Annotated in this window: 49 protein-coding genes and 1 pseudogene (2 of these 50 running past the window's edge); 35 read left to right on the top strand and 15 right to left on the bottom strand. The window is 61.2% G+C overall.

Annotation, left to right across the window (positions count from 1 at the left end; genetic code table 11):
* Nucleotides 1-508 carry the 3' portion of a Crp/Fnr family transcriptional regulator gene (locus ABID59_RS16440; protein WP_354084043.1) on the top strand. The gene continues 167 nt to the left of window position 1, outside the view, so the window shows 508 of its 675 coding nt (coding positions 168-675); the start codon falls outside the window, past its left edge; its stop codon occupies nt 506-508.
* A 20-nt stretch (nt 509-528) separates the two neighbouring features.
* Here ABID59_RS16440 and ABID59_RS16435 read toward each other — a convergent pair whose 3' ends face one another.
* Nucleotides 529-1,791, bottom strand: a complete 1,263-nt coding sequence (locus ABID59_RS16435) for an MFS transporter (protein WP_354084042.1) — start codon at nt 1,789-1,791, stop codon at nt 529-531.
* 305 nt (nt 1,792-2,096) lie between these two features.
* Between ABID59_RS16435 and ABID59_RS16430 the strand changes: the two genes are divergently transcribed.
* Nucleotides 2,097-5,405 (top strand): adenylate/guanylate cyclase domain-containing protein, encoded by a 3,309-nt coding sequence (locus ABID59_RS16430; RefSeq protein ID WP_354084041.1) that lies wholly within the window; start codon nt 2,097-2,099, stop codon nt 5,403-5,405.
* A gap of 21 nt (nt 5,406-5,426) precedes the next feature.
* Nucleotides 5,427-6,107: a redoxin family protein gene (locus tag ABID59_RS16425; RefSeq protein WP_354084040.1), complete on the top strand. Its 681-nt coding sequence runs from the start codon at nt 5,427-5,429 to the stop codon at nt 6,105-6,107.
* 10 nt (nt 6,108-6,117) lie between these two features.
* On the opposite strand, the gene ABID59_RS16420 is transcribed toward ABID59_RS16425, so the two are convergent.
* Nucleotides 6,118-6,960, bottom strand: a complete 843-nt coding sequence (locus ABID59_RS16420) for a uroporphyrinogen-III synthase (protein WP_354084039.1) — start codon at nt 6,958-6,960, stop codon at nt 6,118-6,120.
* A gap of 144 nt (nt 6,961-7,104) precedes the next feature.
* Here ABID59_RS16420 and purU point away from each other — a divergent pair, with 144 nt between their 5' ends.
* Both purU and ABID59_RS16410 read left to right on the top strand, forming a co-directional pair.
* Nucleotides 7,105-7,968, top strand: a complete 864-nt coding sequence (gene purU / locus ABID59_RS16415) for a formyltetrahydrofolate deformylase (RefSeq protein WP_354084038.1) — start codon at nt 7,105-7,107, stop codon at nt 7,966-7,968.
* 65 nt (nt 7,969-8,033) lie between these two features.
* A complete protein-coding gene (locus tag ABID59_RS16410; protein ID WP_354084037.1) occupies nt 8,034-9,305 on the top strand; it encodes a hypothetical protein in 1,272 nt (423 codons plus the stop codon).
* A gap of 473 nt (nt 9,306-9,778) precedes the next feature.
* On the opposite strand, the gene ABID59_RS16405 is transcribed toward ABID59_RS16410, so the two are convergent.
* The 3 genes from ABID59_RS16405 to ABID59_RS16395 are packed head-to-tail and all read right to left on the bottom strand — an operon-like array spanning nt 9,779 to nt 12,758.
* On the bottom strand, nt 9,779-11,065 hold the full coding sequence (locus ABID59_RS16405; RefSeq protein ID WP_354084036.1) for an O-antigen ligase family protein: 1,287 nt from the start codon (nt 11,063-11,065) through the stop codon (nt 9,779-9,781).
* Entirely contained in the window at nt 11,065-11,937 is an 873-nt protein-coding gene (locus ABID59_RS16400; RefSeq protein WP_354084035.1) for a hypothetical protein, read from the bottom strand. The genes ABID59_RS16405 and ABID59_RS16400 overlap by 1 nt, the downstream gene beginning before the upstream one ends.
* A gap of 2 nt (nt 11,938-11,939) precedes the next feature.
* Complete coding sequence (locus ABID59_RS16395) at nt 11,940-12,758, bottom strand: 2OG-Fe(II) oxygenase (protein WP_354084034.1); 819 nt, start codon at nt 12,756-12,758, stop codon at nt 11,940-11,942.
* 485 nt (nt 12,759-13,243) lie between these two features.
* Here ABID59_RS16395 and ABID59_RS16390 point away from each other — a divergent pair, with 485 nt between their 5' ends.
* Both ABID59_RS16390 and ABID59_RS16385 read left to right on the top strand, forming a co-directional pair.
* Entirely contained in the window at nt 13,244-13,501 is a 258-nt protein-coding gene (locus ABID59_RS16390) for a lysozyme family protein (RefSeq protein WP_354084033.1), read from the top strand.
* Nucleotides 13,477-13,641, top strand: a complete 165-nt coding sequence (locus tag ABID59_RS16385) for a hypothetical protein (RefSeq protein WP_354084032.1) — start codon at nt 13,477-13,479, stop codon at nt 13,639-13,641. Before ABID59_RS16390 ends, ABID59_RS16385 begins: the two co-directional genes overlap by 25 nt.
* A 309-nt stretch (nt 13,642-13,950) precedes the next feature.
* Here ABID59_RS16385 and ABID59_RS16380 read toward each other — a convergent pair whose 3' ends face one another.
* The 3 genes from ABID59_RS16380 to ABID59_RS16370 form a co-directional block, all read right to left on the bottom strand.
* Nucleotides 13,951-15,264 carry an oligosaccharide flippase family protein gene (locus ABID59_RS16380; RefSeq protein ID WP_354084061.1) on the bottom strand — a complete coding sequence of 438 codons (1,314 nt, stop codon included), beginning with the start codon at nt 15,262-15,264 and terminating at the stop codon, nt 13,951-13,953.
* A gap of 70 nt (nt 15,265-15,334) precedes the next feature.
* On the bottom strand, nt 15,335-16,372 hold the full coding sequence (locus ABID59_RS16375; RefSeq protein WP_354084031.1) for an NAD-dependent epimerase: 1,038 nt from the start codon (nt 16,370-16,372) through the stop codon (nt 15,335-15,337).
* Nucleotides 16,373-16,419: 47 nt separating this feature from the next.
* Complete coding sequence (locus ABID59_RS16370; protein WP_354084030.1) at nt 16,420-17,613, bottom strand: glycosyltransferase; 1,194 nt, start codon at nt 17,611-17,613, stop codon at nt 16,420-16,422.
* Between the two features lie 310 nt (nt 17,614-17,923).
* Here ABID59_RS16370 and ABID59_RS16365 point away from each other — a divergent pair, with 310 nt between their 5' ends.
* Nucleotides 17,924-19,198 (top strand): nucleotide sugar dehydrogenase, encoded by a 1,275-nt coding sequence (locus ABID59_RS16365; protein ID WP_354084060.1) that lies wholly within the window; start codon nt 17,924-17,926, stop codon nt 19,196-19,198.
* 17 nt (nt 19,199-19,215) lie between these two features.
* On the opposite strand, the gene ABID59_RS16360 is transcribed toward ABID59_RS16365, so the two are convergent.
* On the bottom strand, nt 19,216-20,190 hold the full coding sequence (locus tag ABID59_RS16360; protein ID WP_354084029.1) for a methyltransferase domain-containing protein: 975 nt from the start codon (nt 20,188-20,190) through the stop codon (nt 19,216-19,218).
* A 196-nt stretch (nt 20,191-20,386) separates the two neighbouring features.
* Between ABID59_RS16360 and ABID59_RS16355 the strand changes: the two genes are divergently transcribed.
* The 13 genes and pseudogenes from ABID59_RS16355 to ABID59_RS16295 all read left to right on the top strand — a co-directional run bounded on the left by ABID59_RS16355 (nt 20,387) and on the right by ABID59_RS16295 (nt 36,393).
* On the top strand, nt 20,387-21,469 hold the full coding sequence (locus ABID59_RS16355; protein WP_354084028.1) for a glycosyltransferase: 1,083 nt from the start codon (nt 20,387-20,389) through the stop codon (nt 21,467-21,469).
* Entirely contained in the window at nt 21,469-23,316 is a 1,848-nt protein-coding gene (gene asnB, locus ABID59_RS16350; RefSeq protein ID WP_354084027.1) for an asparagine synthase (glutamine-hydrolyzing), read from the top strand. The genes ABID59_RS16355 and asnB overlap by 1 nt, the downstream gene beginning before the upstream one ends.
* A gap of 95 nt (nt 23,317-23,411) precedes the next feature.
* Nucleotides 23,412-24,248: a class I SAM-dependent methyltransferase gene (locus ABID59_RS16345; protein ID WP_354084026.1), complete on the top strand. Its 837-nt coding sequence runs from the start codon at nt 23,412-23,414 to the stop codon at nt 24,246-24,248.
* A gap of 169 nt (nt 24,249-24,417) precedes the next feature.
* Nucleotides 24,418-25,905 (top strand): hypothetical protein, encoded by a 1,488-nt coding sequence (locus ABID59_RS16340; protein ID WP_354084025.1) that lies wholly within the window; start codon nt 24,418-24,420, stop codon nt 25,903-25,905.
* Nucleotides 25,906-25,916: 11 nt separating this feature from the next.
* Nucleotides 25,917-28,460 carry a hypothetical protein gene (locus ABID59_RS16335; protein WP_354084024.1) on the top strand — a complete coding sequence of 848 codons (2,544 nt, stop codon included), beginning with the start codon at nt 25,917-25,919 and terminating at the stop codon, nt 28,458-28,460.
* 89 nt (nt 28,461-28,549) lie between these two features.
* Nucleotides 28,550-28,746, top strand: a pseudogene (locus ABID59_RS16330) (transposase domain-containing protein); the annotation flags it as partial.
* A gap of 353 nt (nt 28,747-29,099) precedes the next feature.
* Nucleotides 29,100-29,978, top strand: a complete 879-nt coding sequence (locus tag ABID59_RS16325) for a dTDP-4-dehydrorhamnose reductase family protein (protein ID WP_354084023.1) — start codon at nt 29,100-29,102, stop codon at nt 29,976-29,978.
* Nucleotides 29,965-30,999 carry a polysaccharide biosynthesis protein gene (locus ABID59_RS16320; protein ID WP_354084022.1) on the top strand — a complete coding sequence of 345 codons (1,035 nt, stop codon included), beginning with the start codon at nt 29,965-29,967 and terminating at the stop codon, nt 30,997-30,999. Before ABID59_RS16325 ends, ABID59_RS16320 begins: the two co-directional genes overlap by 14 nt.
* Nucleotides 31,000-31,104: 105 nt before the next feature.
* On the top strand, nt 31,105-32,376 hold the full coding sequence (locus ABID59_RS16315) for a methyltransferase domain-containing protein (protein WP_354084021.1): 1,272 nt from the start codon (nt 31,105-31,107) through the stop codon (nt 32,374-32,376).
* Nucleotides 32,377-32,425: 49 nt separating this feature from the next.
* A complete protein-coding gene (gene wecB / locus ABID59_RS16310) occupies nt 32,426-33,508 on the top strand; it encodes a non-hydrolyzing UDP-N-acetylglucosamine 2-epimerase (RefSeq protein ID WP_354084020.1) in 1,083 nt (360 codons plus the stop codon).
* Nucleotides 33,509-33,559: 51 nt separating this feature from the next.
* Nucleotides 33,560-34,786: a glycosyltransferase family 4 protein gene (locus ABID59_RS16305; protein ID WP_354084019.1), complete on the top strand. Its 1,227-nt coding sequence runs from the start codon at nt 33,560-33,562 to the stop codon at nt 34,784-34,786.
* Nucleotides 34,787-34,906: 120 nt separating this feature from the next.
* Nucleotides 34,907-35,836 (top strand): NAD-dependent epimerase/dehydratase family protein, encoded by a 930-nt coding sequence (locus tag ABID59_RS16300; RefSeq protein WP_354084018.1) that lies wholly within the window; start codon nt 34,907-34,909, stop codon nt 35,834-35,836.
* Nucleotides 35,752-36,393, top strand: coding sequence for a sugar transferase (locus tag ABID59_RS16295; RefSeq protein ID WP_354084017.1), 642 nt, complete (start codon nt 35,752-35,754; stop codon nt 36,391-36,393). The genes ABID59_RS16300 and ABID59_RS16295 overlap by 85 nt, the downstream gene beginning before the upstream one ends.
* A 42-nt stretch (nt 36,394-36,435) precedes the next feature.
* Here ABID59_RS16295 and ABID59_RS16290 read toward each other — a convergent pair whose 3' ends face one another.
* Nucleotides 36,436-37,305 carry an NAD-dependent epimerase/dehydratase family protein gene (locus ABID59_RS16290; RefSeq protein WP_354035023.1) on the bottom strand — a complete coding sequence of 290 codons (870 nt, stop codon included), beginning with the start codon at nt 37,303-37,305 and terminating at the stop codon, nt 36,436-36,438.
* 38 nt (nt 37,306-37,343) lie between these two features.
* Nucleotides 37,344-37,610, bottom strand: a complete 267-nt coding sequence (locus tag ABID59_RS16285) for a hypothetical protein (protein ID WP_354035024.1) — start codon at nt 37,608-37,610, stop codon at nt 37,344-37,346.
* A gap of 530 nt (nt 37,611-38,140) precedes the next feature.
* Here ABID59_RS16285 and ABID59_RS16280 point away from each other — a divergent pair.
* The 6 genes from ABID59_RS16280 to ABID59_RS16255 all read left to right on the top strand — a co-directional run bounded on the left by ABID59_RS16280 (nt 38,141) and on the right by ABID59_RS16255 (nt 43,974).
* Entirely contained in the window at nt 38,141-39,331 is a 1,191-nt protein-coding gene (locus ABID59_RS16280; RefSeq protein WP_354084016.1) for an ABC transporter substrate-binding protein, read from the top strand.
* 135 nt (nt 39,332-39,466) lie between these two features.
* Nucleotides 39,467-40,336 (top strand): branched-chain amino acid ABC transporter permease, encoded by an 870-nt coding sequence (locus ABID59_RS16275; protein WP_354084015.1) that lies wholly within the window; start codon nt 39,467-39,469, stop codon nt 40,334-40,336.
* 8 nt (nt 40,337-40,344) lie between these two features.
* On the top strand, nt 40,345-41,373 hold the full coding sequence (locus ABID59_RS16270) for a branched-chain amino acid ABC transporter permease (RefSeq protein WP_354084014.1): 1,029 nt from the start codon (nt 40,345-40,347) through the stop codon (nt 41,371-41,373).
* Nucleotides 41,370-42,125 carry an ABC transporter ATP-binding protein gene (locus tag ABID59_RS16265; protein WP_354084013.1) on the top strand — a complete coding sequence of 252 codons (756 nt, stop codon included), beginning with the start codon at nt 41,370-41,372 and terminating at the stop codon, nt 42,123-42,125. The genes ABID59_RS16270 and ABID59_RS16265 overlap by 4 nt, the downstream gene beginning before the upstream one ends.
* Nucleotides 42,118-42,834, top strand: a complete 717-nt coding sequence (locus tag ABID59_RS16260) for an ABC transporter ATP-binding protein (RefSeq protein ID WP_354084012.1) — start codon at nt 42,118-42,120, stop codon at nt 42,832-42,834. The genes ABID59_RS16265 and ABID59_RS16260 overlap by 8 nt, the downstream gene beginning before the upstream one ends.
* A gap of 21 nt (nt 42,835-42,855) precedes the next feature.
* Complete coding sequence (locus tag ABID59_RS16255; RefSeq protein WP_354084011.1) at nt 42,856-43,974, top strand: cobalamin-independent methionine synthase II family protein; 1,119 nt, start codon at nt 42,856-42,858, stop codon at nt 43,972-43,974.
* 168 nt (nt 43,975-44,142) lie between these two features.
* On the opposite strand, the gene ABID59_RS16250 is transcribed toward ABID59_RS16255, so the two are convergent.
* Together ABID59_RS16250 and ABID59_RS16245 are read right to left on the bottom strand one after the other, a co-directional pair.
* Nucleotides 44,143-45,861, bottom strand: a complete 1,719-nt coding sequence (locus ABID59_RS16250; RefSeq protein WP_354084010.1) for a caspase family protein — start codon at nt 45,859-45,861, stop codon at nt 44,143-44,145.
* Nucleotides 45,862-45,959: 98 nt separating this feature from the next.
* Nucleotides 45,960-47,048, bottom strand: coding sequence for an aspartyl protease family protein (locus tag ABID59_RS16245; RefSeq protein ID WP_354084009.1), 1,089 nt, complete (start codon nt 47,046-47,048; stop codon nt 45,960-45,962).
* A gap of 191 nt (nt 47,049-47,239) precedes the next feature.
* Here ABID59_RS16245 and ABID59_RS16240 point away from each other — a divergent pair, with 191 nt between their 5' ends.
* The 6 genes from ABID59_RS16240 to ABID59_RS16215 all read left to right on the top strand — a co-directional run bounded on the left by ABID59_RS16240 (nt 47,240) and on the right by ABID59_RS16215 (nt 54,440).
* Nucleotides 47,240-48,595, top strand: coding sequence for a hypothetical protein (locus tag ABID59_RS16240; RefSeq protein WP_148751560.1), 1,356 nt, complete (start codon nt 47,240-47,242; stop codon nt 48,593-48,595).
* Nucleotides 48,596-48,654: 59 nt separating this feature from the next.
* Nucleotides 48,655-49,851, top strand: a complete 1,197-nt coding sequence (gene metK / locus ABID59_RS16235; RefSeq protein WP_148751263.1) for a methionine adenosyltransferase — start codon at nt 48,655-48,657, stop codon at nt 49,849-49,851.
* A 123-nt stretch (nt 49,852-49,974) separates the two neighbouring features.
* Nucleotides 49,975-51,396: an adenosylhomocysteinase gene (ahcY, locus tag ABID59_RS16230; protein WP_148751264.1), complete on the top strand. Its 1,422-nt coding sequence runs from the start codon at nt 49,975-49,977 to the stop codon at nt 51,394-51,396.
* Nucleotides 51,397-51,556: 160 nt separating this feature from the next.
* The gene (locus ABID59_RS16225; protein WP_354084008.1) at nt 51,557-53,017 is read left to right on the top strand and encodes a flavin-containing monooxygenase; all 1,461 of its coding nucleotides are present in this window, start codon (nt 51,557-51,559) and stop codon (nt 53,015-53,017) included.
* A 193-nt stretch (nt 53,018-53,210) separates the two neighbouring features.
* Nucleotides 53,211-53,366, top strand: a complete 156-nt coding sequence (locus ABID59_RS16220) for a hypothetical protein (protein WP_187434840.1) — start codon at nt 53,211-53,213, stop codon at nt 53,364-53,366.
* A gap of 144 nt (nt 53,367-53,510) precedes the next feature.
* Nucleotides 53,511-54,440, top strand: a complete 930-nt coding sequence (locus ABID59_RS16215) for an aspartyl/asparaginyl beta-hydroxylase domain-containing protein (RefSeq protein ID WP_148751266.1) — start codon at nt 53,511-53,513, stop codon at nt 54,438-54,440.
* A gap of 70 nt (nt 54,441-54,510) precedes the next feature.
* On the opposite strand, the gene ABID59_RS16210 is transcribed toward ABID59_RS16215, so the two are convergent.
* Together ABID59_RS16210 and ABID59_RS16205 are read right to left on the bottom strand one after the other, a co-directional pair.
* Nucleotides 54,511-55,338: an amino acid kinase family protein gene (locus ABID59_RS16210; protein WP_354035040.1), complete on the bottom strand. Its 828-nt coding sequence runs from the start codon at nt 55,336-55,338 to the stop codon at nt 54,511-54,513.
* 11 nt (nt 55,339-55,349) lie between these two features.
* A complete protein-coding gene (locus ABID59_RS16205; RefSeq protein WP_354084007.1) occupies nt 55,350-56,162 on the bottom strand; it encodes an amino acid kinase family protein in 813 nt (270 codons plus the stop codon).
* A gap of 137 nt (nt 56,163-56,299) precedes the next feature.
* On the opposite strand from ABID59_RS16205, the gene ABID59_RS16200 reads away from it, so the two are divergent.
* Both ABID59_RS16200 and ABID59_RS16195 read left to right on the top strand, forming a co-directional pair.
* Nucleotides 56,300-56,758, top strand: coding sequence for a YybH family protein (locus ABID59_RS16200; protein WP_354035043.1), 459 nt, complete (start codon nt 56,300-56,302; stop codon nt 56,756-56,758).
* A 147-nt stretch (nt 56,759-56,905) separates the two neighbouring features.
* Nucleotides 56,906-57,671: the 5' portion of an MFS transporter gene (locus ABID59_RS16195; protein ID WP_354084006.1), read on the top strand. 575 nt of this gene lie beyond the right edge of the window; only the first 766 of its 1,341 coding nucleotides appear in the window; its start codon is at nt 56,906-56,908; its stop codon lies beyond the right edge, outside the window.

The raw sequence follows: 57,671 nt of genomic DNA, 5'->3' as shown, positions 1-57,671 counted from the left end.
CCTGGCCCGCATGGGCGGGGTCTCGCGCGACGGCAAGGAGACCAGCCTTGCGGGGCTCACGGCAGGCGCCTGGTTCGGCGAAGGCAGCGTGCTCAAGAACGAGCCGCGCCGCTACGACGTCGTGGCGTTGCGCGATAGCCGCGTCGCTCTGATGGAACGCGCTGCCTTCATGTGGCTGTTCGAGAACAGCGTCGGCTTCAACCGCTTCCTGGTGCGCCAGCTCAACGAGCGGCTCGGCCAGTTCATCGGCATGCTCGAGGTCAACCGCACGCTGGATGCGACTTCGCGCCTCGCGCGCAGCATCGCCTCGCTGTTCAACCCGATCCTCTATCCGGAATCGACCGCGCATCTGGAGATTACCCAGGAGGAGATCGGTGCGCTCTCAGGTATGTCGCGCCAGAACGCCAATCGCGCGCTGAACCGGCTGGAGAAGGAGGGACTGCTGCGTCTGGAATACGGCGGCGTCACGATTCTCGATATCGAGCGGCTGCGCGGGTATGGGGATTAAGGCGCGGCGGCGCCGGTCCGTCAGCCCGCATTGGCCGGGGCGTGCGCCGGCCACAGATCCTCGCGCCAGCGCAGCGCGATCGCTGACATCGCGATGATGCCCGCGACCGCATAGACCGAGCCCATGGCGGAATAACCGATCAGGTCGATCAGGCTGCCCGCCGCAAGCAAGCCGATCGGCAGGCCATAGATCACCATCATCCGCACGCCCATGACGCGGCCGCGCAGATGGGCACTCGCCGTGCGCATCAGGATCACGGCCGCTGAGATCATCGACATGCTCTGGGCAATGCCGGCGAGCACGAGGCAGGCCATGGCGACCGGCATCGTCCTGATCTCGACGAACACCAGCAGCATCGCGTACCAGGCCAGCGTCGCGCCGATCAAAAGCCGGGCGATCCGGACCCCGCTGACGAGGCTCAGCGTGATGGAGCCCGTCAGCGAGCCCACGGCAAAGCTCGCCGAGAGATAGCCGAGACCGGTCTGGTCGGTGTGGAAGATGTCGCGCGCGACAAAAGGCAGCAATCCGTTGGTGATCGGAAAGGCGGTGAGATTGGCCAGGAAGGCGACGCAAAGTGCGGCGCGCATGCCCGGGCCGTTCCACGCGTAGACGATGCCTTCCTTCAGGTCGTCCAGCAATCGCGAGACCGCATGGCTGTTTGCAGGGAAATCCGTCGTCGTGACCGACTTTTCCGGCCGGCTCATGCAGAACATCAGAATTGCTGCGACGAGATAGAAGCTCGCGATCCCGGCATAGACGAGGCCGATGCCGAGGAGGGCGAACAAGCCCGCGCCGGTCAATGCGCCGGCAATGCGCGCACTATCCTGGGTCGTGCGCGCGAGGCTGATGGCGCCGACGAGTTGCCCGGCCGGCATGATATCGGCAAGCAGCGCCCCGCGCACGCCGAGATCGGACGGGCGGATCAGGCCCATGATCGCGACGATGATCATGACGTTGAGCGGCGCGAGATGGTGGGTCAGCGCCAGCACCATGATGGTCGAGGCGAGCACGGTGTAGGTGAGGCGCAGCACGACCAGGAGGTCGCGATGACCCATGCGGTCGCCGACCATCCCGAGCACGGGCGCAATCAGCGTCCCGACATATTGCAGCGAGGCCATGACGGTCAGCAGCAACACCGAGCCGGTCTCGACCATGATGTACCAGCCGAGCACGAGCGTCTCGACCTCGAACGCCCATGAGGTGAGGAGGTCGGACGGCCACTGGAAGCGGTAGTTGCGGATGCGGAATGGTGCGAGCGCGGAGGGTCGTGCAGTTTTGCTCAAGATGCGATGACGGGTTTCACGGCGATTCCCTGCCCCTATTATTTGTTGTTGTCGGCAGGGTAACGGTGAGGGTTGTTGTGTCAATTGACGCTATCGCATGCCACCATGAGGCCACCGCTGCGGGTTGGCGCGCAGCGGCTGCCCTTTGCCTGCCCATCCACAACATCGCCTCGCCGTGCGGGTCCCCTACGGAAGGGGTAGCCCAGCCGCCGCTTGCACTTCCTGCGTGCCAAGCTCATTGTGCGCCATATCCTGGGCCTATTGGATCGGTCCAGCAGATCGCGGATTCCGCGAGGTCTTGAGCCATGAAGTGCTCGGGTTGCGGTTTCGAGGTCCAGAGTGGCTTTGCCTTCTGCCCGAAGTGCGGCACGAAGCAGCCGAGCGCATGCCCCGGCTGCGGCTTTCCATGCGAACCGGATTTCGTCTATTGCCCGAAATGCGGCGTCCTCGTCAGTGACGTCCCTCAACCCGGAGGACAGGCGCGGCCGACGGCGCCGGTGAGGGCGTCCTCACCGCCGCTGGCGCCGACGGCAGATCCTCAACAGGCATTTCGACCGCAGCCGGACAAGATCGACAGCGAAGCCAACCGCCGCACCATCACCGTGCTGTTTGCCGATCTCAGCGGCTTCACCGCGATGAGCGAACGCCTCGACCCCGAGGTCATGCAGACGCTTCAGAACGAGTTGTTCGAGGAGTTGACGGCGGCCGTGCAAGGCTTTGGCGGCTTCGTGGACAAATTCATCGGCGATGCGCTGCTGGCGCTGTTCGGTGCGCCGGCTGCGCACGAGGACGACCCCGAGCGGGCGGTCCGGGCTGCCATCGACATGATCAAACGGACGGAGCAGCTCAGCGACCGGGTGCAGGCGTTTGCCGGTTCACCCCTGCTGCTCCATATCGGCATCAACACCGGACACGTGGTCGCGGGCGGACTCGGTGTGGGCGTTGCCAAATCCTACTCGGTGACCGGCGACACGGTGAATACCGCGCAGCGATTGCAGTCGATGGCGCCGCCGGACGAGGTGCTGGTCGGGCCGTTGACTTACCGTCTGACCCGGCACGCATTCGCGTATGAATCGCTTGGCGAGGTCTCGCTCAAAGGCAAGATCGGCAGCGTCCTGGTGCATCGTCTCAAGGGGCTGCTCGACATGCCGCGCGCGGCCCGAGGCCTCGACACGCTGGGCCTCAGTGCGCCCCTGATCGGCCGCGACGCAGAGCTTGGCCGCGCGATCGGCAACCTCGATCGCGCGTGCGGCGGGGCGGCGCAACTCGTGCGGCTGGTCGGCGAAGCGGGCATCGGCAAAACGCGCCTGGTCAACGAATTCGTCGCCCGTATCCGCGACGAAGAGCGCTTTGAGGGTGTGGCGATCCGCCAGGCCGCCTGCTCGCCGCTCGGCGAACAATCCTACGGTACGCTCGCCGCAGTGCTGCGCAGCGCCTATGGCATCGCGCAGAAGTCCAGCGCCGCGGAGGCTGAGGCCAAGCTGGCCGAAGCGCTGTCAGAGCTTGGCCTTGCGGCCGAGGAAGCAGAGCGGTTGATGCCGCTCTATGTCCACGTTCTCGGTCTCGGCGGCGCGGACGCCGTATTGCGGCATATCGAGCCCGAACAGCTCCAGCGGCAGATATTCTTTGCGATCCGGACCGTCTTCGAACGGCGCCTGGCCCTGTCACCGCTTCTGATCATTGTCGAGGATCTGCACTGGGCCGATGCCGTGTCTCTCAAGGCGCTGCGGTTCCTGATGGACCGGCTGGAGCGCACGCGGCTGATGCTGTTGTTTACGCATCGGCCGATGCCGGAGCTGGACCAGTTCGGTTCAGGCCGGGTCAGCCACACAACCATCCGATTGCCTCCGCTAGGTGACGCTGACGGACAAAAGCTGCTCGCGGCTTTTTTCAGTCACGGTTGGCGCGAGGCGCCGGGACATCTGTTTAGTCGCATCCTCGAGCGCGCAAGCGGTAATCCGCTTTTCCTCGAGGAGATCATCCGCGGCCTCATCGACGCTGGCGCCCTGGAGCGTGACGGCTTGCAGTGGCGGATCAAGTCGGATGAAGCCGCTGCCGATATCCCGGCGAGCATTCAGGCGTTGTTGTTGGCGCGGCTGGACCGACTGCCGCATGAGGTGCGCCGGCTGGCGCAGGAGGCCGCGGTGATCGGCCCGCGCTTCGATGTGGCTCTGCTCGGTGCGATCGCAACGGGGCAGGCGAAGGTCGAAGCGGGAATAGAACTGCTCTGCGACGCCGAGATTGTCGAGGAAGTCGCGGGCGCTCATTCGATGTCGCTGCGATCCTACCGTTTCACGCAGACCATGCTTCAGGATGTGATCTATCAGAACCTGCTCTTGCAGCGGCGGGTCGAACTCCATGGACGCATTGGTGCCGTGCTGGAGCAGCTCTACGGCAACGAGCCCGAGCGGCTGGAAGACCTCATACTGCTCGGACATCACTTCAGCCTCAGCGCACGCAAGCCGAAAGGCGCGCGCTATCTGCGCACCGCCGGCGATCGCGCACGCGCGACCTATGCCAATGACGATGCCATCCGTCTCTACCAACGGGCCCTCGCAGTGCTGTTGACCAGCGGCGAATGCGACCTGGAGCGGCTGGTCCTGTACGAGCGGATCGCGGATCTCTGTGGCGCGGCCGGCCGCCGCAACACGGCCGAGGAGCACTACCAGAGCGCGCTGGAGGGGCATCGCGCCGCAGCGGATCGCGTCGGCGAAGCGCGCATTCTTCGCAAGCTTGGCCGGTTGTTGTGGGACGCTGGCAAGCGGATCAAGGCAGAGGCGCATTACGCCGAGGCGGCTGAGCGGCTTGGAGGAGCCGAAGCGCCCATCGAGTGGGCGCACCTCTTGCAGGAGCGCGGCCGTCTCGCCTTTCGCATGGGCGACCATATGGCCGCCGCGAGATGGGCGGACGAGGCGCTTGGCTACGCCCGATCCGCGCCGGCGGCCGCGGACGTACAGGCCGGGCTCGAGGCGGCGCGCGCCATTGCCGAGGCCCTCAACACCAAGGCGGTTGCACTGGCGCGGCTTGGACGGCACCAGGATGCGGTGCGCGAGGCAGAGCAAAGTGTCGCAGCAGCCGAGGCCGCCGGCCTTCTCAACGTGGCCTGCCGTGGCTACACCAATCTCGCGGTGCTCTACACGATTGTCGACCCGGCGCAGGCCATGGAGGTTTGTCGGCGTGGGCTGGATGTCGCGCATCGTATTGGCGACCTCGGGTTCCAGGCGCGTCTTCTTGCCAATTTTGCCGTCGCCTGCTGCACCTTCACAAACCGATGCACCGACGAGGGTGTGCCCGCTGCCGAAAAGGCGATCGAGATCGACCGGGCGCTCGATCAGCGCGAGCACCTCCCTGTACCCCTGATCGTACTCGGGCAAATCCATCAATGCCATTTCCGGCCCGATCAGGCTGCCCGCTGCTACAAAGAGGCCATCGAGGTCGCGAGCGAAACCGGCGAGCCGCAGCAGCTCTTTCCATGCTATGATGGTCTTGCGACACTGAACCTTGATCGTGGCGACATGCCTGAGGCCGAGCGGTATTTCGCGCTGGCCGATGATGTCTGCACCAGGCACGGGCTTGATCCCGCCGGACTGATTGTATTGCCATTTCTTGACTAGGTCATGTGAAGGAGTTCAACCATGCCAGAACGTCATGTCGATGGACCGCTGCAACCGGGCGATCGCGCACCCAACATCGTGCTGGACGCAATCACGCGCGAAGGGAAGGTCGCACTCGAGGATTTCCGCGGGCACAGTCCGATCTTGGTTGGCCTGTTTCGCGGTCTGCACTGCCCGTTCTGCCGCCGCCATATTGCAGCGCAGGCGCAGCTTGACGCGGCGCTGCGCGACAAGGGCGTCGAAAGTCTCACCGTCGTCAATACGCCGATCGATCGGGCGCGGCTCTACTTCCGATATCACCCATTGCCCAATCTCCTCGCAGCGTCCGATCCCGAGCGGCTCTCGCATCGCGCATTCGGCCTGCCCAATCTCGAGTTCACCGAGAAGGAGACCGAATGGCCGCGCAAGGTCGCGATGGGCGTGGTCATGAGCATGCAAGTCGACATGCCCGGCGAATTGCCCGGCCCGATGAACAGGCCTGCGGCCGCCGAGTACCTCAACAATAAGGACGGCTACGAGATGACCGAAGCCGATCAGCGCATGGCGGCATCCGGCACAGGCCAGCTGTTCGGTCAATTCCTGCTCGATCGGGAGGGGGTCGTGCGCTGGACCTTTACCGAGGTACCCGAAGGCGGCCAGCGGATGTTCGGGATGCCGAGCCCGCAGGAGCTGATGTCGGCCGCTTCGCAGGTGGCGGGTTAGGCGTCGAGGATTAGCTCGCCGTCCTCTGCCGTTTTTTCTCCGCGAGCGCCACAGCCATCGCCGAGATCAGTGGACGCATGAAATAGGCGTCGTCGGCAGGCGAGATGTCGGTGCGCAGGCCGTGCGCGGCAAGCTCGCCTGAGACTGCCGGTCCCACCGAGGCGATCAACGTGCGCTCGAATCCGGCGCGCAACTTCGCCTCGCTGCCATGGGCCTTGGCGGCCTCGATCAGGCGGCGGACCTGGCCAAGATTGGTCAATGCGATAGCATCAATCCGTCCCTCCGCCATGTCGTCGATGGCGGTGACGATATTGGCGTCCGCCGCTTTGGAATCGTAGACGTAAGGCAAAACGGTATCGACCTCGGCGCCTTGCGCGGCCAACGCACCGGTCAGCGTGCTGTGATCCTTGTCCGGATAAAGCTGAAGCCCGAGGCGGCGTCCCCTGAGGTCGAGCTTGCCCAGCATCTCGATCACGCCCTCGGTGGTCGGCTTCTCCGTGGTCTGCTGCGGCTCAAGTCCGACCTCGCGCAGCGCCTTGCCCGGCTTCGGCCCGCGCGTGAATTTTCGCGAATTGGCCAGTGCCGCGACAAGGGCCTGGTCGATCTGGCGCGCGCGCGCGAGCTTCATGATCCGCCGCAGGCCTTCGCCGGTCATCAGCACCAGGTCGTCAAGCGGCTTGTCGATGGCGCGGCGGATCCAGGCCTCGACCGGGGCGGGGTCCGGCGCATCCTGGATGGTGAACATCGGGCACTGCACGACCTCGGCGCCTTGCTCGGCCAGGAGTTTTGAGAACTGCGCCTCCTCGCGGGTTTCCAGGATCAGGATGCGGGTGCCGGTCAAGCGGTCGGCCATGGGCGTGCTCCGGTCAAAAATCGCAATGGTCCGTTCATCCTGACTCCGTCGCCGGGATTGGCGCAAGGGGCGCGTCGGTGCTAGAGCAGGGCGCAAATCGCGGATCGTTCCGCAACCCCATTGCCCAGACCTTCATCAAGAGCCATGCCCGACCATCAGTATGTCCTGACGCTGTCCTGCCCGGATCGCCCCGGCATCGTCTCGGCGGTGTCGACCTTCCTGGCCCATAACGGGCAGAACATTCTCGACGCCCAGCAGTTCGACGACGTCGAGACCAGGAATTTCTTCATGCGCGTCGTGTTCACCGCGGCCGATCTCGCCGTGGAGCTGGCCGCGCTCCAGACCGGCTTTGCCGCCATCGCCGAGCGTTTCGGCATGGAGTGGCAGATGCGCGACCGCGCCGCGCATCGCAAGGTGATGCTGCTGGTGTCGAAGTCCGACCACTGTCTCGTCGACATCCTCTACCGCTGGCGCACCGGCGAATTGCCAATGACGTTGGCCGCGATCGTCTCCAACCATCCGCGCGAGGTCTATGCCGGGCTCGATTTCGGCGGCACCCCGTTCCACTATCTGCCTGTCACCAAGGAGACCAAGAGCGAGCAGGAGGCGCAGATCCTCGATCTCGTCGCCACGACCGGAACCGATCTCGTGGTGCTCGCCCGCTACATGCAAATCCTGTCGGATGACCTGTCGGCCAAGCTCTCCGGCCGCTGCATCAACATCCATCACTCGTTCCTGCCGGGCTTCAAGGGCGCAAGGCCCTATCACCAGGCCCATGAGCGCGGTGTGAAGCTGATCGGCGCGACCGCCCATTATGTCACGCGCGACCTCGACGAAGGCCCGATCATCGATCAGGACGTCGAGCGCATCAGCCACCGCGACACGCCGGAAGATCTCGTCCGCAAGGGTCGCGATATCGAGCGCCGCGTGCTGGCGCGGGCGATCCGCTATCATCTCGACGACCGTGTGATTCCCAACGGTCGCAAGACCGTCGTGTTCATGGATTGAAGATCTTGCAACAGAATCATGCCGACGCCCGGCCGGGTCCCGGTTTCGTGAACGGAGCTTGGTCGATGCGTCCGATCCTGGCGGTGCTGATCGCGCTGTCCATTGCCGTTTTCTGCGCCTCTGCCGTCAACGTCTCGAAGCTGTATGTCGGATATCAAATCGGCTACGACTCACGTGCGCTGACCCCGGCGCTGGTGACGGTCGCGATGTTTGCGCCCGTCTTTCTGCTTTTCGTGGTTGCCGAGTTTAGTCTCGGCTATTTTGTGGGTTTCTATTTCTGCTCGATGGTGCTCGGTTATTTATGGCTGACATTCTTCACGCTTCGCACTTATGACCATGAGATGGCAAGGCTGTCTGCCGCCGTATCCGCGATTGTCTTTCTCCTGCCCGCGCTGTTCGTACGTTCGCCGCTGCCGCAGATACGAAAGCTGTCGGTCAAATCGTTCGATCGCCTGCTTCTGGTCGCCTTCCTGGTTTGCGCGGCGACTGTTGCCGTCGGGGCAGCCTACAATTTCAGGTTCGTGTCGCCCGACGATGCGTCCTCGCTACGGACCGACGCGCTTCCGACAAGTGTGAATTATCTGATCGGCATTACCTCGGGCTCGCTGCTGCCATTTTTGTTCGCGTACTGCGTCGCGCGGAACGCATTCTGGCGGGCCGGCGCGGTCGTGGTGCTGATGCTGCTCTACTACCCGATCGCCGTCAGCAAGATGACTTTCTTTGCGCCCGCGTGGTTGATCGTCCTGGTCGCCCTCGCAAGGTTCCTTGAGACGAGGGTGGTGGCTGTTCTGTCATTGTTGTTGCCAATCGTGGCGGGAGTGCTGCTGTTCACGTTCCTTGGTGGCAGCGGTCCGGTCGTTCGATTTGCAGGAGCTTACCATCTCATCGTGAACTTCCGCTTGTTCGCAGTCCCATCGCTCGCACTCGACCTCTACAATGAGTTTTTCGCCAAGCACGAGCTTACCTATTTCTGTCAGATCAACGTGTTGAAGCACGTCATCGGCTGTCCTTATCAGGATCAACTGGGAGTCGTGATGCTGAAATACTTCCCCGGAGGCGGAACCTACAACGCCTCTCTGTTTACGACCGAGGGAATCGCCTCTGTGGGCGTGCTATATGCGCCGATCACGGTCTTCCTTTGCGGCGTGGTGATCGCTTTTGGAAATCGGGCCTCGGCCGGACTGCCGCCGTCTTTCATTCTGGTGTCGAGCGGAATGCTCGCGCAGAACCTCCTGAACGTTCCGCTTTCGACGGTCCTGCTGACGCATGGCGGAGCTTTGCTCTTCCTGCTTTGGTACCTGATGCCGCGAGACGCCTTGCCAGCCGGCAATGGGTAAGCTCCGCGTAAGAGGCCGGCGATCAAACTCAGTCCTTCACAAGAGGACTTTGCCTTGAGCGGTGAGGCTGCTGGCATCGCCAGCAGTTATCTAGGGCCAACGCGCTCGACGCCTGTCACCGCAACCGGCAACTGTTACGCGATGTCAGTCTTCGATACTTCGACCGGCTCGGCCGCTATTGCATCGGCAGATGGTATCACCATCCGAATATTCTCAACGGCCGGAGCGTTCTCAATCGGATTCCTTCCTGCCGTGACTGGTGTCTACGAGATTCCGTAACTCGTTTCTCCGATCCTTCTCCAAGTCATGTGTCACGAGTATCAGCCAAAACCCAAAGAGGATAAAACCGATCGTGGCCCACGTCACGTAGGATTCAACGCCCCCATAACCCATCAGGATGAGAAGGGCAGTCTTTGCCAGGTTGACCACGTTGTCCGAGCTGATGCCGAACCAACCCAAAAATGTATGCCAACTCATTGCAAGTCCGTGGTGGGTTGAAGGTTCGCCAGGCCGATCGCCAGCGGCGGCAGCGCAAATGGATCCAGCATGAGCGTGTGGGTTGTAAGTGCGGTCAGCCCTACAATCGCGGTCAGGGCCAAGAGCTGCGGTGACTGCGCGGCGGTGGCTTTCCAGGCTGTGGAGCCGAAGAGCACGATCAAGAGAAGGGTGGATACAAGGCCGTTGTCGACGGCGAGCTTTAGGAATGCGTTGTGCGGCCCGGTTACGAATTTGTTGGTGAAGCCAGTGCCCATGCCAATGGCCAGTACCCGGGGGTTCTCCTTGACGATATTCAGATAGAAATTCAGCGCCTCCCTGCGCATGGAGGCCGCCCCGTCAATCGATGTGCGTGCCTCGATGCGCTCTTCCAGAGTTGACGGGACATCGAGCGGATTGACGGGGACCTTCTGCTCGAGCGCGCGTTTCGCGATGGTCTGCTCGCGCGCGGCGATCAGCTCTGGGGACGGATTGAGAACCGGAGACCAAACTACGGTTGCTGCCAGCACCACAACGAGCAGGACGCTGAAAACGAGGACCGATTGAGGGATGGCCCGGCGCCGGATCAGTAGCGTGAGGCATCCGGCCAGGACAATCGCTGCGAGCACTCCGGTCTTGGATTGGCTCAGTAGCACGCCGACTATTGCGAGCGGAACGGCATATAAGGACAGGCGCTGATTAGCAAAAGTGAGTGCCGCGAGGATGGTGACCAGCATTGCAGCGGCATTGGCATTCTGGATCAGACCGCCGGCACGTCCATTCGGGTCTCCGAAGGCCGCTGCCCACCACATATCGGCTTCCATGCAGGCCACCTGCAGGACGAGGGCCGTGAACGCGGCCATGGCGATGGTCCGGCGCCATGAATCTTGGCGCGCCAGCAGAAACAGGCTGGCGCAGCAGATCGTGTTGAAGATCGGCCAAATGACGTAGCTGAGGTTGGACGGTATGAACCACGGGTTCAGCACCATGCCGCCGAAGGTCTCGTTAAGGTTTTCTCCGCGATACATCGCAGCACCGAGGACGGTGATGGCCAACAGCGGCAGGAAGAAGGGCTTTGCGTTAAGTAGCCGCCTTGGATCGCTGGTCAGTAGGGCGCTGATCAGAAGTCCGATTGTGGTCGTGGCGACGATATAAGCAGGTTTGAACGGCAGGCTGTATTTGCCAGAGGCAATCGTCAGCGTGCCGTCGACAATCAGGACAAAAAACACCCAGACGAAGAGATGGCCAATAAGGGTGAAAGCGCGGCTGCGGAGAGGTGGCGTCATCAAAGATACGGATTGGTCAGAACGGCCGATTTGGTTCGATGCGCTTCTACATATGGTAGGGACCGGAACTTGTGGTCGAAGACGTGTGCGTAGTAGACGCAATTGTGCCAGATCGCGTTCTTGAAGATGCGCCACTTTGAGAGGAAATTCATCGGTGCGATCTTCCGAAACTCGTTGGCCTTGTTGAACTCGGCGATTGCCAACAGCTCGCCGCAATAGTCATTATGGTCCAGATTGTAGACGTCGTCGAAATACATCGGTACGGACGGCAGATAACGATCCGGGCTCCAGGCCAGCACATCAAGGGACTGCTTCGTACTCCAGTAGTAATCGACATCGATGGCAATGAAGCCGACGGTAGAGGTAACCTCCGCTTCGGCCTGTTTGAGGGTTTGTTCGATAGGCCCGTAGTATATCCGGGCATTCTTGGGCAGCGCTGCGATCAGCTTGCCCTTGTCAATCGGCGGGAAGTCTCCCGTGAAGTACTTCTCGGGATGGTCGCGATAGTCGTTAGGAGGCGGCATCCCTTCGCCGGAATCAAAGCCTATGACGTCGATCTCTATACCTGTTTCGCGCGTCACGCGCTCCGCGATCCAGCACATGTTGAGAAGACCGCCGCCGGCGGCGACGCCGAACTCCATGATGGCAATGCGCTTGATGCCATAAGACTTGGCGTGATCCGCCGCCGCGAGAATGCAATACGCATACGGATTCCGCGGAATGCAGTCATATTCGATCTTTTGTCGGGTCGAGCCGAACGCCATCACGAAGACGGATGCGATGTTGTAGAGGAGCGGCTCTCCAAGCCGCTCGACGTAAAGACGTTTCCAGATACGGGGTTCAGCAAGCTTTCGCCAAATCCTATTCGACATGATCACTTCTTCGTCGTATTGGCTTCGTCCTTGCCGCGGCCGAGCTTGAGAGTCTTGGCAACGACATTACGCAGCGCGTTGTCGGCGGCGCTGACCACTTTCTTCATTTTCTCGTCAGGGCGGCCATCGAACGAGGTGACATGGAAGTAGCCGGTCGCATCCGGGGAATCCTTCGTAAAGAAGTAGCTCGAAACGCAACACCTGGCCAGATCTGAGGCGACGGGGCTGACCGAATGCCATGAGGTCTTGTTGGTCTCCATGATCACCAGGCGGTTATCGCCTGAGATGATTGTGACGGGCTTGGTTCGGTCATCGTTCCAGAGCTCGAAGTTACCACCCTTTTCGACGCTCCAGTTCGGCGAGACGTAGTAAAGAGCGTTGAGGCGTCGATACCGATTGCGCTGCGCGTCGTGGCTGTTGTCGATGTGCGGATTGAGGAAATCGCCCTTGAACATCATCGATAGACCGCCGGCGTAGAGCGTCGGGTCGGGCTCGAGTTGTTCAATGCCGGTGACTTCGGCGCACCAGCCGATCACCTCGGGGCTCTGGATCGCGTAGGTGATCTCCCCCAGGATGGTAGGATATTCGCTCAAGTGAGATGAAGTCCGCTTCTTCTCCCGGAAGGTATCGCGGCTAAAAAAGCCGTTTCCATCGCGCGGGAAGGCTGCGTAGACCTGCTTGGCGAGTTCGGCAGGCAAGAGGTCGTCGACCACGAAATAGTGCGTTGTCGTGCCATCCGGCTTGTTCCATTGCGCCTCAATACGGGGCCGCTCTGACTCCAGTCGGTCGACAATGAGTCGTGCAATTGTGCTGCGGTCCATGATTCCCCCCCAAAAAAATAAAGATCAGCAATCCTGTACTCTCACAACCGGTGGGCGATCAATCCGACTATGGGCCGGGGTTGGCTGTATCAGATCAAGCGTGTAGCGGACCGTTTCGCAACTAGCAATAGGTCCAACGCCGCTCTCCACGCGCAGGCTTTTTGTTGCCCTGGGCCAGCACCCCTTTCTTACCAGATCATCGGAGCAATCCATGTCGGATACGTCAAATTCGGCGCTGGGCTTCTGCCAGTGCCGCGCTTGTTGCTGCGCTGCAACCTCCAGTGCAGCCGCCGATTCGTTCCTCTCAGGCTGGCGTCGATGATATCGTCACCGAGAAGGATTCCGGCCAGGCCTACTACACGCGCCACTACGTCCATTTCGAATGACCCGGGGGCGCGTCGGGACCCACAGCCGGCATAGGTTACGACTGCGGGTATTCGACCGCCGCACAGATCCGCAAGGATTAGACCGGCATCATTCCGGCCGTGACGGCGGCCGGGCTCAAGGGCCAAGCCGCGGCACAGTTCGTTCACGCCCATTACGCCAGCGTCACCATTACCTGGGACCAGGCGATGGCGGAATTCATGCAGCGGGAATTGCCGAAGTGGGAGGCGATGAACCGCGCGGAATTGCCGAACTATGAGGCGCTGTCCGGCGACTGCGCGGGATCGCTGGATTCGCTCTCCTACAATCGCGGCGCGGCGACCGCTATGTCGAGATGCGCAACATCAAGGCGCACATGATCGGCAAGCGCTACGAGCTGATCCCGCACGAATTCTACTCGATGCGCCGGCTATGGCCGGTCGGCGGTGATCTGTGGCGTCGCCGCGGCCACGAGGCGGCGCTGTTCGAGCAGGGCCTGAAGGCCATGGGCCTCGCGTGAACCTGCGCGACCTGATCCACAAGCTGCGATCCCAAGGGCTGGCAGCTCATTAAGGCGATCGACATCAAGTCGATCGCCGCAAGGCGGCCAAGGCATACCGCCCGATCGAATGAAAAGCGCGGGACCGAAGGAGGCTGACCGCAGCGAGCAGCCCGAGCGCAGGCCGATCTGGTGCGCCGGGGTCGCGACATGGAGCGATGCGCTGGCACGCAGGCGCGATCCGTAATCACCAAGAGGATATCGTCATTGCGAAAGGCCACAAGAACGTGGTGTTCATGGGTTGACCGAGTAAGTGTGTTTTCGGATGGCTCAAGAAAGCCGCGAGGACTGCACCGTTCCGGATGATAGCCCCAGGCGTCCCACTGCCTTCACGCTGAGCCAATAAACACCAATCAGATTCACGGTCGCTCCGGCGACATGCGCGACAATGGCGGCCCTCAAACCGTAGCTGGCCGCAAACGCGGTCACGATAAAGAGCATTGTCAGGTCGCGGGGCAAGAGGGTCGCAAAGATCGAACCCCACATTCGACCGGTCGCTTGAATCCTCATGTAGAGGCTGACGGCAGTCGCCTCCGCGACCGCCGCGATCATCATCAATTGCAGTTCAAACGCCGCCACCGCAAAACTTTGTCCTAGGACGGTTAATACCTTCTGGGCACAAATTGCAACGAAGAGTGCCGCAACTGTAGCGAAAGCGAACGCCGCAAGGGAACTGGCGCGAAATATCCGCGTCGCCTCCTCGAATTGGTCCAAGGCGCAGGCCTTTTCAGCCGAGGGCTGCAAAGCGAGGGAAATGACCGACGCGGGTATTACGACTAGCGATTTGAGCATGAAGATTACGCTGTACAGCGCGACATCGGAAAAGTTCTGCGTGCTTCGCGTCAGGATAGTGGGTATCAGCCAAAGTGTTGGCAGCGTAATAAAGCCGGCCAAACCCGCCGGAATCTGAAACCTAAGGATTTCCTCACTCATCTCGCTTCGCACTTTGCGCCATGAGACGCTGCGTCCAATCACCACACTTCTCAAGGCCAACATTGTTGCTCCGCCCATGATCATGCAGCGAATTGTCGAGCCTGCAACGAAGCCCCAGATCGCTCCAATCAGACCGTCCATCCAAGCGCCTGCCGCCATGATGACGACGAATAGGAGGCCCGACAGCATCGATGAAATGGCCAGTGCACGGAATTCATGAAGGCCTTGAAGCAATCCGCCCAGGAATACCATCCCGATCAGGCCTGGCACCGACAGGGAAACGACCGTCAGCGGCCAGGTCAGCGAGGGTTCGATAAAGACGCTTCGCGCCAATATGGCGGATGACAGAGCAAGGATTGCAAAACCCACCAGGCCGCTCGCGAACGTGAATACGCCGCAAACCCAGATCGCTGAGCGCAGGCGATCATCGTCGGCGACATAGCGTGCGACAAACTTCGACGCCGTCAATCCGATCGCAAACTGCAAAACGTTGGCGGCGTAAAAGGCGGTCAACGTAACGAGTGAGAATTTGCCGTAAGTAACGTGATCGAGCAGCTTGATGACCAGGAAATTGCTGACGAACGTCGAGCCTTGGTGACTGAAGGTCGCCACCGCGTTCCAAGATGAATGTCGAAATAATGACTTTAGCACTGGAACCGACTTTTGCGCTTTACGGGCGTTTCCGTTTCGGTAGCCTGGATCGTCCGCAACCAAGATCCGGTCATCCGAGCCGGCCCTTCACCTGAAAGTATTGAAGATACCAGTCCACGAAGCGGGAAACCCCCAGGCGGACGGGCGTATTCGGTCGATAATCGACCGCTTTGACAAGCGCGCTCACGTCCGCGTAGGTGTTCGGCACATCTCCAGGCTGCAGTGGCAGAAGCTCTCTGATCGCCTTCTTGCCGAGCGCCGCTTCAATTGCCTCAACATATTCGGTGAGATGGACTGGGGCATTGTTGCCAATGTTAAGCAATCGGAAAGGCGCATTGCTCGTCGCCGGATCAGGGTGATCACTGTTCCAGCCTTGGTCGGGGCGGGCGATATCGTCGCTCACCCGAATGACTCCCTCGACAATGTCGTCCACGAAAGTGAAGTCGCGTACATGTTCGCCGTTGTTAAACAGCTTGATGGGCTTTCCCTCAAGAATATTCTTGGTAAACAGGAAGAGCGCCATATCCGGACGGCCCCACGGCCCGTAGACTGTGAAGAAGCGCAATCCGCTGGTGGGCAACCGAAACAGATGACTGTAGCTGTGCGCCATCAATTCGTTGGCGCGCTTGGTCGCTGCGTAAAACTGCAGAGGATGATCGACGCCTCGGCTTTCACTGAATGGCATCGCGGTGTTTGCGCCGTAGACGCTGCTCGTGCTCGCATAGGTCAGATGCTTGACGCTCGAATGTCGGCAAGCCTCGAGCACGTTGGTAAAGGCAACAATATTGCTTTCAACATAGGCAGCCGGATTTTCCAAGCTGTAGCGGACGCCTGCCTGCGCCGCCAGATGAATGACCCGGTCGAACGGACCATCCGCGAAGCAGGTTTTCACAGCCGCAGGATCGGCCAAATTTATTCTGTGAAAGCGGTATTTCCCGGTGCTTTGCGCCGCGGTTCGCTCGAGAAGCGCGAGGCGGGACTCCTTGATGTCCGTTGAATAATAATCGTTCACAACATCGGCGCCCACGACCGAGTCTCCGCGTCGCAAAAGCTGAGTTGCGACATGGAATCCGATAAACCCCGCAGTGCCTGTTACCAAAACGCGCATGTTGTGATCAGCCTTCCATGGCATTTACTGTGCCCGCCGGCACGGCTTCATTCTCCGGAACGTATCGGATGCTCCAGCGCGATCATTCCCAGAAAATCAAAGGTCTCTCTCGCGCATCGAGACCATGAGAACTCCGAGGCGGCCCGAAACGCCGCCGCCGCCTTTTCTGCTCGCAGTTCAGCGCTCAGAGCCAGTGTCCTTACCGCGTCGGTGATAGTCGTCGGATTTTCGGGATCGAAGTACACGCCGGCGTTCCCGAGTACTTCCGGCATCGGGCCGCGATCGGAGCAGGCAATCGGAAGCCCGGCAGCCATGCTCTCGATTAGAATGTTAGGCATGTTCTCGCAACTCGATGCGAAGACACACAAATCGGCTTCGGCGTAGCACCTGTGGATTTCCTTGTAATCTACGGCCCCCCAGTAGCGCACGAACTGACCCCGGCTATCGACTTTTCTCAAGGCCTCGGTCAAGCGTGGCAGGGTGCTCGCTCTCGCCGAACCGTAAAGATCCAGGCGAATTGAAATACCCTCTGCGCGCAAGCGCCCGATCGCGTCAACCACTTGCCACTGATGCTTGAATTCGTCGACAGTGGAAACATACACGACACGGAGCGGATTCACTGCGGTCAATGCGTCAGCCGTGCGCTGGCGGCGAGGAACAAGGCGGAACCGCGTGTCTATACCGTGCGGAATAACCGTGGTCTTGCCCTTTAATGCGCCGGTTACGGCCAAGACTGCGTCATGGGCATAACGGGTGAGAAAAATGGTCCCATCCGCATGCTTGAAGGAACTGATCTGGTTCCAACGTAAAAGCATCAACTTTAGGGTGAGTTCGGAAAAACCGAATCTCTTCAGTTCCGTCCACTCAAAGGGCAACATGTTTCGGCTCATGGTTACCACAGGATGGGACCGTGCCACGATCGATCCTCCCGGTACGAATAGAAGGTCTGTCTTCGCCTCTTTGAGGTGATGCGGGAGGGACCGGCGCTGCCAAAGAAGGCGCTTAAGGAGGTGCCCCTCAAGCGCTGGCTCGTTTCGCTTTTCGAGCCAAGGCTTGTCCTCAAGCTGGGCAAGCGTCGACTCGCTGGCCCAGACGAAGACTCTTTCGAATCCGTGGGTGGCTGGATCGGCTTGCCTTAGAAGCTCGATGAGATGTGTGACCCCCCCGCCCACGCGAATATTGGACGCGTCAATCGCGATACGGATGGGCCGCCGCGAGGTATTCTGCGTTAACGGCAGCATGTGCCTTTGCCCACCAACGACGACTGCTCTAATCTCCAGCCGGTGCTTTTATTCTGCGAGATCTTGTCCTGTAAAGGTTATTTGGCGGATCCTAGGTTCCTGCGTATCCGAGCGCTTGTTCGTTCGTGGGGCGCCGGGCGGGAGCCCCGCGATCCTGGTTGGTCAGGGACCGCCGCGCGGTTCGTCCAAGCGGAGTTTCGATCCGGCCCCGAGTATTCGTTTCAACTCGTTCGAAAGTTGACGGAGGGACATTGCGCGGATAGTAGAATGAAATCTCAAGATAGCCGTCACAGGAGTGAGATTGAAGCGTCTGGACCGCAAAATTGGCGTCGTGGGTCTTGGCTACGTCGGTCTCCCGGTGGCGCTTGCTTTCGGCAAAATAGGCGCTTTGGCCGTCGGCTACGATATCGATCGCGGCCGGGTCCGGGAGTTGCAACGTCATTTCGATCGCACGCTAGAGGTAAGCGAAGCGGACCTGCGCGCAGTCGACATGAAAATCAGTGCGGACGCAGCGGATTTGCGGTCTGCGGATTTCTTCATTGTGACCGTGCCGACGCCGATCGACCAGGCGAGTCAGCCGGACATGTCGATTGTCTTTGCCGCTTCGCAGACGGTGGGCAAGGCTCTGAAAAGAGGGGACGTTGTCGTCTATGAGTCGACCGTCTATCCGGGGGCTACTGAGGAAGATTGTGTTCCGATCCTCGAACGCGAATCCGGGCTGAAATGCGGTATCGATTTCCATGTCGGCTACAGTCCGGAGCGCATTAACCCCGGCGACCGCCAGCATCGCTTTGAAAGCATTGTCAAGGTCGTTTCAGGACAGGACGCCAAGACGCTCGGCATCGTCGCGGACGTCTACGGCGCGGTTGTCGCGGCGGGAATTCACAGGGCGCCGTCGATCAGGGTCGCCGAGGCTGCTAAGGTCATCGAAAATACCCAGCGCGACCTGAATATTGCGCTCATCAACGAATTGGCCCTGATCTTTGGTTTGCTGGACATCGATACCTCAGACGTTCTTGCCGCGGCGGGGACCAAGTGGAATTTCCTCAAATTCACACCCGGTCTCGTAGGCGGCCACTGCATCGGCGTGGACCCTTACTATCTGACGCATCGCGCGGAACGCGCCGGTTATCATCCGCAGGTGATCCTGGCCGGCAGGCGCGTCAACGACCAAATGGGTGCCTGGGTTGCGCGTGAGTGCGTCAAACAGCTGCTGGCAGGCGGGAACGGGAGGACCGTCGTCATTCTGGGCATCACGTTCAAGGAGAATGTCCCCGACATCCGCAATTCCAAAGTCGTGAGCATCTTCTCAGAGCTGCGCTCGTTTGGCGTCGACGTTCACATTGCCGATCCCTATGCCAAGCCTGCGGAATGCGAACACGAATATGGCATAACGCTGAACGCCATTGCCGATCTTCCGCGAGCCGACGCGGTGATTTTGGCGGTGAGCCACGACCAATACAGAAATGGCGGATGGCCGTTCATCGTCGAGCGATTGAAGGCGGACGGGGGGAGCGTGATGGACCTCAAGTCCGTGCTTGATCGTGACAGTGCGCCGCCCAACGTGCGGCTTTGGCGGATGTGAACAGGCAGGCGGTCGGCTCAGGCGGCGCTCGCAGGCCTGCGGCCGCGGCCGATGATGCCGTTCGGTCCAAATTCAACGGTCACGTCAGTGAATTCTACCTTCTTGAACCAGCTGCCGACGGCCGCGATTGTTTGCGGGTGATCGTGTGCCGGTGAGTACATGTCGAATGTATCCAGAATGGCCCATCGCAGTGAAAGCTCGGGCGAAAGCCCAAGCTCGGGATAGTGGACGATCGGCAACACACGCAGACCGAATCGACCGAGGGTCCGATAAAGAAAATCAGAGACCGGGAACAGTATCGGGGTTGCCCGTTCTATCAATCGATAGAGCCGATCGCGGTTCATCCGCTTTGTGATCGGCCGCAGCAGATATTTCCAGGAGAGCAGGGAACGCAGCCGCGCGGCATAGACATCGAGCACCAGCTCGCCGCCGGGGCGGACGCAGTTGGCCAGGTGCAAAAAAGCTTCCGCCGGATCCGGCGTGTGTTGAAGCACACCCAGGCAGATGACTTTATCCATCGAACGTGGGGGAACGGGGATGTCCAGCAGGCTCGCCTGAGCGATCAGCAAATTCGGCCTTTTTCCGTTGCTATGAAAGTTGGCATCCACAGCAGAGGAAAGATCGAGCGATATCACCGTTGCGCCAGTGGTGGTCAGAGCCTCAGTGAAACGGCCGGCTCCGGAACCGGCCTCCAATATCGTCTGACCGGGAAGCTCGGCCGGCCATTTGCTGACCGCAAATAGCCGATTCCGTGATATCGGCTTGCCCGTGAAGCTGTCGAGCTGCGTGCGGGCGTGAACGTTCCATTGGAAGCCGAATGATCTTGCGTAGCCGTCATCAGGAACAAAACGAGGCACCCCGCGGACGATGGGGAACGCCGCGCCGCAATTCGTGCATTGAAGCTGGTTTTCCTGCGCGGCAAGCCTCCCAATTCTGCAGGAGATGCAGATAAGAAGGCCGACCTTGCTCCGTATATCGTCGCCGATCGCCATTCGCTACCGATAACCGCGCAACCTATGGATACAAGGGATTGGAAATGTTATGGAGATTCCAACTTGCGTCAGACGCATGGCGTTGCGTGTCATCGGTGGTTCGTAAGATTGTTTTGCCGCAATGTCTAGCCCGTTCGATGGGAGTTTATTTTAGCCAATGATGGTGAGTTCCCCTGCAGCGGCCGAACCACCGCCCTTGACCATTCTTCATGTTATACCGACGCTCGAAGGCGGCGGGGCCGAGCGGCAGTTGAGCATGCTGGCAACCGAGCAGTCGCGTCGTGGCCATGACGTTCACTTGGCTGTTCGTCGGACCGGGGTGCACGTCCAGACAGTCCGAGATTGCGGCGTCCAGATCCATGAATTGGGCGATATGCGTAGCACCAATCCGATGCTGCTCGTGGCGATAAGACGGGCCATATTCCGGGTCAGGCCAAGTATCGTGCAGACTTGGCTGCCTCAGATGGACATCCTTGGCGGGCTGGCTGCACTGATCGCCCGAATCCCTTGGATCGTATCGGAACGCACGTCAGGCGACTATTACACGGAAATCCCGGTCGTTGCGCGGTTACGGCTTTTCCTGGGGCAGTTTGCATCGGCCGTCATCGCCAATTCTGATGGAGGCGAGAAATATTGGCATGCGGCGGCCTATCGCTCTCCGAAACTGATAACGGTTCGAAATGCCCTGGACGTCGCGCGCATTGGGGAGGCTACCGCGCCCGACTTTCCGGATTGTTTCCCAAACCCCGTCCTCCTCGTTGTTGGCCGGTTTACTCGCGAAAAGGCACTGGAAATCATTGTGCGAGCGCTGGGCGATTTGTCCATGCGCAGTGCCGTCAATGTGCTGATCATCGGTGAAGGGAGCGAGCGTCCCGCTCTTGAACGAGAGATTGAAGCAGCCTCGCTGTCGGGGTGCGTCAAAATCCTGCCCTATCAGAGAGATTGGTGGCGATGGCTGAAACTCGCCGCCGGCCTGATCAGCATGAGCCGATATGAAGGCAATCCCAATGTCGTGCTGGAGGCGATGGCTGGTTGTTGTCCCGTGATCTTGAGTGATATACCCGCTCACCGCGAGATTGCAGATGCCTCATCCGCTCTCTTCGTCCCGGTCGACGACGTGGGTGCGTTGGCTTCTGCCATGGGAAACCTCCTTGTTGACAAGGACGCGGCGCTGCTACGCGCAGCGCAGGCGCATGAGCGGGTTCGATCAATGACTGTGACAGCGATGGCCGATGCCTACGAGGCCGTCTATCGGGAAGTGTTGGACGGAATTAACTGATGTGCGGAATCGTCGGAATTGCTTCGCAGCGTCCGGTCACGGATCGCAAATGGCTTGACGTGGGTTGCGCTGCGATGATGCATCGCGGCCCCGACGATGGCGGCTCCTGGTGGTCTGCGAAAGGAAACGTCGGTCTGGCCCAGCGCAGGCTCGCCATCATCGACCTGTCGCCCGGCGGACATCAGCCGATGCACAGCGATGCGAACCACCTTAGCATCGTGTTCAACGGAGAGATCTACAACTATCTGGATCTTCGCGATCTCCTGAAAGCGAAGGGACATGTTTTCGTCACCCAGTCCGACACGGAGGTCGTTCTCGCGGCCTACGCGGAATGGGGCACCGACTGTCTCGCGCATCTCAACGGCATGTTTGCCATTGCGCTTTACGATCACGACAAAAAGCTCCTGTTTCTCGCCCGCGACCGGGCGGGTGAAAAGCCGCTATTCTATTCGGTGGCCGGAAGTGAGTTGCGCTTTGCCTCCGAATTAAAGGCGCTGATGGCCGATCGCGCCTTTCGTCGTGCAATCGATCCGACCGCGCTCGATTGTTATCTGATGATGGGATATGTGCCTGGCCAAGACTGCATACTCCAGGGCGTGCGTAAGCTGCCGCCGGCGCATGCGCTGACATTCAGTGTCGCGAATGGAGAAACGAAAGTCTGGCGCTATTGGAGCATGCCTCCCGCAACCATGGTCGATAACCATGACGACGATGCGCTGGTCGATGAGCTGGAGGCTCTCCTTGCAGATTCGGTGCGTCGCCAACTGGTGGCGGATGTGCCGGTTGGAGTCTTGCTCAGCGGCGGCGTCGATTCCAGTCTTGTGACGGCGATGGCCGCGCGGGCCTCGTCGCGCGTCAAAACATTCACGGTCGGGCTTCAGGGCCATGACAAATATGACGAGAGCCGCTTTGCACGGCTCGTCGCCAATCATTTCGGAACCGAGCATATCGAGCTTGAGGCCGGCGATACCAGTCCTGACATCTTGAATCTCCTTGCGCGGCAATACGACGAACCGATATTCGACTCCTCGATGGTCCCGACCTTTCTAGTCAGCCGGCTGGTTCGGCAGCACTGCACGGTAGCCTTGGGCGGCGATGGCGCCGACGAGATGTTTGGCGGTTACGAGCAGCACAGGCGCCTACTCGTCCTGGAATCGAGGTTCGGGCAGGTTCCGCTGCCCGTACGCAAGCTCGGGGCCGCAATTGGCGATATGGCTCTGCCTACGGGCTTTCGAGGACGTAACTGGATAAGGGCGCTAGGGGTGGATTTCGAAACCGAACTCCCGTTCGTTGCCAGTCATTTTGTCGCCGGCGAGCGTCGCGCGCTCATGGGGTCGAATTGGTCGACACCGGGCGACGAAATGGTAAAGACGCGCGTTCCGCCAGCACAGGATATGCTGCAGCGGGCCTCTCGAATGGATTTCGAGAACTATCTGCCAGGAGATATTCTGGTGAAAGTCGACCGGGCCAGCATGTTGGCCTCACTGGAAATGAGGGCGCCATTCCTGGATTTTCGGATTGCCGAGTTCGCATTCGCAAATGTACCGACCCGGCTGAAGGCCAATTTCAGTGAGCGCAAAATACTGCTCAAGCTCTTGTGCAAGAAGGTCTTGCCGGCAGAATTCAACGCGGATCGGAAGCAGGGATTTTCCGTTCCGTTGCCTGCTTGGCTCAAGGCGGGCCCATGGCGAGACCTTTTCTTAGACGTATTGCTTGACAAGGGCTGTATCTTCGACAGGCGTACCGTAAATGATCTCATCGAGGGCCACGGAGGCCGTCGAAACAATGCCGAACGCTTGTTCGGGCTGACCATCTTTGAGCTTTGGCGTCGCGCTTACGAGATATGACGCCTTACGCCCGTGCCCGCCTGTTGCCCTCTGAGCAGATATTGGATTGGCCCCTCGGCGTGTGCTAAGAAAGATTACCAATCATAGGCAGGGACATGGACCTCACGGACCGCAAGGCTCACTTCGAATTCGGCGCGAACTGGCGAGACTATGTCAAGACGGTCGACAGGGCGCGAATTGATTCGGCGATCGCCGGGCTAAGGAAGCTGTTCCCTGAGGGCCTCGCGGGTAAGACGTTTTTGGACATTGGTTGTGGTTCCGGACTGCATTCGTTGGCTGCGCTTTTGCTCGATGCGGCTGCGGTCGTAGCGACCGATATCGACGAAAACTCCGTCGCTGCGACGAGGGAGCTCTTAGAAAAGTACGTCCCCAATGAAAAGTGGGAAGTCAAAGTAGTTTCCGTATTCGACGCCTCTCCGGATAGTCTTGGTACCTTTGATGTTGTGTATTCGTGGGGTGTCCTTCACCACACCGGAGAAATGTGGAGAGCAATTGAAAAAGCTGCAACCTTCGTCAGACCGACAGGGCAATTCGCTCTTGCGATATACGCAAAAACGCCACTCGATTTCGCGTGGAAATTCGAGAAACGTATCTATTCATCGTCGCCTGCGAGCATGCAAAGGGTGATGCGGTTGAGCTTCATCGCGGTACTGATGGCCGCAAAGGCTGCACGCGGAAGAAATCCGATGGCGCTTTTTCGTGTTCCCCTCTCGCGCGGTATGAGCCTGTCTCACGATGTGCACGATTGGCTCGGCGGTTATCCCTACGAAACTGCAACGGCGAACGACCTCAATTCCAGGATATCCGCGCTCGGATTTACCCAACTGCGGTCGTTCCGAATTCCAGACTCCGTCGGGCTGTTCGGATCGGGGTGCCACGAATTCGTTTTCACGAAATGTCTGTGCCCCGTCAGCACCGTTGGGACAACGTGAGGGTTTTCACGAAGGAGGATTTCTCGTTCATGGTAGCAAAAAGAGAGAAGATGAACAGAAATCCGAGCCTGACAAAGCACCGGCCGAACATGTCCTGAAGCGCTACTCTGTGCGCATTGCCCGGTCTCCTCCCTAGGGCACACCTTGTCTATTTCACGGTCTTTTTTCAATGGCATGGTATTCGTTCGTCACGGTCTATATTTTCACCGCCCTCTATTTTGCTTTGCACCGTCGCCGGTTTGATCTTCTTGCTGTTTCAGCGATCGGTTCAGCGTTCTATTTTTCTCCGATGCTGGTCGGCTATGTGCTGGAGCCGTCCGGATATGATCCAACGATCCCCGATGAGGTCTACTGGATAGCGGGCTCGGTGATGCTCTTGCTCGTCGTCGCGGGCTACCTGAGTGCTAGGTGGTCGGCGCGAATATACTCAGGCGATGTGAAGCCGCGGCTTTCGGTCTGGTACGCTCTGTTTTCCGTTGGTTGTCTCGCGATTGCAATTATCGAAACCAGCGGGGCGATCATCAATTCTGACAAGGCGGTCGCACTCCAGAGCGTCGGGTACTTCGCCATGGCGTTCGAAGTCAGCGCCAGCCTTACCTGCATTTCGGCTGTCCTTGAGCGCCGCTGGGGTATTCTAGCAATCGGCAGTGCGCTTCTGTTGATGGATCTTCTTATCGGGGTCCGCAGTTTCACGACGCTGACAATGTTGGCGATCGGCTATGTGCTGCTCTCGCGCCAGCCGGCAAACATGCTTGTCCGCAGGTTCCCGGCCTATGGCGCGGCCTTTGCTACGATCATCATCGGTCTTTTTCTTGTGCAATCGGTTCGATTTGCGATTTTTGAGCAACTTTATGCAGTGACGGGAAGAATGCCGGTCGCGACTAAGACCGAGAATATGCGATCGGATACATTTCAGTTCGCCATAGCAGCCCGGGCGTCCCCGAAGACTATTCTAGGCGTGCATGTTCCAGATCAGCTTGCACGCGTGCTGAGCGTGTTTGAGCAATCTGAGCCGTTCGTCGTGCAATCGACGTTGGTCGAAACGATCCGGCAGAACTATTCCTGCAGCGCCTCGAACATCCTGAAGTCGCTGACTTTGATCCCCGGCGCATCGCGATTTCTCCCAGCATTCCAGATGACTTTCTACGACGAGTTCCAGCCAGTCCTGTTTCCCACCATCACCTATGGCGTCGGTGGGAACATATGGGCTGAGATGTTGTGCAGGTTCGGCAACATCGGAATAGTCGTGTTTGGCCTTTTCTTCGTCGCCACGCTGGTCTGGCTCGATCGGCTGATCGTGGCCTCCTCGCCTGTTGTCGTGCCACCGCTGGCGTTCTGTGGAATGATCATGGCCTTCTACATTTATCGCAACGACCTTCATTACACGCTAGTGATGATGAGGCAGACGTTTTTTGTGTCCTTGGCGGTCCTGCTCGTATCTTGGTCCAGCCATCGCGTGATAGCGACCCTACCGGCCAGAAGGATGCTCAGGATGATCAAAACATTCTCTATTTCGAATTTCAGCCTGTTCATCGCGCTCGCCTGTATCGAGTGCTGCGCTCCTGGGATCGACCGTTCCACAGTGCAGGCATGCCAGCGCAGCTTCCGCATCTGCGACAGCGGCTTGGCGAGCACGGTCGGCAGATCGCTGTCGTAGGGATTAGAATATTGACTGGGTCTTACCTGCGGGTTCCGAGGCTGCTTCTGCCAGCAACTGTTGCCCTTATTATAGTGCACCTGGGACTTTGCGGTCTTCTCTGGTTCACACCTGAAGCGTCGTATTCGATCGCTCCAAGTCAGATCCAGCCAGAGATCGGGCAAGCTTACTACGCGGACACTGAATATGGCACGGGCCGAGTTTATCGCTTCTCAAGCGATTCGCCCGAAACTCCAACCGCCTCAAGCCTCCTCGTGTTTGAGGACGGTCGTGCAATTGGTCCTCCGCATTCAGCCCACGACGATGTCCGAAGGAAAGGCGGCGGACGATTTTCACACTGGGGGGCGCGGATTATTTTTTCAACGACGGACGGCACCGACCCCCGCAGCAATGGTCGGACCTACTCTGTTACTGCATCGTTCGAGCTAAAGCCGCAGTTGCAGCGTCTGCTGGTAACCGTCCTGACGCTCGCAGACCTTGCATTCCTGTTGCATTTCCGCATGGTCATCATTTTTGCCTTGCAAAAGTGGGGCGTGCGCATCCTTGCGGGATTTGCCGTTTTGCTTGTCCTGCTTGCGGCCCTGTCGGGTTTTGGTCTGCTCGGCACAATAGTGGTCGCGAAGAACGGCCCACCAAAAGATGTAGCCTTAGTCGTTCAGATTCTGCAGCACGCATTGTTAGGTTGCATGACTTCGATCGGTATCTGGGCCGCCGGTGCGGGGATTACGCGGTTGATGCTGAGAAACCGGCGCAGCAGCCTGGCCGAGATTCTGATCCCTGCCTTTCCGGTCGGCCTCGCATTGCTCGCCGTGCTGGTCGTTGTCGCACTGGTCGTGCCGTGGGGCCGGTCAATTGCATTCGCCCTGTGGCTCGCTTGCCTCGTGCCACTCCGCAAGTGGCGCCCTCCGGGGCAGCAAGTCACTGCGGCCCTGAAGGCAGCGCTCGCCATTTTTCCCCTAGCCATTGCATTCGGGATCTGGTTGGCCTTACTGTGGCATGGTCCGACGGACACGCTCGCAGCGTCGCCGTCGGGAGATCTGACCTTCTATGCCGGAAGCATCTGGTCGCTTGCCAGCCAGCCCTATCCCTATTTTGATCTGGGATATGCAAACGGCGAAAGTCGCGGTTACTTCAACAATCTTTACCCCGCATTCGGGGCCACGCTGCTCTATCTTCCCTACTTTGATCCGTTTCTATTCCTGCTGGCGAGCGGCGGAACGTCCTACGTGTTGCTGAGTGCCCTGATGGTGCACTTCTACGTAACCGATCGGGTGTCCCGCTCGATCGATCCGTTCGAACTTTTGCTTGTGACATTGTCTGTCGTTGTGGCTGCCCGATACCCGTATTGGGTCGCAGAAAGCATTCCGATGGTTGTCGTGCCGGCCTTGACGATTTCGGTGTGGTGGATGGCCGACCGTGGCCGGCATTCATACCGCTGGAGCCTGGCGGCGATGTTGGCTGGCCTGACTGGATCGTTTATATCCAAGGTCGTCACCGCTGCCGTACTCGTTCCGCTCGGATCTATCGGCATTTGGTCGCGTGTTCGGAGCCTTCCACTTGCAGCACACCTTTTGATGCTTGCAATCGTCGGAGCCTTCGCTGTCTACAGCTCGCTCATGCTGCTGCACTATATGCCGATGTTCGTCGCAACGGCCAACCCCGGGCCCGAGAGCTACCGCACGCCACAATGGTACTTTGTTAGCCGGGACATCGGAGCTGTTTTGATGGCGGCACTGGCCTGGGTGATCGCAGACGCGCCCGTTGCACTGGCACTCTGCTTCGGAATGATCACCTTCATTGCCTTCTCGTGGGTGTTCCAGGCCAACTTCGTTTGCGTCTCCATTGTGCTTGGTCTGCTTCTGATTTCAGTTCGACCCTCGCCGATTTTCGCGCGAGTGCTCGCGTTGGCAGCGTTCACGCTGTCGCTGCCGGCGCTTGTGTTGGGATACCAGGCGGGCGCTTCCAGCGGCGTTATATGGATTGTCTGCCTGGGCGGAGCGACTTTGGCCGCGATTCTCAGCGCCCTGGATGCGACCACGGTCGAGCCGCGGGTAACCGTTCAAAGAACTGCCGTTATAGCCATGACAACGCTGGCGGTAACGGCTCTCGGCCTCATCGGCGTATCCCGCGGGTCGATCATTGCCGACTCCGGCTGGCACTTGACCCAACGCGAACCGCTCACGCCGGCACTCAAGGAAATCTGGTCGGCCGTGCGCGAGCGCACGCCGGTGGGCGCCCTGATCTTCACGGATCAGGTCGACGAAACAGAGAACGTCCTCGGCGGTTGGAACACTTATGCCTATTCGGGACAGCGGCAGCTATATCTATCGTCCTATTACACCGGCTTGGAGTTGAGGCACAACAGGCAGAAGCTCGACCAGATACTCGCAACCAACAAGACTGTGCTTGAAGGAAGCCGTGCTCCGCAAAGCGTGCCGACACGGCGTAGCTACGGCTCATTTTACGCCGTAGTGAGTGCGAGCAAAGCTGTCCCGCGGACATGGCGACAGGTGTTCAGGAACGACCAATACGCGCTGTATGAAATTGTCGCCTAAGTGTTTGGCCCCGGCATTTGGTGGAGCGCATTGACTACGGAGGGCACTACTGCCGACGTGACCGTGACAGTAGAGGCCGTGACGAGATCTGCGGATCAGATCGCGGAAGCGCCGCGCAGCAGCTATGTACAGCCTCAACGTCACGGCGAAAATGAACGGCATCGACCTGCTGGCCTGGCTGACCGATATCCTCACCCGGATCGCGGCCCATCTGGCTCATCGGCTGGACGAACTTCTACCCTGGAATTGGGAAGCCAGATCAGCGCTCTCCGCTCGAGCGGAATGACCGGCGACGTCAAGCGGGCCCGTCGCGTCACCACCATCAGGTTGCGAGCACCTCGGCAAAGACGAAGATTGGGTGCGAGACGTCGCCAATGAAACGCGATCGAAGACCATCTGGATCTATGGCCTTGGCGAAGGCGGTGCCCAAGCGCTCAGCGGGCCCCTCGCTTCATCGGACGATGGGAAAGTTCCGATTGCGCGCCCGGGAGTTGAGCGCCGCCGATCCCGTTGTTTTCGCTCGGTGGTAGTTTTTGTTTGCCTCTCGCGAAATTATAAGCTTTACGCAATGGGAGACGAACACCCGGGTGGTGCAGCCATGTGTTCACGCCGGGGTCATCCAGCTTACGGTCTGGCACGGTGAAAATTCTGGTTCTAGGGGCGACGGGTCTGCTCGGTAACGCGATGTTTCGGTCGCTGTCGAAGGCGTCGGGAACGCATATCGTTGGCATGATACGCGGTGAAGCCGCTCGCGGGCTTTTCATCCCCGAGCTTGCGGATCGACTGATTGTCGTTGATGACATCGAGAATACGGACGGCCTAGCACGGCTGTTCGATGTCGTTCGGCCGGACCTGGTGATCAACTGTATTTCCGTCGGGCGGCCGGCGCCGGCGGATCCGATGCGCTTGATCGCGGTCTATTCGGTGCTACCGCGGCGCTTGGCTCATCTCTGCAGGCTATCGGGAGCCCGTCTCGTTCAAATTAGTTCTGATGGCGTTTTTTCCGGAAATCGCGGCGCCTACACCGAAGACGATCCACCGGATGCGACGGACATCTATGGGATATCGAAGCTTTTGGGTGAAGTCACAGAACCGCACGCGATCACGCTGCGGACATCGATCATTGGCCATGAGTTGCAATCCCGGGGTGGGCTACTAGAGTGGTTCTTGTCACAGCAGGACGAATGCCACTGCTTCACGCGGGCGATCTTCTCCGGTTTTCCGACGATCGTGCTGGCGGATTTGATCAGGGATGTCGTGATCCCACGGAGGGATCTTTGCGGCGTCTATCACGTGGCGACGGAGCCGATCTCGAAGTTCGATCTGCTTTTGCTGGTCGCCCAGCGTTACGGCAAAAGGATCAAGTTGATTGCGGACGACCGGTCGGCGCCCGATCGCTCTCTAGTTCCGGATCGCTTCGAACAGGCGACCGGTTACAAGGCGCCAGACTGGCCTGTGTTGGTCGATGCGATGTATCGCGACAAATTCGGTACGGTGGGACACGATGTTCAAGGATAAGATTGTAGTCATCACTGGCGGCACTGGCTCCTTCGGCCAGCACATCCTGAGAGGCTTCCTGCAAACCGACGTCGCCGAGATCCGCATCTTCAGCCGCGACGAGAAGAAGCAGGAGGAGATGCGCACGGCGTTCAACAACGCCCGACTGAAATTCTACATCGGCGACGTGCGGGCCTATGACTCCATTCATCAAGCGCTGAAGGGCGCACACTACGTGTTTCACGCCGCCGCGCTGAAGCAGGTGCCGTCTTGCGAATTCTATCCGCTGGAGGCGGTCCGGACCAACGTTCTCGGCACCGAGAATGTCATGAGCGCGGCGATCGCCAACAATGTCGAGAAGATGGTCGTGCTCTCGACCGACAAGGCAGTCTATCCGATCAACGCCATGGGGCAGACCAAGGCACTGATGGAAAAGGTGATGGTGGCGAAGGCACGTCAGCAGTCGCCGTCCGAGACCCTGTTGTGCGCGACCCGTTACGGCAACGTCATGGTGTCGCGCGGCTCGGTGATTCCGCTGTTCGTCCAGCAGATCAAGGCCGGCAAGCCGCTGACCGTGACGGACCCCAATATGACGCGGTTTCTGATGTCGCTCGACGATTCCGTCGAGCTGGTGCTGCATGCCTATGAGCATGGCCGTCAGGGCGACATTTTCGTGCAGAAGGCTCCGGCGGCAACGATCGGCGATCTCGTCCAGGCGCTCAAGGAGATCTTCAACGCCGGCAATCCCGTGCAGATCGTCGGCACGCGGCATGGCGAGAAGCTCTACGAATCACTCGTCTCGCGCGAGGAGATGGCCCGCGTGCAGGACATGGAGCGGTATTACCGGATTCCCGCCGACAATCGCGACCTCAACTATGCGATGTATTTTACCGACGGGCAGAGGGAGATTTCCGCCCTCGACGATTATACGTCGCACAATACCGAGCGGCTGACCGTCGAGGGCGTCAAGGCGCTGCTGCTCAAGCTGGATTTCATTCAGCGCCATCTGAGGGGCGCTGAGGGCGAAATTGCAGAGGTCTAGTTTTCCCGGGTTATCGACCTGACAGAATGATTATGCTACCCCGCACGTCCGTTACCGGCGGTTGTGGTCGAGCCGCGGCCAAAACCAGGGAACAGGGGACTTTTCGTGATTGAAGCGGGTGATTCCGAACAGCCTTGCTGCGCGTTTTGCGACAGCCAGCGGCTCGGACTGGTGATGGATTTCGGCAGGGTCGGCCTCGCCGGGGGATTTCTCAAGCCCGAGCAGTTCGCGTCCGAGCCAACCTTTCCCATGCGCCTGCACTTTTGCAAGGACTGCTACGCCGTGCAGGTGACGGACAAGGTTCCGGCCGACGTGATGTTCAAGGACTATTTCTATTTTTCATCATCGATCGGGACCCTGCGCGACCATTTCAGCGCGTATGCGGCCGAGGTCACCTCGCGCTTTCTCGATCCGGCCAAGGCGACGGTGCTCGAATTCGGCTGCAACGACGGCGTGCTGTTGCGTCCGCTCGCGGACCAGGGCATTCGCACCGTGATTGGCGTCGATCCGGCCTCCAACGTGGTCGCAACCGTCAACGACCCGCGCATCAAGGTGGTCAACGACTACTTCACCGAGAGCGTGGCACGCAGCGTCGTCGCCGAGCACGGCTGCGTCGATCTGATCATGGCCAACAACGTCTATGCGCATATTCCCGATATCCAGGGCACGACGCGCGCGGTTGCTGCGGCGCTCGGTCCGGACGGCGTGTTCGCCTTCGAGGTGCACTACCTCGGCAAGGTGATCGACGAGCTGCAATACGACATGGTCTATCACGAGCACCTCTATTACTACTCGCTGCTGTCGGTGATGAACCATCTCGCTCGCTACGACATGATGGTGTTCGACATCAAGCCAATCCCGATCCACGCCGGCTCGATCCGCTTCTACACCTGCAAGAAAGGCAGCAAGCACAGCGCGTCCGTTTCGCCCGCGGTCAAGGCGCTCGAGGCGGAGGAGCGCGCCCGTGGATTCGATCGCTTCGAGACGTTCCAGGCGTTTTCCGCCACGGTCGCTGCTCACCGCGATGAGCTGGTCGGGCTGTTGAGCCGTCTGCGGGCCGAGGGTAAGCGTATCGCCGGCTACGGCGCGTCAGGTCGCGCCAACACCATGATCCAGTGGTGCGGCATCAGCCATGATCACCTCGACTACATGATCGACGATGCGCCGGCGAAGGCCGGGTTCTACACGCCGAAATCGCATTTCCAGATTCATCCGAGCACAATTCTCAGCAGCGACAATCCGCCGGATTATCTCCTGGTCTTCGCCTGGAGTTTCTTCGACGAGATCAGGAAGAGAAACGCGGCCTATCTGGAGAAGGGCGGCCGGATGATCCTGCCGCTGCCGGAGGTCTCGATCTTTCCGCCGTCCGACGCCTAAGATAACGCTCTCGAGTCCCCGCTTAACGAAAGCCATACGGAACACGCAAATGAAGGTGATGTCGATTTTCGGTACGCGGCCTGAAATGATCAAGATGTGGGCGACGCTGAAGAAGCTCGACGACTACAACTTCGATCACGTGATGGTCCACACAGGCCAGAATTTCACGCCGGAGCTGCGCGAATTCTTCTTCAAGGATCTCAAGCTCAGGAAGCCGGACTACGAGCTGGACATCGACACGTCGGGTTACGGCCCCGAGGTCGCGGATGTGATCAAGAAGTCCGACGCTCTGATGGAGAAGGTGAAGCCCGATGCGTTGCTGATTCTCGGTGACACCTATAGCGGGTTGAGCGTGCTGCCTGCTTCACACCGCGGCATCAAGATCTTCCACATGGAGGCCGGGTTGCGCGCATGGGATCGCCGCATGCCAGAGCAGCGCAACCGCATCCTGATCGACCACATCAGCAACATCCTGCTGCCCTACAACCACTATCATCGAGAGAATCTGCTGCGTGAGGGCATCCACCCCTCGAAGATCATCGTTACCGGCAATACGACGTTCGAGGCGATGCGGGCGTTTGCGCCGGAGATCGACAACAGCGACATCCTCAAGCGCCTGGGGCTCGAGCCGAAGAACTACATCCTGGTGACGGCGCACCGCAGCGAGAACGTCGACGATCCGCAGAATCTCGCGAATATCTTCAAGGCGCTCGGCATCCTCAACCAGCGGCTCAAGCGCGAGATCATCTTCCCGATGCATCCGCGCACGACCAGCAAGCTGAAGAACATCGACGTGCCGCCGAACATCCGGATCATGGCGCCCCTCGGCTTCTACGATTTCAACCAGTTGCTCAAGCAGTCTTACGTCGTGCTCTCCGACTCCGGCACTGCGGCCGAGGAGGGGCTGTTCTACAAGGTGCCCAATGTCAGCCTGCGCATGGCGACGGAGCGCATGGAGACGCTCGAGAGCGGCGCCACGATCGTTTCAGGCATGGAGGCCGAGAATATCGTCGAGGCAGTGACCCTGGCCGTCGGCCTGCCCTGGGGCGCGCGTTACGAATTCGAGGAGGACTATTCTCCATCGTCCGTGGTGGTGAACGCGATCCGCACCAAGATCACGAACTTCTTCTGAGGCTCGCCTCGAGCGGCGGTGAGCCGCCGCTGATCCTGTTGAAGCATTGACATGAACCGTGGCCTGCTGATTGCACTGATCTCGACGGACTATCCGCCGCTGCGGACGTCCGCGGCGGTGCAGTTGCGGGATCTTTCACGGGAGTTTGCCGCGCAGGGGCATCGGCCGGTTGTCATCGTTCCATCGCCGATGTCGGATAAGCCGTGGGTGGTGGAGCAACTCGACGGGGTCGAGGTGTTGCGCGTGGCTGCGCCGCCGACGCGTTCGCCGTCCTTCGTCCGGCGTGCCATCGCCGAGATGTGGCTGCCTTTCGCGATGTATTTCAACATCCGGCGCAGCCCGTTTGCCTCGGCGAACTGGGATCTCCTGGTGTGGTATTCGCCACCGATCTTCTTCGGCCCGCTGATCGCGAAATTGCGGCGCAAGTCGAAGGGCAACAACAAGGCGAGGACCTATCTCATCCTGCGCGATATTTTTCCGGAATGGGCGGTCGACCTCGGTCTGGTCCGGCGGGGGCCGGTCTACCTCGTCTTCAAGGCCATCGCGGCATTCCAGTATAGCGTCGCCCAGGTGATCGGCGTGCAGACCGAATCCAATCTCCATTACCTCAAGAAGTGGGAGCGCGCCCCGCGCCGCATCGAAGTGCTGCGCAACTGGCTCGCAGTGACGCCCGACGTCGGCAGCAGCATCGTGTTAAGGAATACGCCGCTCGCCGGCCGCAAGATATTCGTCTACATCGGCAACATGGGCGTGGCCCAGGGCATGGATATCTTCATCGACCTGATTCACAGCCTGCGCGACCGCACGGATATCGGGTTCCTGTTCGTCGGGCGTGGAACCGAGTTTGCCCGGCTCGAGGCCGAGAAAGCATCACGCGATCTTAGCAATGTGCTGTTCTTCGGGGAGATCGATTCGAGCGGAATTCCAGGGCTTCTTGCGCAGTGCCACGTCGGTATGGTCGCGCTGCATCCCGACCATAAGACGCACAATATTCCGGGTAAGTTCGTCTCCTACGTGCAATACGGGGTTCCGGTTCTCGCGCGCGTGAATCCGGGCACCGACCTGATGAAGTTGATCGAGACCAAGCAGGTAGGGAAGGTGTATGTCGGGAACTCCGTCATCGAGTTGAGGAAACTTGCAGAACAACTTATAGACGATGAAGAATTGCGCTGTTCCATGTCGGAGCGTGGGCGGGAACTTGGGCGCTCGATGTTTTCACCTGCTGCTGCCGTGCAGCAAATTGTGGCATCCGCGGTCGTGCCCGCACCGGGAGAGTGATGAGAATGTCTGGAATCATCGCCCGGGAACGGTCGCGTGCAGCTAGTGGAACATTCTGGCCGAGCGGGATCTTCTTTCCTTTCGAGCACTGGGGCGAGTGAGTGGATGTTGCGGATATTGGTGACCGGCGCCTCCGGCTTCATAGGGTCTGCCCTGACCAATGCGCTGGCAAACGACGGCCACTTCGTCCGGGCGGCATCGCGCAAGTCGATGGCCCTGACCAATGCGCCGGGAAGCGAATGGGCGGAGCTGTCCGATCTCGAGCGCGAGGTGGATTGGACTCCACTTCTTAATGGCATTGACGTCGTCATTCACCTCGCGGCCATCGCTCATCGCACTCACATCGACAGTGGCCAGTACACCCGGGCCAATCGCGTGGCGACGGCGCATCTGGTGCAGGCCTGTGCGCAACGCGGGATCAAGCGCCTCATCTTCATGTCGTCGATTGGTGCGCAGGCGGGCTCCGCCGCCGACCACGTGGTCACCGAGAAGGACGAACCTTGGCCCATCACGGCCTATGACCGGGCCAAGCTCGCGGCGGAAGAGGAGGTTCGTCACTCTGGCGTACCGTTCACCATTCTGCGGCCGGTCATCGTCTATGGTCCGGGAGCCAAGGCCAACATGGCCATGATGATGCGAATTGCGTCGCTGCCTGTGCCGCTTCCGTTTGGCGCCTTCAAGAATCGCCGTTCGCTGCTGTCGATCGACAATCTCGTGCAGGCGGTGGTGTTCTGCCTCGACAATCCGAACACGATCAATCGGACCTTCATTGTCTGTGATCCCGAGCCGATCACGCTGGCGGAAATGATTGGGACGTTGCGCGAGGCGTCCGGGCGGCCGCGGAATCTCGTTCCGATACCGCCGGCCGCGGTGCGAGCGCTGGTTTTTGCCGCTGGCCGCCGCTGGCTCTGGGATCGCATCGGACGCGACCTCGTCGCGAGTTCGGCCGATCTTCAGAGTGTCGGATGGTGTCCCCGCGTGCAAACAAAAGATGGACTGCGCGCGATGGTGCAGGTGGCCAAGTCGCTTCCGCAGGCGTCCCGCATATGAAGCGTCTGCTCGATTTCGCGGTCTGCGCGGTGCTCCTGCTTCTGCTCTGGCCGATCTTCCTGATTGTCGCTGGCGCCATCCGGCTCGATAGCCGGGGGGGAGCGATTTTTCGGCAGCTTCGCGTCGGGAGGAACGGACAGCGATTCACCTGTTATAAATTTCGAACAATGGCCTCAGACACGGGCGATCTTCCGACCCATCAGGTCTCGGCCGCAAAGGTCACGCGACTGGGCTATCACATGCGCCGTTTCAAGATCGATGAACTGCCGCAGGCCTTCAACGTATTGGCCGGTGACATGAGCTTGGTCGGTCCGCGGCCGTGCTTGCCGTCGCAAGTCGAGCTCGTCGAGGCGCGGCGCAAGCTGGGCGTGCTTGACGTACGCCCCGGCATTACCGGGCTGGCCCAGGTGAGGGGCGTCGACATGTCGAACCCGGACCGGCTCGCCGAACTCGATGCCCAATACGTCAAGTCGCAGAGCTTCGTTGGCGATCTCGGTCTGCTCTGGGCGACGTTGCGCGGGCAGGGCGTCGGCGTCGACCAAATCGTCAAGACCTGACCCGCAATCCTCGGCTCACGCTCGGGTCGCGATCGATACGGCCTAATCGAAGACCGGACGGAACAGCCGTGGATTCCAGCCGAAATCCTCGACCGCCGGCGTGGCGTCGAACGTCATATCCTTCATCATGCGCAAGCCCATTGCAACGTTCGCCGTGGGAAACAGCGGCTTCGCCATCGCAAAGATCACGCGCCACAGCCACGGAGAGACGGGAACCAGCCGCCGAGGTCGCCCCATGCCGTCAAACACCCGGCCAATCATTTCGCGATAGGGCAGCGTTTCCGCTCCGGGCAGCGAATAGAATTTGTTGGACGCTGCCGGACTTGCAGCTGCGGCGATCGCGCCGATCGCGAGATCCTCGGCGTGCACCGGCTGCCGCAGGCCTTGCGCGCCGCCGACGACGGGCATGAAGCCGATGCGGCGAATGAGCCGTGACAGCGGCGTGATGTTGGTGTCCCGTCCTTCTGCGTAAATGAGGGTCGGACGCAAGATCGTCCAGCTGACCTGGCGCTGTTCGCAGAGTCTGGCGATCGTCTGTTCGGCATCGGTCAGGTTTCGGATGGTCTCGCGCTCTTCCGCAACTTCAGTATCCTGCTTGGTGAGCACGCTGGTCGAGCTCAATGCCACGACACGATCGACGGTGGACGAGAGGATAAGGGGCAATGCCTTGGCGAGCAGAATTGCGTCGCTGGTACAGTACAGCGTCGTGACATCAGGAAATCTCAGGGTGTCCGACCGCGTCAGGTCGGCCTGGATCCATTCCACGCCAGCGGCCGTGCTGCGGGGCGAGCGGGAGACTGCAAACACGCGCCGATGCTGCCGGGCGAGATGGTCGACGAGGTAGCCGCCGACCAGTCCGCTGCCGCCGATCACGAGACATTCCGTCCGCTTGCCTGCGCTGTCGTCCAGCATGCTGCTACCCCACCTTCAACCGGTGTTTACAAGCAATGCTATTGCGCGGGGTCAAGCCTGCTCTGGCCAGTTTTGGATTCGTCGCGCGTTGCTGCGGGCTGCAGCCGCTTCTGCTCACGTTCCTTCATCCATGCGTCGTACTGCGGCGTGCCCGGTCGCGGTGGGGCGTCCGCAGGCAGGCCGCCGGCCCATTGCGGGACATAGTCGCCCATGCCCGCCGTGAGCTTCTCGTTGACGGTGCCGCAGCCGGACAGGCCCGCGGCAAGCCCGACGAGAAGCAGGAGAGAACGAAAACGTATGGACATCGTACGGCGCCAGGTTCGGAGCTTGGGGTGGTGAGACGCCGGGTAACCAGCGGGTCAGGAAGGTAGTCTTCAACAAGATAAAATTGGCTTATTCGAGGTGGGTATCCAAATACCGGACAAGATGAGCACCTCGTTTGCCAATGTTCAAATTCTGCAAATGAAAGACGAAATTCTCCATCCACCCGCCAGGTCGCATTTCTAGAATGCGGCCATCGGCTCGCGACAATCTGGCTTGGCCGGCGACCGGGCTTTTTCGTTGACAGGTCCATTTTATTTGTACAATCGTACAAACGGATGCGGCCGGGATCGAGGTGCTCGGGTTGCCCGGCGTAACAGCGACATCGCGCTTCACGCTTGGTCATTGGCACGCGCCGCTTGCGCCGCATGGTCGCCAAACGTCCGATTGACAATGAGGGCGCGGAAGACGCCTTGTGACGCGCGACATCGCCCGTGCGTGGGTTAAGGTGAGGCAAGGACCGGGCACTCGGTCCGGCGCACAAGAGGTCAGGAATGAAGGGGAGGGACATCTGATGTTCGAACGCAAACAGTTTACGCGAACGGTCTCTTGGGCGGCCGCGCTTGCTGCCGTCGCCGGCCTTGCGGCCCTCGCACCGGCCAAGGCGGAAGACACCGTCAAGGTCGGCCTGATCCTGCCGATGACCGGCGGGCAGGCCTCGACCGGCAAGCAGATCGAGAACGCGATCAAGCTCTACATGCAGCAGAAAGGCGACACCGTCGCCGGCAAGAAGATCGAGATCATCCTCAAGGACGACGCGGCGATTCCGGACAAGACCAAGACTGCCGCGCAGGAGCTGATCGTCAACGACAAGGTCAATTTCATCGGCGGCTTCGGCGTGACGCCGGCGGCGCTCGCGGCCGCGCCGCTGGCGACCCAGGCCAAGATTCCGGAAGTCGTGATGGCGGCCGGCACCTCGATCATCACCGAGCGCTCGCCCTATATCGTGCGCACCAGTTTTACGCTGGCGCAGTCCTCGACCATCATCGGCGACTGGGCAGTGAAGAACGGCATCAAGAAGGTGGCGACGCTGACCTCCGACTACGCGCCGGGCAATGACGCGCTCAACTTCTTCAAGGAGCACTTCACGGCCGGCGGCGGCGAGGTGGTCGAAGAGGTCAAGACGCCGCTCGCCAACCCCGATTTCGCGCCGTTCCTGCAGCGCATGAAGGATGCCAAGCCCGACGCGATCTTCGTGTTCGTGCCGGCGGGCCAGGGCGGCAACTTCATGAAGCAATATGCCGAGCGCGGCCTCGACAAGGCCGGCATCAAGGTAATCGGACCGGGCGACGTCACCGACGACGACCTGCTCAACAATATGGGCGACGCCGTGCTCGGGACCGTGACCGCGCACATCTACTCGGCCGCGCATCCCTCGCCGATGAACAAGGACTTCGTCGCCGCCTACAAGAAGGCGTTCGGCACGCGTCCCGGCTTCATGGCGGTGAGCGGCTATGACGGCATCCACCTGATCTACGAGGCGCTGAAAAAGACGAATGGCGACACCGACGGCACCAAGCTGGTCGAAGCCATGAAGGGTCAGAAGTGGGAGAGCCCGCGCGGCCCGATCTCGATCGATCCGGAGACGCGCGACATCATCCAGAACGTCTACATCCGCAAGGTCGAGAAGGTCGACGGCGAGCTCTACAACGTCGAGTTCGCGACCTTCGAGGCCGTCAAGGATCTCGGCAAGACCAAGAAGTGACCCGCGAAAGCGGGTCATCCCCGAGCGCGCTTAGTGCGCATCGGGGATCCAGAAGTTGTTGAAGCAAGATTCCGGGTTCGGCGTATTCGCGCTGCCCCGGAGTGACGAACGTCTACCAGGATCGCTCGACGCTCGATGACCTCAATCCTCACCAACCTGTTCGATGGCGTTGCCTACGGCATGCTGCTGTTCGTGCTGGCCTGCGGGCTTGCGGTCACGCTCGGCCTGATGAACTTCGTCAACCTCGCCCATGGCGCCTTCGCCATGGCCGGCGGCTATGTCTGCATGGTGCTGGTCAACAGGATGGGGTGGCCGTTCTTCGCCGCGCTGCCGCTCGCCTTTGTCTCCGCGGCCGCGATCGGAATTGCGCTCGAGCGTACGCTCTATCGCCATCTCTACGCCCGCAGTCATCTCGACCAGGTGCTGTTCACGATCGGACTGACGTTCATGTCGGTTGCGGCCGTCGACTACATCCAGGGCTCGTCACGGGTCTTCATCAATCTGCCGGCCGCGCTGCAGGGCCAGTTCGACGTGTTCGGCGTCGGCATCGGCCGTTACCGGCTGATGATCATCGTGATCTGCGGCCTGCTCACCATTGGTCTGCAGATGGTGCTGGCCAGGACCCGCTTCGGCAGCCGGCTTCGCGCCGCCGTCGATGATCCCCGCGCCGCGAGCGGCCTCGGCATCAACGTGCCGCAGGTGTTCGCCTTAACCTTTGCTTTTGGATGCGGGCTCGCAGGTCTCGGCGGTGCGCTGAGCGCCGAGATCCTCGGCCTCGATCCGTATTTCCCGCTGAAGTTCATGATCTACTTCCTGATCGTGGTCACCGTCGGCGGCTCGTCCTCGATCACCGGACCGTTTTTGGCCTCGCTCCTGCTCGGCATCGGCGACGTCGCCGGCAAATATTACGTGCCGAAGATGGGACCCTTCGTGATCTACACCATGATGATCGTGATCCTGATCTGGCGCCCGAACGGACTGTTCGGCCGCACGGCTGCGCGTTGAGTTTGCCGATGAACGCTTCTTCCGACGTCGGTTATCACGCCCAGCGGCGGGCGCGCTGGCACTATGGCGAGGCCGCCTTCTGGCTCGTCGTGCTCGCTTGCGGCTTTCTGTTCCCCACGCGCTATCTGATCATGACCGACATTCTGCGGCTGGCGCTGTTTGCGATGTCGCTCGATCTCGTCCTTGGCTATGCGGGAATCGTCTCGCTCGGTCACGCCGCCTTCTTCGGCGTCGGCGCCTATGCTGCCGGCTTGCTGGCGCTGCATGGCATCATCAACGAGCCGGCGCTGGCGCTGATTGCCGCAGGCCTCGCCGCGATGGTGCTCGGCTTCGCCACCAGCTTCCTGGTGATCCGCGGCGTCGACCTGACCCGGCTGATGGTAACGCTCGGCATCGCGCTGCTGCTGGAGGCGCTCGCCGAGCGCTTCTCCAACATCACCGGCGGCACTGACGGCTTGCAAGGAATCGAGATGCAGCCGATCTTCGGCGAGATTCCGTTCGACATGTTCGGCAAGGCCGGCTTCTTCTATTCACTAGCCGTGCTGTTCGCGCTGTTCCTCCTCGCCCGCCGCATCGTGCATTCGCCGTTCGGCCTGTCGCTGCGTGCGATCAAGAACAATCCGCTCCGCGCCGCGGCCATTGGCATCCCCGTCAACCGCCGCCTAATCGCGATCTATACGCTCGCGGCGTTCTATGCAGGCATCGCCGGCGCCCTGTTCACGCAGACCACCGCGATCGCTTCCCTCGACGTCTTCGCCTTCGAGCGCTCGGCCGATCTGATGCTGGTGCTCGTCATCGGCGGCACCGGCTATCTCTATGGCGGGCTTATCGGCGCGGTGATCTTCCGCATGCTCCAGGAAGTGTTCTCCACGATCACGCCGCAATATTGGCAGTTCTGGATCGGCCTCGTGCTGGTCGTGATCGTGCTGGTCGGCCGCCAGCGCCTGCATCGCTGGGTACTCTATGTGCCGAACCTGATCATCAAGCAGGTCGCCGGACGCAAGGCCGTCGTCGCTGTACCGGAGAGCGACGCATGACCATCGCGCTCGAAACCCGGAATCTCGAAAAGACGTTTGGCGGCCTGCGCGTCACCCGCGACCTGTCGCTGAAGATCGAGCAGGGCGCCCGCCATGCGCTGATCGGTCCGAACGGCGCCGGCAAGACCACTGTCATCAACCAGCTCACCGGCGTGCTCAAGCCTAACTCCGGCCGCATCCTGCTCGAAGGCCAGGACATCACCGATCTCCCGGTGCACAGGCGCGTGCTGCGCGGCCTGTCGCGCACCTTCCAGATCAATCAGCTCTATCCTGATCTCACCCCGCTCGAGACCATCGGCCTTGCCGTCTCCGAACGCCTCGGCCATGGCGGCGACTGGTGGCGGCGGATGGGCACGCGCAACGACGTCAATGACGAGATCGCCGATCTCCTGACGCGTTTCCATCTGCTCGATGTCATGAACGAAGAGACCGTGACGCTGCCCTACGGCAAGCAGCGCCTGCTCGAGATCGCGGTCGCGATCGCCGCCAAGCCGCGCGTGCTGCTGCTGGACGAGCCCGCCGCCGGCGTGCCGGAGAGCGAGCGCCACGACATTCTCGCCGTTGTAGGCAGCCTGCCGCGCGACGTCACCGTGCTGCTGATCGAGCACGACATGGACCTCGTGTTCTCCTTTGCCGACCGCATCTCGGTGCTGGTCTCCGGTGCGCTGCTGACTGAAGGTGCGCCCGACCAGGTCGCGCGCGATCCGCAGGTGAAGGCGGTCTATCTCGGCGAGGAGGCGGTCAATGTCTGACCTGCTCGCAATCGATTCACTTCGCGCCGGCTATGGCGAGGCGGTGGTGCTGCCCAACATGTCCCTGTGCCTTGCCGAGGGACAGGTGCTGGCGCTGCTCGGGCGTAACGGCACCGGCAAGACCACGCTGATCAACTCTATCGTCGGCGTCACCCGCCGTTTCTCCGGCAACGTCACCCTCGGCGGCACCGACGTCACGACCATGCGGCCGGACCAGCGGGCGCGCGCCGGCATTGGCTGGGTGCCGCAGGAGCGCAACATCTTCCGCTCGCTGACGGTGGAGGAGAACATGACCGCGGTGGCGCAGCCCGGTCCCTGGACCGTCGCGAAGGTCTACGAGATGTTCCCGCGGCTGAAGGAGCGGCGGAGCAACTTCGGCAACCAGCTCTCCGGCGGCGAGCAGCAGATGCTGGCGATCGGCCGTGCGCTGACCCTCAACCCAAAAGTCCTGCTGCTCGACGAGCCGACCGAGGGGCTGGCCCCCATCATCGTCGAGGAGCTTCTGAAGGCGATCGGGACCATCACCCGGGCCGGCGGCATCTGCTCGATCATTGTCGAGCAGAACGCCCAAAAGATTCTGGGGCTCGCCGACCGTGTTGTGATATTGGAGCGCGGAACGATCGTCCACGACGCCCCGAGCGCCGCGCTGAAGGCCGACCCGTCGGTCCTGGAGCGCCACCTCGGCGTCGCAGGGGCGGCGGCCCACTAGAAAATCCTCGGGAGTTCAAGAATGCAGCGAACCAAAGCCCCCTTCCGCGCCGACGAGGTCGGCAGCCTCCTGCGTCCCGCCAAGATCAAGGAAGCCCGCGCGAAGCTCGAGAAGGGCGAGATTTCGCCCGACGATCTGCGCAAGATCGAGGACATGGAGATCGAGAAGGTCGTGCACAAGCAGGCCTCGGTCGGCCTGAAGCTCGCGACCGACGGCGAATTCCGCCGCTCCTGGTGGCATTTCGATTTCCTGGCCAAGCTCACGGGCTGCGAAATGTTTCATCCGGACACGGGCATCCAGTTCGCAGGCGTCGAGACGCGGCATGACGCGGTCCGCGTGATCGGCAAGCTCGATTTCCCGGACGGCCATCCGATGCTGGATCACTTCCGCTTCCTGAAGAAGTCCGCCGACCAGGCCCACGTCACCGCCAAGATGACGATCCCCTCGCCAGCCGTGCTTCACTTCCGTGGCGGCCGCAAGGCGATCTCCAAGGACGTCTATCCGGATCTCGACGCTTTCTACGAGGACCTCGGCAAGACCTACCGCAAGGCCGTCAAGGCGTTCTACGACGCCGGCTGCCGCTATCTCCAGTTCGACGACACCGTCTGGGCCTATCTCTGCTCGCAGGACGAGTTGCAGAAGGCGCGCGAGCGCGGCGACAATCCGGAAGGCCTCCAGCAGATCTACGCACGCATCATCAATTACGCGCTGGCCGAGAAGCCCGCCGACATGGTGGTGACCACGCATGTCTGCCGGGGCAATTTCCGCTCGACCTGGATTTCTTCGGGCGGTTACGAGCCGGTGGCCGAGACCATGCTGGCCGGCACCAATTACGACGGCTACTTCCTGGAATACGACAGCGACCGCGCCGGCGGCTTCGAGCCGCTGCGCTTCCTGCCCAAGGGCAACAAGGTCGTCGTGGTCGGCGTCATCACGTCGAAGTTCGGCGAGCTCGAGAAGAAGGACGATATCAAGCGTCGTCTGGAAGAAGCCTCCAAGTTCGCCCCGCTGGAGCAGCTCGCGCTGTCGCCGCAGTGCGGCTTTGCCTCGACGGAAGAGGGCAACATCCTCTCCGAGGAGGAGCAGTGGGCCAAGCTTAGCCTTGCTGTGGAGATCGCGAAGGAAGTGTGGGGCCAGTAAGTCTCCACACCGCGCTGTCATTCCCCGCGAAGGCGGGGAATCCAGCACGCCGCGGCTTCTCGATGAACCACGGACCTCTCGGAATACTGGATCGCCCGGTCAAGCCGGGCGATGACCACTGAGGGCGGAGAGTACTTCGCGTCACCGCAGGCAACGAACCCGCTGCCCTCACTTCTCCGCCAGATAGACCTCGCCCAGCAGCGACGAGTTCGACCACGGCACCTGCTTGTTTTTCGTCCCCGAGACCACCTCGGCCCGCACGCGCGTCAGCATCTGCTGCACTTCCAGCCCCGGCGTGCCGATGTGGCGGGACAGCGCCGCTGAGAATGGCGAATTGGCACCTTCACCGTCGAGCGCCACCTGGCCCGGTGCGGTCGCGAACGCGATCAGCGTGCCGGCCCCTAACGTCGCGCCGGACCCGAGGCTCGACGGAGCTGCGAGGCCTGGCGTCCCCTCGATGCCGCGACTGCTGCCGGTGCTTGCGACCTGCTGCACCATCGGATTGTTGCGGCAGGCATCGAAGATCAGGATGTTGGTACGAACCTGGTCGTCGAGGCCAGCCATGATCGTGTCCATGTCGATCATCGCCTCGGTCATGCTCACACCGGGCTTGAGCTCGACGTCAACGGGAATGAGGTAGTTGCGACCGTCGACCTGCACGCCGTGACCGGCATAGTAGACGATTGCGACCTGCGCCCGCGCCGCCTCGCGCAGGAAGTCGCGCGTCATCTTCTGCATCGCGGCTCGGTCGAGATCGACGCCCTCCGATACAACGAAGCCGATGTCACGCAGGCTCTTGGCGACGGCGCGCGCATCGTTGGGCGGATTGGGCAGTGCCCTCACATGCGCGTAGGCGCCATTGCCGATAACGAGCGCCATGCGCTTGCCTGGCGTTGCGGGAACAGGCGAGGGCGCAGGCGCGGCGTTACCCTGCTGCTGCGTGGGCGTGGTCTGCTGTTGTCCTGACGGGGCGGGCGCATCGCGCGGGATCGGCACGGCTGGGTCCGTCACCAGCGACAGCCGCACTTTTGCGGTGGCCTGATTGGCCTTGCTGCCGGCGTCCGAGGCCACGATCGCGAGCGTTGCGTTGTAGTCGTCTTTCGCACGCGCGTAGTCGCCCTTGGCCTCATAGGCCAGCGCGCGATGGGTGTAGGCGGAGATCAGCACGCTGTTCGGCGGTGTCATGATGTTGACCGGCGGCTTCTCTTTCGCGAGCCGGATCGCCTCGCTGCCGTCGGCAATCGCGCGATCGAGATCGTTCTTCGCGCGCCAGATCGCGGTGCGGTTGATCAGCGGCTGCGGCAGCGTCGGATCGAGCCGGATTGCCTGGTTGATGTCGGAGAGCGCGCCGTCGAGCTCGCCCAGCGCCCCCTTCGCGATGCCGCGGTTCTGGAACGAGAACGCCGATCTCGGATCGGCCTTGATCGACATGTCGTAATCGGCGATCGCCTTGGCGTAGTCGCCCTTGCCGCGCCAGGCATTGCCGCGGTTGTGGAAGATGATGCCATCAGGCGGCCCGAGCTTCAGTGCGTCGTCGAAATCCGCGATCGCGATGTCATAGTCGCCCTTGTCGTAATAGGCCGAGCCCCGCAAGCTGTAGACCGCCTGGCTCGGCTGCAGCCGGATCGCTTCGGTGGTGTCGGCAATGACACGGGCGTAGTCGCCCTTCCTGTTCCAGCCCACCGCGCGCCAGAAATAGACGGTCGCGAGCTGCTCACCCTTGAAAACCTTCAGCGCGATGATCTTGCTGCAGGCGTCGACCATCTGGCCCGCCGGCGTGGTCTCGGTGGTGCAGAGCGGTCCGAGCTGGCTGCGCGCCTGGGCGGAGCAAGGCGCCGACCACAGGGGCGCCAAGAGAAGGGAGAGCGCGACGAGCAGGCGGCGCATGGAGCCTCGGATGCTGACGATATAGCAGAAGGAGGACGTGACCCTTTTGTCGGTCCCAGGGGATCGTCGGTTCAGATTCTGCGATTGCGGGGGCAGGCTTACTTCTTCGGTTGGCGGGTGCGGACCTCGATGAAGCCGCCGGCCATTTGAACTTCGAACCGTGACAGGAAGCTCATGCCGAGCAGGCCATCGATGCCGGCGCCGTAGCTCTTGTCATCCGTCGTCTGGATCGCCACGGGCACGTTGATCGCTTCCAGCTTGCCGAGCGCAACCTTGTCGGCTCGGGATAGTTTCGCTTCGCTCTGGCCGTTGGCCGTTATGAGCGTGATCTCACTGGTGCCGGCGTCGGGGATCTTGGCGCGGCTGGCAAAAGTGGACTTCACGGACACGTAGCTCGCGCCGGTATCGAGGACGAACAGTCCGGAGACGCCGTTGATCGCAGCCTTCACCGTGACGATGTCCTTCCCCCCGCGTAGGGGGAAGCTTTCTTTGCGTAATCCTGTCGAAGCGACGCAGTTGCCCTGGCTTTCGTAGTCGGCGATGATCTTCCGGGTCTGGCTGGTATCGCGGGTGGCCGGATCGAGCGCAACCCATAGACTGATCGGCGCTGTTGCCTCGCAGAACTGTTTAAGAGCCGCATAGGCGCCTGCCATGCGCAGGAAGACACGGCTCGAGATCGATTTCTTGTCCGTGCCATAGAGCTCGATGGCATCGGAATAGTCGGCCAGCGCACGGTGGTAGTCTTGCAGGCCATCAAGCGCGACGCCGCGCAAGTAGTGTGCGTCGCGATTGGTCGGTGCGCGCCGCATGAACTCGTCGGCGACCTCCGCGGCTCTGGGATAGTCCGTGAGCTTGAGATAGATGTCGATCGAGCGGTGCAGCGCGGTGATCGGCGCGCCACAATTCATGACGAACTTGTAGAGCCCGTCAGCGGCCTGTCGCCGGTAGCCGAGCTTGTCCAGCATGAGCGCGAGATCACTGATGCTTTTCTGGTCACACGGCTCGCGCTTCAACTCTTCCAGGCGCAGCCAGACAAATGGGTCGCGCGCGGCTGCGACGGGCAGGACGCCGATCCTCTCATAGACTGACGCGAATAATTCGTCGGGATTCTCGTCCAGATAACCTGCGCGTGCGCCGCCCGATAATGCCGCCAGCAGACAGGCGACGAGCCAAAACAACCTGAACATACCCTGCCCCGAACATCCCGTTCGCAATGTATACCGGTAAGTGTAGGCGCGGCCAAACGCACGATGGGAGTGCCCCCAAGGATCTGGTTGGCCTGCCAATGAGGGGGGAGCAATTCCAGAGGGTATTCCCTGAGTGGGCAGAATTTGCTAGGAGGCGGGTCCCAACTTTTCTGCCCACCACTGTCCCACACATGAAAAACGACGAAATCCTGAGCCAAATCACCGAGTTCTGCCGCAAGGCGGACATGGCGGAATCGACGTTTGGCCGGCGTGCGGTGAACGATGGGAAGCTCGTGCAGCGGCTGCGCGAGGGCAAGCGCATCACCATCGACACGCTGGAACGGATCCAGGCCTATATCGCCGCGTCCACGACGGGCGGCCTGCCGCCGCCGCGGGGGCTCCAGGTGCCCCCGGAAAAGCGCGATCCGCGCGGCAATTTCCGCTTCTTCGAGAACCGGCAGAAGTATCTGCTGTTCGTCCACACCTGCAGCGAGAAGCGGGTGGTTGCGGAGCGTGTCGCGCTGGAGCTCGCCAGCATCCATCCTCGGCCGCCCGCCCTCCGCATCTTCGATGCCGGTGTCGGTGATGGCACGGTGCTGGCGCGAGTGCTGCGCGCCACGCACCAGCGCTACCCGCACATGCCGTTCTATGTGGCCGGCAAGGAGCTCAGTCTCGAGGATCTGCGCCTGACGCTGGAGAAGGTGCCGGACCGCATTTTCGAGCATCCGGCGTCGGTTTTCGTCTTCACCAACATGTTCTACTCGGAGGCGCCCTGGCTCACGCCGGCGTCGCCTGCGGCAGCGGCGGCCACCGTCTGGCACGAGGTTCCGCTGCGGGGCGCCTCATCAGGCGAGTTCGAGCAGCAGATCGCCGAGCTTCGACCGTTCCTGGAGCAGAACTGGCGTGCCGCGATCAGCCCGCGCACGGCGATGCCGCTGTATGAGCGGCCGGTCGTGCTGGTGCTCTACCGCGAGGACCAGCGGTTCCTGCTGGATTCGACCATTCCGCGACCGGGCCAGACTGAGGCCAATTTCGACCTCGTGATCGCATCCCAGCCATACCGCGCGCTGTCCTCAGTCAATTTCCGGGCCAAGCGGATCATTGCACCGCTGGCGCGGGCGCTGCGGCCGGGCGGCCGCCTGATCGGTATCCACTCCCACGGTCACGATCCCGGCATGGAAATGATCCAGGCGATCTGGCCCGGAGAAAATCCTTTCTCGGTGAGCCGTCATGAGCTATTGCGCGCCGTTAAGTATGAGCTGGGGTCGTTGGGCCGCGACTTAAATTTTAATGCTTACGCGGACAACCGTTCGATCTTCAGGTATGATATGGAAGCGCTGCCCAACGAGGTGACGGGTACCATCGGAACCTCGACGGCCTTTGCAGCGTGGAATGCGGCGGTGTATGTCGCTCAGATTGAGGACGACCGGTTGACAGATATGACTCAAAACGGCCGCACTCTGGATGCCGCCAGGGATGTGCTGCGAAAGTACAACGGGCTCTGGTTTCTCGACGAATCCTACGTCATCTCGCGCCGGCGTGATTGACATAATCCAAGGGTAAACATCGCAAACTCCGCCTGAAGCGGCGGAACAAGGGGTTACTGATGCGCGCGTCCTATCTTTTCACCAGCGAGTCCGTGTCCGAGGGCCATCCGGACAAGGTCTGTGACCGGATTTCCGATGAAATCGTCGACCTGTTCTACCGGGAAGGGCCCAAGGCCGGCATCGATCCGTGGGCTATCCGCGCGGCCTGCGAGACGCTGGCCACCACCAACAAGGTCGTGATCGCCGGTGAGACCCGCGGTCCGAAGTCCGTCACCAACGAGCAGATCGAGAGCGTCGTGCGCGACGCGATCAAGGACATCGGTTACGAGCAGGACGGCTTCCACTGGCAGAAGGCGGACATCGAGATCCTGCTGCACCCGCAGTCGGCCGACATCGCGCAGGGCGTCGACGCGCTGCAGCCGGGCGAAGTCAAGGAAGAGGGCGCTGGCGACCAGGGCATCATGTTCGGCTACGCCACCAATGAGACGCCCGACCTGATGCCGGCGCCGATCTTCTACGCCCACAAGATCCTGCGTCTCATCTCCGAAGCCCGTCATTCCGGCAGGGAGAAGGTGCTGGGCCCGGATTCCAAGAGCCAGGTCACCGTGCAGTACGAGAACGGCAAGCCGGTCGGCGTGCGCGAGATCGTGGTGTCGCACCAGCATCTGGTCGAGGACATCTCGTCGAAGCAGATCCGCGACATCGTCGAGCCCTATGTGCGCGAGGCGCTGCCGAAGGACTGGATCACGCCGAAGACGATCTGGCACATCAACCCCACCGGCAAGTTCTACATCGGCGGTCCCGATGGTGACTCCGGCCTGACCGGCCGCAAGATCATCGTCGACACCTATGGTGGCGCGGCCCCGCATGGCGGCGGCGCGTTCTCCGGCAAGGATCCGACCAAGGTCGACCGCTCCGCGGCTTACGCGGCGCGCTACGTCGCCAAGAACATCGTCGCGGCCGGCCTTGCCGATCGCTGCACGCTGCAGCTCGCCTACGCGATCGGCGTGGCGCGTCCGCTGTCGATCTACATCGATACCCACGGCACCGGTAAGGTGTCGGAGGACCAGCTCGAGAAGGCCGCCGCCAAGGCGATGGACCTGACCCCGCGCGGCATCCGCAGCCATCTCGATCTCAACCGCCCGATCTACGCGCGCACCTCGGCCTATGGCCATTTCGGCCGCACGCCGGACAACGAGGGCGGCTTCTCCTGGGAGAAGACCGATCTCGTCGAGGCGCTCAAGCGCGCGGTCTAGTTCAATTGTGTCATTCCGGGGCGCCGCGACAGCGGCGAACCCGGAATCTCGAACCTCCGGATTCCGGGTTCGCTCGTTTCACGAGCGCCCCGGAATGACGAGCCCAACAAACAGGAACCCCCTATGAACGCGAAGCCCGGCTTCACCGATTACATCGTCAAGGACATCTCGCTCGCCGAGTTCGGCCGCAAGGAGCTCTCGCTGGCCGAGACCGAGATGCCCGGCCTGATGGCCACCCGCGAAGAGTATGGCCCGAAGCAGCCGCTGAAGGGCGCGCGTATCGCAGGCTCCCTGCACATGACGATCCAGACCGGCGTGCTGATCGAGACGCTGGCAGCCCTCGGCGCCGACATTCGCTGGGTCTCCTGCAACATCTATTCGACGCAGGACCACGCTGCGGCTGCGATCGCAGCCGCCGGCATTCCAGTGTTTGCGGTCAAGGGCGAGACGCTGACCGAATACTGGGACTACACCGCAAAACTGTTCGACTGGCACGGCGGCGGTCACCCGAACATGATCCTCGACGACGGCGGCGACGCCACCATGTATGTCCATCTCGGCCTGCGCGCCGAGAACGGCGACACCGCGTTCCTGGACAAGCCGGCTTCGGAGGAAGAGGAAGTCTTCTTCGCGCTTTTGAAGAAGCAGCTCAAGGAAAAGCCGAAGGGCTACTTCGCCGAGATCGCCAAGAGCATCAAGGGCGTCTCCGAAGAGACCACCACGGGCGTGCATCGTCTCTATGACATGCAGAAGGCCGGCACGCTGCTGTGGCCCGCCATCAACGTCAACGACAGCGTCACCAAGTCGAAGTTCGACAATCTCTATGGCTGCCGTGAATCGCTGGTCGACGGCATCCGCCGCGGCACCGACGTGATGATGTCGGGCAAGGTCGCGATGGTCGCGGGCTTCGGCGACGTGGGCAAGGGTTCGGCGGCTTCGCTGCGCCAGGCCGGCTGCCGCGTGATGGTGTCGGAAGTCGATCCGATCTGCGCGCTGCAGGCGTCGATGGAGGGTTATGAAGTCACCACCATGGAAGACGCCGCGCCCCGCGCCGACATCTTCGTCACCGCGACCGGCAACAAGGACATCATCACCATCGAGCACATGCGCGCGATGAAGGATCGCGCCATCGTCTGCAACATCGGTCACTTCGACAACGAGATCCAGATCGCGTCTCTGCGCAATCTGAAGTGGACCAACATCAAGCCGCAGGTCGACGAGATCGAGTTCCCCGACAAGCACCGCATCATCATGCTGTCGGAAGGCCGGCTCGTGAACCTAGGCAACGCGATGGGCCATCCGTCCTTCGTGATGTCGGCGTCCTTCACCAACCAGACGCTGGCGCAGATTGAGTTGTTCGCCAACAACAAGGACGGCAAGTACAAGAAGGAAGTCTACGTGCTGCCGAAGACGCTCGACGAGAAGGTCGCGCGACTGCATCTCGCAAAGATCGGCGTCAAGCTCACCGAGCTCCGCAAGGACCAGGCCGACTATATCGGCGTGAAGCAGGAAGGTCCGTACAAGAGCGATCACTACCGCTACTGATCCGCAGATCACATCGATCATCGACGCAAAGCCCTGGAGCGATCCGGGGCTTTGTTGTTTCGGCGCATGGAATTCAACTCGCTTTGCAGTCGCTGCACGGCTGTTTGGCGATTGACGGCCAGCAGCGACGGGCGGACTATCACCGCGGGCGGAGGAAACCATGCAACAAGAGCATTTCGACGTGCTGATCGTCGGTGCCGGCCTGTCCGGTGTCGGCGCGGGCTATCATCTTCAGACCAAGTGCCCGGGTAAGAGCTACGTCATCCTGGAGGGGCGCGACTGCATCGGCGGCACCTGGGACCTGTTTCGCTATCCCGGCATCCGCTCCGACAGCGACATGTTCACGCTCGGCTATTCCTTCAAGCCGTGGACCGATCCGAAGGCGATCGCCGGCGGGCCGCAGATCCTGAACTATGTGCGCGAGACCGCAACCGAGAACGGCATTGAGGCGCACGTCCGCTTCCGCCATCGCGTCAAGCGCGCGGCATGGTCGACGCAGGAAGCGCGCTGGACCGTCGAGGTCGAGCGTACCGCAGGGGAGGGCGCGACCGAGCTCGTGCGCTTCACCTGCAATTTCCTGTTCATGTGCTCGGGCTACTACAAATACGAGGCGGGCTATACGCCGGAGTTCAATGGCGTCGCGGATTTTGTCGGCCGCATCGTGCATCCGCAGAAATGGACCGAGGACATCGACTACGCGGGCAAGCGCGTCGTCGTGATCGGCTCCGGCGCGACCGCGGTGACGCTGGTGCCGGAGCTCGCCAAGACCGCGGCGCAGGTCACCATGCTGCAGCGCTCGCCGACTTATGTGGTGTCGCGCCCGGCGCAGGATCCCGTCGCCAACAAATTGCGCCGCAATTTGCCGGCGCGGCTGGCCTATCACCTGATCCGCTGGCGCAACGTGATGTGGGGGATGTTCTTCTTCCAGCTCAGCCGGCGGCGGCCGGACAAGGTGAAGAACCTGATCCTCGGGGGCGTGCGTATGGCGCTCGGGCCGGACTACGACATCGCCACGCATTTCACGCCGCGCTACAACCCCTGGGACCAGCGGCTCTGCCTCGTGCCCGACGGCGATCTTTTCAAGGCGATCCGCGAAAAGCGCGCCGCCGTGGTCACCAATGAGATCGACACCTTTACCCGCGACGGCATCCGCCTGAAGGACGGCAGCGAGCTTGCGGCCGACATCATCGTGACGGCGACGGGCCTGGTGCTCCAGGTCGTCGGCGGCCTCGAGATCAGCGTCGATGGCCGCGCCGTCGATTTCGCGAGCACGCTGACCTATAAGGGCATGATGTATGCCGACGTGCCGAACATGGCTTCGGCCTTCGGTTACACCAACGCGTCCTGGACGCTGAAATGCGATCTCACCTGCGAATATGTCTGCCGTCTCATCAACTATATGGACCGGCACAATTTCCGTCAGTGCATGCCGCACAATGACGACCCCGAGATCACCGCGCAGCCGTCGCTCGATTTCACCTCTGGCTATGTCCAGCGCTCGGTCGCGAAGATGCCGAAGCAGGGCTCGAAGCAGCCGTGGCGGCTGTACCAGAACTACGCCTTCGACATCGTGTCGCTGCGGTTCGGCAGGATCGACGACGGCGTGATGCGATATTCCTGATCACGCCGCCGCCGCTTCTATGCCTTGCGCGGAGTGAGCTCGCTGAGTTGTCGCGTCGCGGCTGCCAATGCGTTGTTTTGCGTATACGGCCGCCCGGCTGAATCGGGGATGGTTCCGAACAGTTAACGCCGGATTAACGGATGAGTCCTAGCCTGTCTCGGCCGGGGTTACTTGCAAGGCCGAGGTGAGCCCAATGGAAGCCCAGAAGATCGCGGTCGACGCCGTCGTCGCGCTGACCGATTGCGACCGCGATGCCGTCGTCGCCTTTATCCGCCGGCTCTATCTCGCCGGCGTCACCGACCCCAAGCGCCTGACCTTCAAGGGTCTCCAGGCGCTGGCGCGGGCTTGATTCGGCTCGTTTCGGTCCGCTTCGGCCCGATCTCTCCTCGGATGTTCTCCCCAGAGTGACCGCAACCCAGCGGTGAATATCTTGCCGCTCGGGCTGGGTCGCGTTAGATCACGTCCCCGGTTGTGTCACTCGGGAACTTGGGGAATGCTAAAGCAGCTTTTTGCGCCGCAACTTGTCATTTTGTATGTGCTCGCGGCCTCGACGATTTACGTTCACTTCCGTGGCAAGCAGCGGCTGCGCTTTGCGCGCCAGCTCGGCGATCACTCGACCTATCTCGCGCCCTACAATGTGCTGATGTATGCAGGCTCGGCCGTGCCGAACAAGCCCGTCATCTCCGTCGAGCAGTTTCCCGAACTGAAGCCGCTCAGCGAGAACTGGGAGACCATCCGCGACGAGGCCGTCCGCCTGTTCGACGAAGGTTTTATCCGCGCGGCAGCGAAGAACAACGATTGGGGCTTCTATTCGTTCTTCAAAAGCGGCTGGAAACGCTTCTACCTGAAATGGTACGACGACTTCCTGCCCTCGGCGCGCACGCTGTGCCCGAAGACGGTGGAGCTGCTCAATTCGATTCCGAGCGTGCATGGCGCGATGTTCGCGATGCTGCCGCCGGGCGGCAAGCTCGGCGCGCACCGCGATCCCTTCGCGGGCTCGCTGCGCTACCACCTCGGCCTGGTGACGCCGAACTCGAACAAGTGCCGCATCCTGGTCGACGGCGTCGAATGCGTCTGGCGTGACGGCGAGGCCTTCATGTTCGACGAGACTTTTATTCACAGCGCGGAGAACGCGACTGACGTCAACCGCATCATCCTGTTCTGCGACGTCGAGCGTCCGATGAAGTACGGCTTCATGACCGCGATCAACCGCTGGGTTAGCCATCGCATCGTCAAGGCATCGGCAACCCAGAACGTCGACGGCGAGAGCGTCGGCGTGCTCAACAAGGTGTTCGGCAAGCTCTACGAGATCCATCTCGGCAGCCGCAAGATCAAGGAGTGGAACCGTAACGTCTACTACACGCTGAAATATTCGCTGACGGCGTTGATCCTCGGCCTGATTGTGCTGTCAGCGCTGCGGTGACGATCTCGGAATCAAAAAGCCCCGGAGCGATCTCCAGGGCTTTCTGTTTGTGGATACGCTCCAGCCGCAATCAGGCAGTCTTAGCGCCTGTCTGAATGGTCGAGCCCACATGCTGCCCGCGCAGTGCCGCGCTGATCCGGCCGGGCACGAGGCCGTTGACCACCTGCACGCGCGCGATGTGCCGTGCATTTGCCATCACCTCGAGCAACGCAGGATCGAACGGCAGCGTGCCCTTCAGCTTCGCGAGTTCGGCGAAGCTGGTTTCTTTCAGCAGCTCGGCCGTTTTGCCATCAGCGCCATTGGGATCATTGGTGTAGACGCCGTCGACGTCCTCCACGATCGTGAGGCCGGCGGCCCCAAGCGCATCGGCGAGCAGGAAGGCGCCGGTGTCGGCGCGATGCAGCGGGATGCGCGAGGTCGGGAATTCGTGATGGTGGTAGGGCGGGAAGGCGCTGCCGACGACCGCGCGCGCCGCCGCGAGGTGGATCGCGAGCTGGCTCGCAATGGTCGGATGCTCGACATAGGAGACGCCCTCGGGTGCAAGCAGGCTCGCCAGGATATGGCCGTTCTGGCCGGCCTCGCTGGCGGCGAGCGGCGCGAGCGAGCCGACCGGCAGGCCGAGGTCGAGACCGACGCTGTAGAGATGGCGGGCACGGATGCCCGCGCCGGTCAGGATCAGCAGGCGATGCTCGGGCAGCAGCGATCGCAATTCATCGACGAGCGGCAGGATCGCCTCATGACCGCGATCCATGATGCGGCCGCCGATCTTGATGACCTGCAGCCAGGGCAGCAGCTTGATCGGACGATTGCCGGCGACGGGACGGGTGAGATCGCTGTCCAGAAGGGTCTGGCGGGCGAGCGGCGAGGCGACGTGCTTGATCTGGTTGGTGTCAGCCATAACTGCTCTCTTCAGCTCGCGGTGATGATAGTGCCGACATGCTCGCCCGCGAGCGCGCGGGTGAGATTGCCGGGGACGAGGCCATTCACGACCTGCACCTGGCGGACGTGGCGCGCCGCGGTGAGGAGATCGAGCACCGGGAATTCCAGGATGGAATCCTGCAGACCCTTGGCCTTCATTTCCGCCACCGAGATTTTCGGAATGAAGGTCGCATTCTTCGATGTTTTCGGGTTTGCTGTGTAAAGGCCGTTCTCGTCCTTCACATAGATCATCGCCTTGCAGCCGAACTGCTCGGCGACGAGGAAGCATCCGGCGTCGGTGCGGTAGGGCGGGATCACGCCCTCGGCCGCCGGCCGCATCCACAGGCTATAGGGCGGCATGCCACTGAAGACCACCGCGTTCACTTCGGCGAGGAACAGCGGCACGGACGATAGCCCGGCGCTGCTGACGGCAGAGATGCCGTGCTTGGCAAGCAGCTGTCCAAGCATCGCGGCGTTCTGGTCGGCCACGGAAGCGCCGAGCTGCGACAGCACGCCGGCCGGCAGGCGGAGCCCGGCGGCGATCGAATAGAGATGCCGCGCGCGGGTGCCGGCGCCGGTGCCGATCAGGAGCTTGTGGGCTTTACGGGCCGCAACAATCTCCTCGACGATCGGATAGACTGCGGCGCGACCGCGATCGATCATGCTCTGTCCGCCGATCTTGATGACGGTTGCGTTCGGCAGGATGCGGAAGTCCGAAGCTTGCTCTGCGGCGGCGACAAGCTGTGGGTCGGTGAGCGAGCGCTGCATCAGCAGCGCTTCAAGCTCGGTAGTCGTGGTCGACATCAGAGACACCTCTCGTTGTCAATGCATTCTCTGCGGCGACCCCTCCGGTCCTGACCGCGTGTGGGAGTCTTGCTGGATAGTTCGGCCCGTGGCAACAAAGATTGCCGGGATTGAGTTGCCCGAATATGGAGCAGGCGATGGCCTCCTTGCCGACCGCGAATACCGATATAACGCAGTTCTTTCGTCAGTGGCTGGAAACCTTCGCGGGTTATGTCCGCGAGGTCGACTATGCCTCGGCGCGGCCGCTCTTCCATCCTGACGCGCTGGCTTTCGGCACGCATAACGATGTCATCCCCGGCCTCGATCAATGGGTCGCGACGCAATGGGACAACGTCTGGCCGAAGACGACCGACTTCCGCTTCGTGCTCGATCAGATCGCGATCCTGGCATCCCCCGACGGCACGATGGCGACGGTGATCGCGCCCTGGACGAGCACGGGCTATCATCCCGATGGCAGCGCATTTCCGCGTCCCGGCCGGGCGACGATGGTGTTTTCAAGAGACCGCGATGGTTGGCTGTGCGTGCATTCGCACATGTCGCTCAATCGCGGTGTGCCGCAGACGAGCCACGCCAATCGGCCGGTGAAGGCTTGGTAGAGGGCGGTCACCGCGGGCTCCATCGGCGACTAAAGTCTTAGCCTCTCGTTCCAGCCTGCTGGAACCATTGGAACCTGATATCGTTTGTTCCGCAACGAACAATCGATGAAAACGCGCAAGTGGGGGTCTATCGGAGGGAGCATTCCGATGGCAACACTCGACCTTGATGTCACCCAACTCACCACATCCGAGCATCAGCGCCAGCTTCGTCGCGCCGTGATCGCCTCCACGATCGGGACTGCGATCGAATGGTATGATTTTTTTCTCTACAGCACCGTCACGGGTCTGGTTTTCGCAAAGCTGTTCTTTCCGCACTCCGATCCCTGGGTCGGCACGCTGGAGGCGTTTGCGATCTACGCGGTCGGCTTCGTCGCGCGCCCGATCGGCGCGGCCATCTTTGGGCACTATGGCGACCGCATCGGACGCAAATCCACTTTGATCGCGACCCTGCTCTTGATGGGACTGGCGACTGCCGCAGTGGCCGTGGTGCCGACCTATGCAAGCATCGGCATCTGGGGCGCCGCGATCCTGACCGTACTGCGATTCATTCAGGGCGTTGGCGTCGGCGGCGAGTGGGGCGGCTCGGTGCTGATGTCGATGGAATGGGCCCGCAACGATCAATCCCGAGGATTGATCGCATCATGGCCGCAATTCGGCGTGCCATGCGGCCTATTTCTCGCCAATCTTGCCGTGCTGGCGTTCAGCCAGATGGCGGGCGATCAGTTCCTGGCGTGGGGGTGGCGCATTCCGTTCGCGCTCAGCATCATCCTGGTCGGTGTCGGCCTCTACATCCGGCTCGGCATTCTCGAAACGCCCGTGTTCTCAAAGCTCGTGGCTGAACGTCAGGTCGAGCGCACGCCGATGCTGACCGTGATCCGGGAATATCCGAAGGAGATTCTGCTGTCCGCGTTCG

Source organism: Bradyrhizobium sp. S3.3.6 (assembly GCF_040546905.1).
Taxonomy (GTDB): Bacteria; Pseudomonadota; Alphaproteobacteria; order Rhizobiales; family Xanthobacteraceae; genus Bradyrhizobium; species Bradyrhizobium cytisi.
This window is presented reverse-complemented; position numbering and strand designations above follow the sequence as displayed.

What these genes read in the sequence shown, in the direction of transcription:
- ABID59_RS16430 (WP_354084041.1), top strand. Translation starts at nt 2,097, where the DNA reads ATGAAGTGCTCGGGTTGCGGTTTCGAGGTCCAGAGTGGCTTTGCCTTC.
- ABID59_RS16425 (WP_354084040.1), top strand. Translation starts at nt 5,427, where the DNA reads ATGCCAGAACGTCATGTCGATGGACCGCTGCAACCGGGCGATCGCGCA.
- ABID59_RS16420 (WP_354084039.1), bottom strand. Translation starts at nt 6,960, where the DNA reads ATGGCCGACCGCTTGACCGGCACCCGCATCCTGATCCTGGAAACCCGC.
- purU (WP_354084038.1), top strand. Translation starts at nt 7,105, where the DNA reads ATGCCCGACCATCAGTATGTCCTGACGCTGTCCTGCCCGGATCGCCCC.
- ABID59_RS16410 (WP_354084037.1), top strand. Translation starts at nt 8,034, where the DNA reads ATGCGTCCGATCCTGGCGGTGCTGATCGCGCTGTCCATTGCCGTTTTC.
- ABID59_RS16405 (WP_354084036.1), bottom strand. Translation starts at nt 11,065, where the DNA reads ATGACGCCACCTCTCCGCAGCCGCGCTTTCACCCTTATTGGCCATCTC.
- ABID59_RS16400 (WP_354084035.1), bottom strand. Translation starts at nt 11,937, where the DNA reads ATGTCGAATAGGATTTGGCGAAAGCTTGCTGAACCCCGTATCTGGAAA.
- ABID59_RS16395 (WP_354084034.1), bottom strand. Translation starts at nt 12,758, where the DNA reads ATGGACCGCAGCACAATTGCACGACTCATTGTCGACCGACTGGAGTCA.
- ABID59_RS16385 (WP_354084032.1), top strand. Translation starts at nt 13,477, where the DNA reads ATGCGCAACATCAAGGCGCACATGATCGGCAAGCGCTACGAGCTGATC.
- ABID59_RS16375 (WP_354084031.1), bottom strand. Translation starts at nt 16,372, where the DNA reads ATGCGCGTTTTGGTAACAGGCACTGCGGGGTTTATCGGATTCCATGTC.
- ABID59_RS16370 (WP_354084030.1), bottom strand. Translation starts at nt 17,613, where the DNA reads ATGCTGCCGTTAACGCAGAATACCTCGCGGCGGCCCATCCGTATCGCG.
- ABID59_RS16360 (WP_354084029.1), bottom strand. Translation starts at nt 20,190, where the DNA reads ATGGCGATCGGCGACGATATACGGAGCAAGGTCGGCCTTCTTATCTGC.
- asnB (WP_354084027.1), top strand. Translation starts at nt 21,469, where the DNA reads ATGTGCGGAATCGTCGGAATTGCTTCGCAGCGTCCGGTCACGGATCGC.
- ABID59_RS16345 (WP_354084026.1), top strand. Translation starts at nt 23,412, where the DNA reads ATGGACCTCACGGACCGCAAGGCTCACTTCGAATTCGGCGCGAACTGG.
- ABID59_RS16340 (WP_354084025.1), top strand. Translation starts at nt 24,418, where the DNA reads ATGGCATGGTATTCGTTCGTCACGGTCTATATTTTCACCGCCCTCTAT.
- ABID59_RS16320 (WP_354084022.1), top strand. Translation starts at nt 29,965, where the DNA reads ATGTTCAAGGATAAGATTGTAGTCATCACTGGCGGCACTGGCTCCTTC.
- wecB (WP_354084020.1), top strand. Translation starts at nt 32,426, where the DNA reads ATGAAGGTGATGTCGATTTTCGGTACGCGGCCTGAAATGATCAAGATG.
- ABID59_RS16305 (WP_354084019.1), top strand. Translation starts at nt 33,560, where the DNA reads ATGAACCGTGGCCTGCTGATTGCACTGATCTCGACGGACTATCCGCCG.
- ABID59_RS16295 (WP_354084017.1), top strand. Translation starts at nt 35,752, where the DNA reads ATGGTGTCCCCGCGTGCAAACAAAAGATGGACTGCGCGCGATGGTGCA.
- ABID59_RS16290 (WP_354035023.1), bottom strand. Translation starts at nt 37,305, where the DNA reads ATGCTGGACGACAGCGCAGGCAAGCGGACGGAATGTCTCGTGATCGGC.
- ABID59_RS16285 (WP_354035024.1), bottom strand. Translation starts at nt 37,610, where the DNA reads ATGTCCATACGTTTTCGTTCTCTCCTGCTTCTCGTCGGGCTTGCCGCG.
- ABID59_RS16280 (WP_354084016.1), top strand. Translation starts at nt 38,141, where the DNA reads ATGTTCGAACGCAAACAGTTTACGCGAACGGTCTCTTGGGCGGCCGCG.
- ABID59_RS16275 (WP_354084015.1), top strand. Translation starts at nt 39,467, where the DNA reads ATGACCTCAATCCTCACCAACCTGTTCGATGGCGTTGCCTACGGCATG.
- ABID59_RS16270 (WP_354084014.1), top strand. Translation starts at nt 40,345, where the DNA reads ATGAACGCTTCTTCCGACGTCGGTTATCACGCCCAGCGGCGGGCGCGC.
- ABID59_RS16265 (WP_354084013.1), top strand. Translation starts at nt 41,370, where the DNA reads ATGACCATCGCGCTCGAAACCCGGAATCTCGAAAAGACGTTTGGCGGC.
- ABID59_RS16260 (WP_354084012.1), top strand. Translation starts at nt 42,118, where the DNA reads ATGTCTGACCTGCTCGCAATCGATTCACTTCGCGCCGGCTATGGCGAG.
- ABID59_RS16255 (WP_354084011.1), top strand. Translation starts at nt 42,856, where the DNA reads ATGCAGCGAACCAAAGCCCCCTTCCGCGCCGACGAGGTCGGCAGCCTC.
- ABID59_RS16250 (WP_354084010.1), bottom strand. Translation starts at nt 45,861, where the DNA reads ATGCGCCGCCTGCTCGTCGCGCTCTCCCTTCTCTTGGCGCCCCTGTGG.
- ABID59_RS16245 (WP_354084009.1), bottom strand. Translation starts at nt 47,048, where the DNA reads ATGTTCAGGTTGTTTTGGCTCGTCGCCTGTCTGCTGGCGGCATTATCG.
- ABID59_RS16240 (WP_148751560.1), top strand. Translation starts at nt 47,240, where the DNA reads ATGAAAAACGACGAAATCCTGAGCCAAATCACCGAGTTCTGCCGCAAG.
- metK (WP_148751263.1), top strand. Translation starts at nt 48,655, where the DNA reads ATGCGCGCGTCCTATCTTTTCACCAGCGAGTCCGTGTCCGAGGGCCAT.
- ahcY (WP_148751264.1), top strand. Translation starts at nt 49,975, where the DNA reads ATGAACGCGAAGCCCGGCTTCACCGATTACATCGTCAAGGACATCTCG.
- ABID59_RS16225 (WP_354084008.1), top strand. Translation starts at nt 51,557, where the DNA reads ATGCAACAAGAGCATTTCGACGTGCTGATCGTCGGTGCCGGCCTGTCC.
- ABID59_RS16220 (WP_187434840.1), top strand. Translation starts at nt 53,211, where the DNA reads ATGGAAGCCCAGAAGATCGCGGTCGACGCCGTCGTCGCGCTGACCGAT.
- ABID59_RS16215 (WP_148751266.1), top strand. Translation starts at nt 53,511, where the DNA reads ATGCTAAAGCAGCTTTTTGCGCCGCAACTTGTCATTTTGTATGTGCTC.
- ABID59_RS16210 (WP_354035040.1), bottom strand. Translation starts at nt 55,338, where the DNA reads ATGGCTGACACCAACCAGATCAAGCACGTCGCCTCGCCGCTCGCCCGC.
- ABID59_RS16205 (WP_354084007.1), bottom strand. Translation starts at nt 56,162, where the DNA reads ATGTCGACCACGACTACCGAGCTTGAAGCGCTGCTGATGCAGCGCTCG.
- ABID59_RS16200 (WP_354035043.1), top strand. Translation starts at nt 56,300, where the DNA reads ATGGCCTCCTTGCCGACCGCGAATACCGATATAACGCAGTTCTTTCGT.